Raw genomic sequence first — 57,671 nt, forward strand, 5'->3', positions numbered from 1 at the left:
CTTTTTTCATTTTTCAGTTACCCCTTCTACGAACATTCGTTCTAATTATAATCGAATACACTTATAAAATAAATATGTTCAGAAGGATTTCCTATTTTCTCATTTTGTCAAAATAGGAAATCCTCTTTAAAAACACGAAAGACGTTGCCTATGTAATTGGCAGCGTCTTTTTAATAAAATATAGCTTTTTCTTCTTTTGGTTGTGGTGTTGGTATTTGTGTTGGTGTTTCTTTCGTTAATTTAAAGCTCATGCCAACTGGAGGATCAGCCAGTTGATTAGTTCCTGTTGGAACAACTATGTTGCTTTTCGAACCCGGAGCATCCGCACTATTTGCACTAAAAACAAATGCTAGAGCTATTGCTAAAGTAATCAAAACTCCTATAATTGTCTTTTTCACCAATTTTCACCTCCCTTTTTAATATATTATAATCAACTCCTAGTTTTAGCAACTCCATTTTTGGTAGATTTGCTCTAAAGTAATCCTTCTTTTCACAAAAAACATGTAACGATAACAGCAGCTTTTCCTGACTTCCTTCCCTTCTTCCATCAAAATAAAAAGCTAAAGCTGAATAGTATTTGTCATCATAAAAATATTTTAGGTTAGCTTTATTGACAACCGCTTTAATAAAGTCAGTCACTATATATTCTTTCGGTACTGGTTTATTCCAGAAAAGGTTTGTAATTGCTAACTGTTCTCTTAGGTCATTAGCTACAAAATATCTTTCTTTCGTGTTGTTTAATTGAATCCCTTTTTTAAAAAAGCTTGATGTTTTCTCGTAAGATTCAAACAAATATGATAATCCCAATATAAAATAACCATTCGTCACTGAATTCACGCTAAAATTTCTTTCGATGAGCTTATCAGCAGATACCCTGGATTTATCTATATTGTTTTCAAACTTCAAGTACATATTTGCTAGAGCTTCGTCTGTACGGCTTAAAAATGCTTTTTTAATAAATGGATCTTTCATTTCTGGGAGCATATTGTGAATTTTTTTTATGTAGTGTAGAGATAAATCATACTTCTCACTGTAATAAAAACAAAGCATCTCTAGAATTTGCAAAAGTGTTTTTAAGTCATGAGAATTGGGTTTCAGCTTTTTCAACATTTCGAGGTAATCAACCTCGCTATAAACACGATTGTATTTTGACCATAGTTGCCATTGATATACGATTGCCCATTCCTTTAACTCTCTGTTATTTCCGTCCAAGGTTTTGTTTAGCAACATACAAGTGACTGAGTCTAAACTTTTAGAATGAGCATATTCAAAAGCAGTTTTTATATTTTTTTTAGTCGCCTCAAGGCAGCATTGCCGCATGATTTCGACCTCGTTATCCTTATCAAGATAACGTACTATCTCCAACACCATCCAAAGTGATATTTCTTGCCCATTCAAAAACTTGCTTAAGTGAGCAGGACTAATTCCAATTTTATCGGCAATCTCTTTCTGTTTTTCATCTGAAGACTCTATTATGCGCTTTAAATGATTTCTAACATCCACTATACTTTCACTCATCATAATCACCATTTCAAAATTAATTTAACATACTGAACAAAAAAAGATTGTCGATTAATGACGAAAGAATCAAAGTAAGAACAAAAAATCCAAATAAATATAATATTTCCAATCTTCTTTATTATATCATAATTCTTACTAAATAGATATATTTTGTATGTACTTTGGTTCTAACTATTGGGATTCTTAAATGTTTTATTTATTGCCCTAGCATGATACTTTGTTGATTTTTTCCTACAAAAACATTATGTTACATTACATAATAGTATTAGAGTTTATATGTTAGATAAATTTGGAGGGAATGGGACATGGCTAGTTATAGAAAGCGTGGAGATAACTGGGAATACAGAATTACTTATGATGACCCGATTACAAAAAAACGAAAAGAAAAAACGAAGAAAGGTTTTCGAACAAAAAGGGAAGCTCAAATCGCTGCAGCAGAAATAGAGAAAAATTTGTACTTTGGTAAACATAGTCTGATCCAAAACAGAGAAAAACTTGTTAAAGACTGGCTACAAGAATGGATGGAGGTATATGGACTACAATGCGAAAAGCGAACACGCATAAATAGGGAACTTTATTTACAAACGCACATAATACCTCGGCTGGGAAATTTCAAATTGCAAGAACTTAATAGAGTTGAATATCAAAAATTTATAAATGAGCTCTGCGAAAAGTATGCACGGACAACTGTGCAAACCATTCATTCATTTTTTTGTTCTGCCATTAATAAAGCAGTTGAACACGAGCTAGTGAGCCATAATAAATTTCAGAATGTCTCTATAAAATCGGACTCCGACTTTCGAAAATTGAAAAATAACTACCTTGATAAGAATCAAGTAACTGTATTTATAAATGCAGCCAGGACACTGAAATACCACCACTATATAATTGCACTTACTCTTCTCAGAACAGGGCTAAGAAAAGGAGAACTCATTGCTTTATATTGGTCCGATGTAAATTTAGAAAAGAAAACAATTACTGTCACAAAATCAAAAAATGAGTACGGTATTAAACCACCTAAAACTAAGGCAAGCGTCAGAACAATTGCTATTGATAACACTCTAGTTAACGAATTAACAAAATATAAAGACTGGCAAGAAAAAAACAAGGAAATGTACGGCGAAAAATATAAAGACTCCCCTTTCTTTATTACAACTCCAAAGGGGAAAGATTTTGGTCCTTACGCAATTAATAAAGTGATAGACGCAGTTCTAGAAAAAACCGATTTACACCATATTACTCCGCATGGTCTAAGACATACGCATGCAATCATGTTGTTAGAAAGTGGTGCAGATCTTAAATATGTAAGTGAACGACTAGGCCATACTACAGTCAATATGACTGCTGATGTTTATATTCATATCACCAAAAAACACAATAAAAAAAGCATTGATCAATTCGAAGAATATCTCAATGCTTGAAAAATGTATGGGCAAAATATGGGCAAAGGGTATATTCCCCTTCGCCAAAACCCGCTACATCACGCGTTTGAACATCTTTTCCATCTCATAAGTGGAATGGTGAATGATGATCGGGCGGCCGTGCGGGCATGTAAAAGGGTCTGATGTGCTTCGGAGGTCGTCCAGAAGCACTTTGATTTCGTCATTTCTGAGGTGGCGGTTTGCTTTGATGGAGCCCTTGCAGCTCATCATAATCGCCGCTTCCTCGCGCAGTTTTTTAATATCAATCTGTTTGGAATCAAGCACCTGCTGAATGATTTCTTCTATCAGCTCGGCTTCTTCACCTTTTGGAAACCAGGCCGGGTGACAGCGGACAATGTAACTGTTTGAGCCGAATGACTCTAAAAAGACACCGACGCTTTCAAGCTCTTGTTTGTGCTGTTCAATAATCAGCGCCTCGTTCGTGGCATAGTGGAACGTCAACGGCACGATCATATCCTGCACCTCAGGCTCAACCTCCCCTACCTTTTCACGGAAATATTCGTACTTAATACGCTCTTGGGCGGCGTGCTGATCGATAATATACAGGCCGTTCTCGTTTTGTGCCAATATATAAGTCCCATGCATCTGACCGATCGGGTACATAATCGGAACCCGCTCAGACGCTGGCTGCGGCTGCTCTTCATGATGATGTTCGTGCTCAAATGCTTCAGGCTGCCCTTCTGAAACATTAGGCGCCTCAATGCTTTGTTCCTGTTTAACGATAGGAGGAGCATCAAATTGAACAGAAGGCAATTCTTCCTCCGCATCAACCGGGTCTTTCACGACTGAGCTGAGCTTCATTGGTGAATAAGACGGCGCAGGCGCTTTTTCCGGAACTTTTCTTTCCGCAGGCTTTTCATCAAATGTGATGAACTGCTGCTCATTTTTGATAACAGGTGTCGATTTTTTCGGGAGCTGGGCACTAGGAATCAGCTGCTGCTGTTTAAATACGTCTTTAATTCCGTCACGAATTAAGTCATGAAGCTCTGTTTCCTTGCTGAGACGGACTTCAAGCTTCGATGGATGCACGTTGACATCGACTAAAATCGGGTCCATCGTAATTTCTATAAAGGTAATTGGATGACGCCCGATTGGCAGAAGCGTATGATATCCTTCATGCACCGCTTTGACGAGCGGGAAATTTTTAATATAACGGCCATTGATGACAGACGACATATAGTTTCTCGATGCCCGTGTAATCTCTGGGAGGGCGATATATCCCTTGACTTCAAAATCCAATGAGCTCACGTGCAGCGGAAGCATTTTTTTGGCGACAGCCGTACCGTAAATCGCTGCCAGGACATGGCGCACATCTCCGTTTCCGTTCGTTTGAAGCAGGTTTTTCCCATGATGGCGCAGGCGGATAGATACCTCTGGGTGTGCAAGCGCTATACGGTTGACCACATCTGTAATGTTCCCAAGCTCTGTATGAACAGTTTTCATATATTTCAAGCGGGCCGGTGTGTTAAAAAACAGATTGGATACGACAATTTCAGTTCCCTTCCTGCTTGAGGAACGCGATTCGGAAATCATGTTTCCTCCTTGAAGTACGAGCTTCGTCCCTGCTCCTTCACCGGTGCTTGTCGTCATCTCCAGATGAGAGACTGACGCGATACTCGGCAGTGCTTCTCCCCTAAAACCAAGCGTTCTAACCCTGAATAAATCATTTTCATCTTTTATTTTGCTCGTTGCGTGGCGGCTGAAAGCACGCTTGCAATCTTCATTTTCCATTCCTTCGCCGTTATCCAATACCCGAATGGATGCAAGACCTGCTTCCTCAATATCGATTTCAATGACTGTGCTGTCAGCGTCGATCGCATTTTCCACCAATTCTTTGACGACTGAGGCGGGCCTCTCCACAACCTCGCCCGCCGCTATTTTATTTGAAAGCTCATCTGACAGCTGGATGACTTTAGCCACATTCATCACCCCGTTTTAATGTAATTTCTTTTGCAACTTGTACATTTCATTCATCGCTTCAAGAGGTGTCATATCCAGTATATTAAGTGATTTGAAGGCATCGAGCACTTGCTTTTCTTTTTTTGAAAGCTTCGGTGCTTCAGCCGGCTTTTCCGCTTCGTCAAAAAAGGACAACTGTGCCGGCTCTTCTTTCACCACAGATTTCTGCACAGGCACTTCCGGTTTGTTCCCTGAATGCTCAAGATCCTTTAATATATCTTGAGCGCGCGCAATGAGATCTTCCGGCAGCTCGGCAAGCTGGGCTACATGGATACCGTAGCTTTTGTCGGCTGCTCCTTCTTTTATTTGATGAAGAAAGACAACCGTTCCGTTATATTCTTCAGCGCGAACATGAACGTTTTTCAGCTGCGGCAGTTTGTCCTCAAGAACGGTCAGCTCGTGATAGTGCGTACTGAATAGCGTCTTGGCGCCGATATGATCGTGAACATATTCGATAATCGCTTGTGCCAGCGCCATCCCGTCATAAGTGGACGTTCCCCGCCCGATTTCATCAAACAGTATGAGGCTGTTTTCCGTTGCATTGACAATCGCATTTTTAGCTTCTAGCATTTCCACCATAAATGTACTTTGTCCGGAAATCAAATCATCTGCAGCGCCGATTCGCGTGAAAATCTGATCAAAAATCGGAAGCACCGCTTTCTTCGCGGGGACAAAGCAGCCGATTTGCGCCATGATGGAGATGAGCGCGATTTGTCTCATATACGTGCTCTTCCCTGACATGTTTGGACCGGTAATGAGAAGCATTTGTCTGTTATCGCCCATCATACAATTGTTCGGGACATATTCCTGGCTGTCCATGACTTTTTCCACAACCGGGTGTCTGCCTTCTACCACTTCGACTTCATCTTCAGAGAATTCCGGTTTCGTATAGTGACGATTTTCACTTATTGTTGCAAAGCATTGCAGTGCGTCAAGCTCGCTCATCTGCTTGGCAAGCTGCTGCAGCCGCGGAATATAAAGTTTCACTTTTTCACGCAGCTCGGTGAACAGCTCGTACTCCAGCTCGCAGATGTTATTTTCCGCTTCTAAAATGAGCGCTTCTCTTTCTTTTAATTCAGGTGTAATGTAGCGTTCTGCATTCGTTAACGTCTGCTTCCGCTCATAGCGCCCTTCCTCAAGCAAGTGCAAATTCGCTTTTGTCACTTCAATATAATAACCAAAAACTTTATTGAAGCCGACCTTTAAAGAGCGAATGCCCGTGTATTCCCGCTCCTGCTGTTCCAGACGGGCAATCCAGTCTTTCCCGTTTCTGCTTGCATCACGGTATTCATCAAGCTTTTGATTGTATCCGTCTTTAATCAGGTTCCCTTCTTTTAACGATAAAGGAGGATTCGCGTACAGCGCTTCTTCCAGCAATTCAAGTACATCCCCGCAAGGATCAATCCGCTCCGCGCGTTTCTTGGCTTTGTCATGAGCCAGTGAAGCAACCAGCTGTTTGATGCCAGGCACTTGCTTTAACGATTCCTTCAGTTGAATTAAATCCCGGGCATTGACATTTCCGAAGGCGACGCGGCCTGCAAGGCGCTCTAAGTCATATACTTCTTTTAAACGTTCACGCAGGTCTTCCCGTTCGAAGAAATGGGACATCAATGTTTCCACCATTTCCTGGCGCTCTTCAATTTGATTGACTCTGATAAGCGGCCGGTCAATCCACTGTTTCAGCAGCCTGCCTCCCATTGCAGTTTTTGTTTCATCCAGCAGCCACAAAAGAGAGCCTTTTTTATTTTTTGAACGGATCGTTTCAGTCAGCTCCAGATTGCGCTTTGAATACAAATCAATTTTCATTGCTTCCTCTAACTCATACACCTGTACGGACTGAAGATGATCGAGGCTGCGCTTTTGGGTTCTTTTCAGATACGTGTATAAACGCAAAAATGTTTTTGTAACATCTTCATTATTTAAGTGCTCAATGATCGTTACGTGTTCGTCTGTTTCTCCATCTTCAATTGAGATCGTTGCACCGCACCGCTCTTTCAGCTGTGCGACTGTATCGGCATCCATGCTTCCTGAAACGACGATTTCCCGTGCGCCGACTGAATAAATTTCTGATATGACATCTTCGATCCGCTCAATCAAGACAGTCAAATTTTCTCCCGTTGTTAAATCAGACAGTGCCAGCCCGTATCCGTTCGAGCAGTCGGAAACAGATGCGATAAAGTTGTTTTCTGATTCATGGATGCCTTTGCCGTCCATTACAGTTCCGGGCGTAATCAGCTGTACCACTTCTCGTCTTACAACACCCTTTGCGGCTTTCGGGTCTTCCGTCTGTTCACAGATAGCCACTTTGTACCCTTTTTTAATCAGCTGCTCGATATACGCAGAAGCGGAATGATATGGCACACCGCACATCGGTATTTTTTCAGCCGCACCGCCGTCTCTGCTCGTTAATGTAATTTCCAACTCTTGTGACGCTTTTTTGGCGTCCTCAAAAAACATTTCATAAAAATCACCAAGGCGAAAAAATAAAAAGGCATCCTGATGCTCTGCCTTTATTTTTAAATATTGCTGTATCATAGGCGTATAACCGGCCATCGTTTAATCCCTCACTATGTATCAACGTTTCTATTTTCCAGCCTTCATTATAACATAAACAAAAAGTGATAAAAGAATGATATATCAATATAAAAAAGAGACTTGGGGTACCGTCTCCCCTAGTCTCTTTTTTATTCTTCAGGATCTCCCACTAAAAATTCAGGATTGATGTCTTCCAGCTCTTCATCAAGCTCATCTTCCCAATCTTCTTCGTCATCTTCTTCCCAGTCAGGATTAACCTCAATAACAACCTTTGTTTCCCCTACCACTTCCGCTAAGAATTCCCTTTCTGCCTGCACAACAATTTTATTTCCATTCGGTGAAATGGTCACTTCAAGGCAATTTGGCTGCTGAAGGACTTTGGCAATCACTTCATGCTCATCATCTAAGTAATTGTTGTCTCTGTATCTGAGTTTAATGACATCTACGTATTTTACCCGTTCTGTGACAACCTCTGTTTTTGTGTTGTCCGCGTAAGAGTACCATACGTTTATATCATAATACCCTTCAATTTCTACTGTTTTTCCGATTTTTTCAGCGTCATACTTGTGGTTAATGATCCAACCGCCCAAAATGCTGCTCGGTTTTTTCTCAGGGGAGATGGTATTGGTGCATTGGGTGAATTTTCTGCCTTTCGCTACTACCGCCTTCGTAATAATTTCCCTGTATTCAGACATTCCGGCATGCCTCCTTGTTCTTCTTCGTGTTATCTTATGCTGGGCATTTGTCTAGTGTGCATTTTTATAAATAAAATATAAAAATACAAAGTTTCTGTTCCATTGTATGCAGGCGTGCCTAGAAACTTTACTTTTAAGTGCGATAAAGTTCATCGCGGCTGAGCACAGAAAAACAAATTGAACATTTGGTACATAAATTATTTAGTTCATTTTTTCGCTTGAATATAAAAAACACGGGCCTGTAAAGGCACCGTGTTTAGAAAGAACAGCTGTTATTTGAATGTTTCACCTTCGAACCGGTTTCCCCTTTCAGCAGGTTGCCTCCGGTTGACGTGATGATTTCATTTGTGACTTGGTTGGAAATGGTGTGTGCAACGAGCTGCAGAAGGTCATTTACCTCCGTCTGCGAGTCCCTGAATTCCTGGATGACAGGGATCTGTTCAAGCTCTTCTTGCAGCGCGTCAATTTTTGCTTCTGCTTGTTTGAGCGCTTCATGCTTTTCATAATGCTTCAGATTGACAGCCTGCTTTTGCAGGGCTTTAATCTGATTAACGATTGCAGACACTTTGTCATTCTCATTGATTTGCGCTTCAGCACGTTTGAAAAAATCAACCTCTTCAGTTTCAGAGATCATTTTTGCAAGGTTTCGTGCCTGTTGCACGATGTCTTTTTTTGAGTAGAGCGTCATCTTATTTCACCTCGATTGCTTCTCCTACCATTTCTCCGTCAAGCGACCATGTTTTCGCTTGCTGGATTTTCACGCGGACAATTTTGCCGATGGCTTCCTTCGGCCCTTTGAAATTGACAAGCTTGCTTTTTTCAGTGTAGCCGGCAAGAATATCAGGGTTATTTTTGCTTTCACCCTCAACTAATACTTCGACAACCTTGCCTTCATATTCCTTCATTTTTTTAGCAGAAATTTCATTCACCAGTGCGTTCAGGCGCTGCAGACGTTCTTTTTTCACGCGCATCGGTACATTGTCTTTCATTTTAGCAGCCGGAGTGCCCTCACGCGGAGAGTAAATAAACGTATAGGCGCTGTCAAATTCCACTTCGCGGTATAGAGAAAGCGTTTCTTCAAACTGTTCGTCCGTTTCGTTCGGGAATCCGACGATAATGTCCGTTGTTAAAGAAGCATTTGGCATTGCCTCTTTGATTTTTCTAACAAGCTCCATGTATCGCTCTCTGTCATATTTTCGGGCCATCAGCTTCAGAACCTCTGAGCTTCCTGATTGAACCGGAAGATGAATGTGGTCGAGCAGGTTGCCGCCTTTTGCCAACACGTCAATGAGGCGGTCGTCAAAGTCACGCGGATGACTCGTTGTAAAACGGATTCTCGGGATATCGATTTTTCTCAATTCGTCCATCAAATCACCGAGGCCATACGTGATATCTTCAAAGTCTTTTCCGTACGCGTTTACGTTTTGGCCTAATAATGTAATTTCTTTGTAGCCTTCGCTTGCGAGCCTTCTCACTTCCTGAACAATCTCTTCAGGGCGGCGGCTTCTTTCTTTTCCGCGTGTGTAAGGCACAATGCAATACGTACAGAATTTGTCACAGCCGTACATGATATTGACCCAGCCCTTAATTTTTCCGTTCCGGACTTTCGGAAGGTTTTCAATAACGTCCCCTTCCTTGGACCAAACTTCTACGACCATTTCTTTTGAAAGGTATGCTTCTGACAAAAGCTCCGGCAGGCGATGGATGTTATGCGTTCCGAAAATCATATCGACAAACGGATGTTTTTTTAAAATCCGGTTCACGACTGATTCCTCTTGGGACATACAGCCGCAGACGCCTAAAATAAGGTCAGGATTGTTTTTTTTCAGCGCTTTTAAGTGCCCCAGTTCACCAAACACCTTGTTCTCGGCATTTTCACGGATGGCGCATGTGTTTAACAAAATGACATTGGCATCGTCAACAGAGTTTGTCGCTTCGTAACCGAGCGCCATAAAGATCCCTGCCATAACCTCTGTATCATGTTCATTCATTTGGCAGCCGTACGTACGGATATAAAACTTTCTTCCGTCTCCTAATCCTTTAAATTGTTCAGAAATTTTAAAGTCATTATGATAGGTAACGGCTTCCTTGCCTCGTTTTTTCGCATCTTTTAAGGAAGGCGGAATATAAACAGCTTCAAAGTACTTGCTGTAATCCTTCTCGGATTTTTTGTCCGATGGATGAACTTGTCCGCTCTCTAATTTTTGTTTTTCATTCATGTCATGATTTCTCCTTTCAAACCAAACTTCCACCCTTCAGTATAAAGGTTATTGAAGCTCTGCACAACTGGCAACCTATCATTGTACACTTATTGAGAATAATAATCAATAAGGAATCAAAAGAGGAAGAGTATACTCTTCCTCTTACAATAGCCGGAGCTCCTTAGCCGTCTTTTCGATGACGTCAAGCGCCTGATCCAGTTCTTCTTTGGTGTGCTCAGCGGTAATCATTGTGCGGATTCTGGCTTTCCCCTTTGCAACAGTCGGGAAAACGATGCTTTGGGCAAAAACGCCGTGAGAAAGGAGCTGATCAGAAAATTGCTTTGCCACACCTTCATCACCTATTAAAATAGGCAGAATCGGCGTTTCACTCTGTGTGAGAGTCAGACCCATCTTTACAAGCATAGATTTAAAATAGGCCGTATTCTCCCATAAGCGCTCCATATGCTCCGGCTCTTCCAGCAAGACATCAATCGCTTCCATACAAGCTGCGGTGACAGCGGGCGGATGGGACGTGCTGAATAAAAACGGACGGCCTTTATGGCGCAAATAATCGATCAGCACCTTTGAACCGGCAGCGTAGCCGCCGAGCACTCCGATTGCCTTGCTTAGCGTTCCGACTTGAATATGGACTCTGCCGTCCAGACCGAAGTGATTCACCGTTCCCCTGCCGTTTTCGCCAAGCACTCCGGATGCATGGGCGTCATCCACCATCACAAATGCGTCATATTTCTCAGCTAGCTCTACAATATCAGGCAAAGGTGCTATATTGCCGTCCATAGAAAATACGCCGTCAGTCACAATCAGACGCATCCGATAATTCATTGACTTTCTCAGCACCCTCTCTAAGTCACTCATATCAACGTGCTGATACACCTTTTTATCCGCCTTTGTCAGTCTGATACCGTCAATAATAGAGGCATGGTTTAATTCATCTGAGATAACAATATCATCTTTTGAAAGAATACTTGAAAGTACGCCTTGGTTTGTTGTGAAGCCTGATTGGAATACAAGTGCCGCCTCCGTTTTTTTAAAGGCTGCCAGCTTTTTCTCGAGCTCTTGATGCATTGTAAATGTACCGGCAATCGTTCTCACTGATCCGGTGCCGGCTCCAAATTGCTGGACGGCCTCCTGTGCGGCTTTGATGAGTCTTGGGTGTGAAGTAAATCCGAGGTAATTATTAGAAGAAAGCTGAATAACATTTTTATGATTTACTGTGACAGAAGGGCCCTGCATTGATTCAAGCTGTTTTATCTCTTGCCACGTATGATTTTCTTTCATTCTATCAAGCTCTGCTTTTAAAAACTCAAATTCCTTCGTCATGTTTATCCCCCTTTTATGGAATTAAGATCACTTTTCCGCACTGGCCGCTTCTCATCAGTTCGAATCCTTTCTCAAACTCCTCTAACGGAAACTGATGGGTAATAACAGGTGAAAGATCGAGTACATTTGATTTGAGCAATTGAGACACCTGCCGCCAAGTCGAAAACATTTTTCTTCCGGTGATTCCTTGGATTGTTAGTCCTTTAAATACCACTTTATTCGTCAAATCAATTGTCACTGGGTGTTCCGGCAAGCTGAGAATATGAAATCTTCCCCCATTTGCGGCCATCGCCAGACCCTGCGCTATAGCTGCGGGATGGCCGGACATCTCACAAACGAGATCCGCTCCTTCCCCACTCGTTAAAGCGCTTACAATTTTGAGCGGGTCTTCTTTTTCAATAGAAACAGTACATGCAGCTCCCATTTGTTTGGCAAGCGTCAACCGATACTCATTTTTATCAATCGCTATTACTTGAGAAGCACCTGCTGCTTTTGCAACCGCAACAGCCATAAGGCCAATCGGTCCACATCCAATGACTGCAGTTGTTCCTCCTGCTGGCTGGCTCTCAAGCACTGTATGAACCGCATTTCCTAAAGGCTCTTGAATGGAAGCAATCGCCGGATCCATATCGGCGGGGTTTTTCCAAACGTTATCAGCAGGAACTTTTACATATTCCGCAAAACAGCCTGCCGTGTCCACCCCGATAATAGCAGTATTGGTACAAACATGAGATTTTCCGGTTACGCAAGGGACACATTCTCCGCAGACAATGTGCGTTTCCGCAGACACATACTCCCCCACTTTTATACTGCCGGCATTCTCTCCTACAGCTTCAACAATACCGCTGAACTCATGGCCGAAAACATAGGGTGTTTTGATTCTCTGACGTGCCCATTGATCCCAATTATAAATGTGCACATCCGTGCCGCATATTGAAGCAGCTTTCACTTTTATGAGGACTTCATGTTTATCGATCTCAGGAATGGGAACTTCAGTCAGCACAGCACCGAACATCCCGTCCTTTTTCATTAGAGCTTTCATCTTTCCACTCTGCATGTACAATCCTCCTTGAAAAATTCTTGTTACATTTGGATTGTACCATGATATGGAATAAGCGTAAACAGCACTGTCTTCTCGAGAAAGACAAAAGTATCCGTCTTGAAAAATAGGCAAAATTTTTTTCTGAAACGTTCTAGGTCATTGCTGACTTTTGTATATCACTCATTTATATGACGAAAATACTATTGGAAGAAAACATCACAATAAATGAAAAACAACCTGTTTGCATCATGCAAACAGGTTGAGAATGCTTTATTTGTTTTTAGCGAGGCTCCACGATTAATTTAATTGCCGTTCTTTCTTCCCCGTCGATCTGAATATCGGTAAAAGCCGGAATACAAATCAAATCAACGCCGCTAGGCGCCACAAATCCCCTGGCAATCGCGACAGCTTTTACAGCCTGGTTTAATGCACCCGCTCCAATCGCTTGAATCTCAGCGGCTCCTCGCTCTCTTAACACACCCGCAAGCGCACCTGCCACTGAATTTGGACTCGATTTTGCTGAAACTTTTAAGATTTCCATTTCTGCTCCCCCTTAGTTTTACAATGGATAAGTGAGTGTTCATTAGAACAATCATTATTAGATGTTGCTATCCAAAAAGCCATCCCCACAATGCTTTTCAAAAATAGCGGGCTACCTTCCATTTTTACTATATTCACTAAGGAGTTGCTATATTCCTGCTTTTCTTTTTAATATTTTTATAAAATAACCATATGTTCAATTATTCAAAGAACATGTGATCATCATTGATCAAGATCCGGTCAATTTTGACAGCCTTTTTCGTTTGGTCGTCGATGTCAATGACAACTCCGCTCAGTGTTGTTTTTCCTTCAGCGACAGTAAAGCGGACTGGAAGGTTCGTTTTGAATCGCTTAATAATCGTCTCTCTGTCCATCCCCAGTATACCGTCATATGGGCCAGTCATCCCTACATCAGTAATATATGCCGTACCCTTTGGAAAAATGCGGTTATCCGCTGTTTGCACATGTGTATGAGTTCCGACGACAGCTGATGCCCGGCCGTCTGTATACCAGCCAAGTGCGAGCTTTTCACTTGTCGCTTCGGCATGGAAGTCGATAAAAATGTACGGTGTTCTTTTCGCAGCTTCGGCAATCAACTCATCCGCTTTTAAAAACGGATCATCAAGCGGCGGTAAAAACGTGCGTCCTTGTAAATTAATGACGGCAAGCTCTTTGCCGTTTGCTTTCACATATGTGATCCCTTTTCCCGGTGTTCCTTCTGGAAAGTTTGCAGGGCGAACCAAATTCGGAACGTCATCTATAAAATCGAAAATTTCTTTTTTGTCCCATGTGTGGTTCCCCATTGTGATTGCATCGGCGCCAGCCTGGATTAAGCTGTGATAATTTTTTTCCGTCAGGCCTTTTCCATGTGCGGCATTTTCACCATTAATAATAGTAAAGTGAGGCTTAAATTTTGATTTTAGCTTTGGTACATATTCTTTGACCATGTCACGGCCCGGTGAACCGACAACATCTCCAATAAATAAAATTCTCATTTTGTAAAAATCCTTCCTATTCTTCAAAATTCTTTGGCCGTCAAAAAAATAAAGTGATGCTTAGCGCATCACTTTATTTTGCATACTCAACGGCTCGGGTTTCTCTGATTACTGTCACTTTAATATGACCTGGATAATCGAGCTCGTCCTCAATTCGCTTACGGATATCTCGCGCCAGTCGATGAGCTTCAAGATCATTAATTGAATCCGGCTTCACCATAATACGCACTTCGCGTCCAGCCTGAATGGCAAATGATTTTTCAACACCTTCGTAGGACTCAGAAATTTCTTCGAGCTTTTCAAGTCTTCGAATATAATTCTCGAGCGTCTCACTTCTTGCGCCAGGTCTTGCAGCGGAAAGCGCATCTGCTGCCGCTACCAGCACAGCGATAATGGAAGTCGGTTCTTCATCCCCGTGGTGTGATGCAATACTGTTAATCACGACTGGGTGCTCTTTATATTTAGTCGCAAGCTCAACTCCGATTTCAACGTGGCTTCCTTCTACTTCATGGTCAATTGCTTTTCCGATGTCGTGAAGTAGGCCTGCACGTTTAGCAAGCTTTGCGTCTTCTCCAAGCTCCGATGCCATTAGACCGGCCAAGAATGCGACTTCCATGGAATGCTTAAGCACATTTTGACCATAGCTTGTACGGAACTTTAAGCGGCCGAGAATCTTGATGAGATCTGGGTGGAGGCCATGAACGCCAACCTCAAATGTCGTTTGCTCACCCATCTCACGAATATAGTCATCGACCTCGCGGCGAGATTTTTCTACCATTTCTTCAATCCGTGCCGGATGAATACGGCCATCCTGAACGAGTTTATCAAGAGCAATCCTTGCTGTCTCACGTCTGATCGGATCAAATCCGGAAAGAATGACAGCTTCAGGTGTATCATCAATAATCAGGTCAATTCCTGTCAGCGTTTCAAGCGTACGAATGTTACGCCCTTCCCGTCCGATGATACGTCCTTTCATCTCATCATTTGGAAGATTAACAACTGATACCGTTGTTTCAGCAACGTGGTCCGCTGCGCAGCGCTGTAAGGCGAGTGAAAGAATGTTTTTCGCTTTCTTATCCGCCTCTTCTTTCGCGCGGTTTTCAGTTTCTTTTGTCATGATGGCGATGTCATGTGAAAGCTCGTTTTCAACCCGTTCAAGAATGATTTGTTTTGCCTCATCACGAGTCAGACTCGAAATTCGTTCCAACTCTGACTGCTGCATACGAATCATCTCATCCACTTTGCTTTCCATCTCTTCAATATGTTGTTGTCGTTCATTCAGAGAATGATCTTTCTTCTCCAACATCGCTTCCCGTTTATCAATTCCCTCATGTTTGCGATCAAGGTTTTCCTCCTTTTGGAGTAAACGGTTTTCTTGTTTTTGAAGCTCATTTCGTCTTTCACGAACTTCCTGTTCAGCATCTATTCGAAGTTTGTGGATTTCATCCTTTGCTTCAAGCAGAGCTTCTTTTTTCAGTGCTTCAGCATCACGCTTTGCATCTTCAAGAATTTGCTCGGCTGCACCGCGTGCGCCCGCAATTTTCGCTTCGGCAATGGTTTTACGAACAAAGTAGCCAACAACTAAACCGAGTAGAATCAGCAAAATGGAGATGAGAACCATCATAATTGGGGTCATACTTTCACCTCCTCTTGCTATGAACTTGGTTGTTGCTTAAATAAGTGTCGGCATGTACATTGTCTAGTTTTCTCAACATACAGAACCTTCACAGGGAATGAGTATTTTCATCGCCCTTGTCAAGTTTAAATGGTTTAACAATCATGTTAAAAAAACAAATGTTACAACTTCATTGTAAATGTGTCGGAAATACTTGTCAAGCTTGCCATCTTAACGTTTGCAGACCAGTTGCCTTTTTGGTGCTGCGTGCAATCCTTCCCAAAAAAAGATCATGAATCACTCTTGATTCAGAAGCTGGTATATTTTATTGTTCACTTGGCCCAGTTTAGCGTTATTTTGAATGTTCGACAACAAAATAACAATGGTTTGCCCAGATTTGCTAAAACTGTTCAAGATGTTGAAGCCCGGCATGACACCATGGTTTGAATAGCTCCCGGGAGCAATATAAAATCCCATACCGTATGTGGAGCTGCTCCCCGGCGTAAACATCTTTTCATAGCTTTTTTGCGAATACAGTTTTCCGTCTATCAACGCTCGGTCAAATTTGTACATATCTACAGCGCTCATATAGATATCACCGGCTCCATACAGCTGGGATAAATCGGGCATATATGGTGTAATTGACCTTCTGGCCTTCAGCTTATAACCGACAGCCGGATAAGGTTCTTTATGATATGTTTTGTAAAAGCCCGCATGCGTCATCCCCGCCGGTTTAAAAATATGATTCGTTATGTATTGTTCATAGGACTCACCGCTTGCTTCAGCAACAATATAAGCGAGAACAGAATAGTTGGAATCCTGATAGTCCCATACGCCCGGCTGACGTTTGATTCCCTGACGTTCTATGTCTTTTATTAAATCGTCCGGAGTGATTGCCCCGTTACCCTCAATATGTCCGTTTATTCCCGATGTATGTGTGAGCAGATTCTTCAAAGTAATCGTTTGTCCGTTAGGGAATTGAGGTAAATACGTGCTTACCGGATCACTTGTCTGAAGTTTCCCCTTTTCCTCAAGCTGCAAAATAGCGGTTGCAATCAGCGCTTTTTGTGACGAACCGACATAAAAAGATGTCAAAGGATTATTGTGAATGTGACGTTTACGGTCTGCATAACCAAAACCTTTATGAGTTACGATTTCTCCATTTCTGACAATCATGGCTGTTCCGCTGAAACCGATCTCATTTAAATAATTGCTGATTTTTTGATTGCGGTCCACTGTTTTGATTTGTTCCTCTGTTTTTTTGGCGGTTTTCTTTTTAGCCTCTTTTTTCTGACCGGTATCTGAAACTGCTGCAGTTTCTTGAGATGGCTCGTTCTCTTCACTATCTCGATGAAGCGCATTCCAAATCGAAAAGCAAATCATCGCCGCTAAAAAACCAAGCAAAAGTTTGCCTCTTTTATTTAGTTTTTTCCGTCTGCGTTTCGCAGTTCTTCTGCTGGTTGGGCTTGTCATTTATTTTTTCCTCCCAAAATAAATAAATCCATTTTGCACACGTTTTGTTAGACGAATGAGGCACTGAAAAAGTTGTCAAAAAAAGCAATATTTTTATCATTTTTTGCAAAAATAAAAAGGCTGAGTTTTTCACCCAGCCTTTTGTATCATTTCAAACTGATTTTATTTTTATTCTTTAAATTCTAATTCTTCTTGTGCCTCTTCAGCTTGCTGCACTGCTCCGTGATTATCCAAGCCATAATGTTCGCGAATTTGCTCCTGGATCATTAGCATGATATCTTTATTTTCTTTCAAGAATTGTTTTGCATTTTCACGGCCTTGTCCAAGACGCTCTTCTTCATAAGAGTACCATGAACCGCTTTTTTGCACGATATCAAGTTCAGTTCCAAGATCAATGATTTCGCCTTCTTTTGAAATGCCTTCTCCGTACATAATATCAACTTCGGCTGTACGGAACGGCGGTGCCACCTTGTTTTTCACGACTTTGATTTTCGTTTTGTTCCCCATTACGTCGTTGCCTTGTTTCAGCTGTTCAGCACGGCGCACTTCTAGACGCACGGAAGAGTAGAATTTCAGCGCACGGCCGCCGGGAGTTGTTTCCGGGTTCCCGAACATAACACCGACTTTTTCACGAATTTGGTTAATGAAAATCGCGATTGTCTTCGATTTGTTAATGGCTCCTGAAAGCTTACGAAGCGCTTGAGACATTAAGCGTGCTTGTAAACCAACATGCGAATCTCCCATGTCGCCTTCAATTTCCGCTTTCGGAACGAGAGCCGCCACAGAGTCGACAACAACGATGTCAACTGCACCGCTTCGAACCAACGCTTCCGCAATTTCAAGCGCCTGCTCGCCTGTGTCAGGCTGAGACAGTAAAAGCTCTTCGATGTTGACACCGAGCTTTTGCGCGTATACCGGGTCTAACGCATGCTCTGCATCGATAAACGCGGCTTGTCCGCCCTGCTGCTGAACCTCAGCAATCGCATGAAGCGCCACAGTTGTTTTACCCGAGCTTTCAGGACCGTATACTTCAATAATCCGTCCGCGCGGATATCCGCCAATTCCTAGTGCCGTATCAAGAGTGAGGGAGCCGCTTGGGACAGTAGAAATTCTTGTATCTGTCTTTTCTCCCAGTTTCATAATGGAACCTTTGCCGAACTGTTTTTCTATTTGTTTAAGAGCCATATCTAAGGCTGCCTGACGATCACTCATTCTATTTTTTCCTCCTTTGTGTTACCACTACATATACTATACCCTGTTTGAAGGGATTTGCCAAGAAAAAAGCGAACGCATATTCGGATTTTTTCTTGGCGTGATTTCTATCAAAATACCATAATGGATCAGAGAAATCATGTTTTCTTAGGAGGATAATGTGCTGAAAATATTATTTTTGTTCTAAAAGCTTCAAGATTAAATGGCAGCCGTATTTGGCGCCGCGTTTTCTGATTCCCGTTCTGGAACCCGCAAAGTGAAACTCGTGAACCTCTTCTTTTCCATTTGCTGAAATGCCGATAAACACATGTCCAGGCTCATGCCCTTCTTGCGTATCAGGACCTGCTACACCGGTAAAGCTGATGCCGATATCGCTGCCAGTGAGCTTTTGAACACCCTTTGCCAGCTCTGATGCGCACTCCTTGCTGACCGCCCCAAAACGGTCTAAAGTGTCCTTCTTGACGCCAAGCACATGCTGCTTCACGTCGTTTGAATAGCAAACAACGCCGCCGGTAAATAGTGTTGAAGCACCGCTAAGATCCGTCAGCCATTCAGAAAACAGCCCGCCGGTAAAGCTTTCTGCGGCGGCAATCGTAATGCCTTTTTCCTTACATGCTTTAGAAAGCTCTTTTACAAGGGAAGTATCATCGTAGCCATAGAAAAATTCCCCGACACGTTCTAAGATAACAGCCTCTGTTTCTTTTAACAGACGCTCCGTTTCCTTTTCGTCAGCATGTTTGGCTGTCAGACGCAGCGTTACCTCTCCGTCAGCCGCCAAAGGAGCGATTGTCGGGTTCGTTTGCGCATCAATAATATCTTCCAAGTCAGCTTCAAGCTGAGATTCGCCGATACCGAAAAAGCGAAGAACGGTTGATACAATTTTTTCATTTGAGCCCATCTTTTTCAGCAGAAGAGGCTTTGCCTCGTTTTCAAACATGGGACGTAATTCGCTTGGCGGCCCAGGAAGAAGCATATAAAAGCGCGAATCGTGCTCTGTGAGCATTCCCGGCGCCATTCCGAAATGATTCGCCAGTACGTCAGATCCTTCGATCACAAGCGCCTGTTTTCGGTTATTAGGTGACATCGTTCGTTTTGTCCGTTTGAAATAATCCTCAATGGATTGGAACGCTTCATCATTTAATACGAGCGGACGGCCCAGCACATGTGCAATCGTTTCTTTCGTCAGATCATCTTTTGTCGGTCCGAGACCTCCTGAAAAAACAATGAAGTCAGATCGTTCTTCAGCAGTACGGATGACCTGCTTCAGCCGCTCCGGATTATCTCCGACTGCTGTATGATAAAATACGTTCACTCCGATTTCAGCGAGCTGTTTGCTGATAAATTGAGCATTTGTATTGGCGATTTGGCCAAGCAGCAGCTCAGAACCGACTGCAATAATTTCTGCTATTTTTGGAAATTCCATGACGTAAGTCCTTCTTTCTTAATTAGATGTTTTCAGCGCTTCCCAATTTTTGGAGAAATATTCCCAGCCTGAAACGACAGTAAAGAAGACGGCTACCCACAGCGCCAAGTCAGCAAACGGGAATGACACAAGTTCAAACGGAAGATTATGAAGAAGCAATGCGGAAACCGCAATGATTTGTGCCCAGGTTTTAATTTTACCAAGCATATTAGCTGCTACGACTTCTCCAGTTCCGGCTAAGACAAGCCTTAAACCTGTCACGGCAAACTCCCGGCTGATAATCACAATGACCATCCAAGCTGGAGCAAGATCAAATTGAACAAGGATAATTAACGCTGCGGATACAAGCAGTTTGTCCGCAAGCGGATCAAGAAATTTCCCGAAGTTAGTCACGAGATTCAGCTTTCGGGCATAATACCCGTCCACCCAGTCTGTTGTCGCTGCAACAATAAATAGAATGGCGCCCGCCAAGTGTGCGACTGGGATCGATTCGTCTCCAAATTCGAGCCTGCCCCAGTCAAACGGCGCCAGCATGATCACCATGAAGATTGGGATTAATGCGATTCTAGCTAGTGTGATTTTATTTGGTAAGTTAAACATAAAGCCCCTCCAATTTCATACTCGGACGTGAAGAAAAGTCACCTGGTAATTAAGATGACTTTTCTTCCTTTTTATTTACAATCTTTATGGTTTGTGCCATCACATCTTTCGGATCAAGTTCATAGGAAAGAACCTTACCGTTAATTTTTATTTTCAGATTAGGTGCATATCCGGTGCGGATTTCAACTTGTTTCTGATCGGTTATGTCTTTTTTATAGGTTTCGTCTTTTTTCAGCGTTCCCTCTTTTAAAGAGCTGCTGTTTTCATCGCGCACTCGAATCCAAGAGCTGTCTGATGCCTTCAGTTCAAGCTCGATTTTATCAGCGCCGGACACTTCATAAGTTGTTAACGATCCTTCAGTGCCAGTTGCTTTAATCTCCAGTTTATCACTGTCACTTTCTTCTTTTTTATCTTCATTTTCTTTTGTTTCTTTTTTAGTGTCAGCCTCTTTTTCAGAGCTGTTATTTTGATTCTCTTTTAGCGTTGAATCTTTAGGGATTTCGTACTTGCTTTCACTTTGCGTAATTGATTTTTCCGAAGCTGAATGATTATTATCGCTGCTTTTATGATTCGTAAATTGTATGATCGCGTACACAATCGCAATCACAACAATTACACCTAGAATCACAAGTATCGTTGGCAGCAGTTCCAGCGCCTTAGATGCCGACTTTGGCATCTCCTTTTGAAGCTTCATGCCCGAGATCTTTTCAGACACATCGTCATGATACGTATTCGGGATATCTTTTTTATGCTCCTCAAACAGCTGATCGGCATCAAGCCCGACGGCCTCGGCATATTGCTTGATGAATGCCCGAACATAAAACTTCCCCGGAATAATGTCATAGTTTCCTTCCTCCAAGGCGGTTAAATACCTTTTTTGAATCTTTGTTGCCGCTTGGAGATCATCCAATGACATTGCTTTTTCCTCTCTGGCCTCTTTCAGCCGGATTCCTAGTTCAGTCACAACAAACACCTTCCAATTTTAAAAATCAAAGCTTGAAAACCCGGATTGATCAAACAGTTGGGGTTCCTCAGCATGTTCATATGTAATAACCTCATCGGGGCCATTTCTCAGTTCAATAATATAATCAAAGTCATCTAGTGTATACTCTGTGTTTTGAACGAATATGTCAGGATGCTCCACCACTTTTGTTGCAGGCAGCCTCATGATTTCTCTGACCAGCTGGAGATGGCGTTCTGACCCTCTTCGTGTTGATACAATTCCATCAACGATAAAAACATTTTCAGTGCTGTATTCATCGGCAATCAGCTGGCTTCTTATTGTCTGCTTCAGCAAGGTAGATGACACAAACAGCCACCTTTTGCTTGCACACACGCTGGAGGCCACGATTGATTCCGTTTTTCCGACACGCGGCATCCCTCGGATTCCGATTAATTTATGGCCTTCTTTTTTGAACAATTCGGCCATAAAATCGACTAATAAGCCTAGCTCGTCTCGTTCAAAGCGGAACGTTTTCTTGTCATCGGCATCCCTTTGAATGTAACGGCCGTGACGTACGGCAAGACGGTCGCGAAGCCTCGGTTCTCTCAGCTTCGTTACTTTAATTGTTTCCATCGTTTTTAAGATTGATTCTAATCGTTTAATTTGATCTATATGGCGGCACCTGAGGAGCATTCCCCTTCTGGAAAGATCGACGCCGTTTATCGTTACGATGTTAATAGAAAGCATCCCAAGAAGAGATGAAATATCCCCGAGCAGTCCGGGGCGGTTCACTTGAATTTCATATTCAAAATACCATTCGAGCTTTGCCAAATGATATACCCCCTTCATTGTGGCAAAATTTTACCTTCCTTTATCATAAAGCATTTTTCTCTAATTAGAAAGAAGAATGTTGCTGTGATGAGGAAAACATAAAAAAGAGAGGAAAAATCTCCTCTCTTCCTAGTGAGTGCTGTTATTTTCAACAAGCTTAACCATCATATTGGCAATAGCGTGCTGTTCATCTTTTGATGCTACGCTCCAAAGATCTGCCAGCACTTTTTCCTGCTCGTTTTTAGATTCCACTTCATTAGCCAAGTAACCGCCGATTTCTGTCGCAAGTTCTGTAATGGTATCCTGGCTCATGCCTTTATCTTGCGCATAGTTCAAACGGTCGCCAAGGAAGTTTTTCCAGTTATCCCAGTTTTCTAATACTGACATGCTCGTTTCCTCCATTTCATGTGAAGTTACAAGATTATTGTGTCCTTCGCAAAAGAAACTATACACCGAATATTTTCGGATCAGCAGTGCCAGCCGCCATTCACTGACAGAATTTGGCCGGTGATATATGACGCTTTTTCAGACAGGAGAAAAACTGTTGCATCCGCAATTTCTTGCGGCCGGGCCAGCCGCCCGATCGGGATCTCATCTGCGATCTCTTCTTTTTCAGACGGGGTAAATTGATTCATCATATTTGTATCAACCGCGCCCGGGGCTACAGCGTTTACTCTGATTCCGCTTGGCGCCAGCTCCTTAGCCAGTCCTTTTACAAACGAGTGTTGAGCTCCCTTTGCCATACTGTACAGCACTTCACAAGATGCTCCAGTCTCTCCCCAAATAGAACTGACAGCCACAATCGCTCCTGTTCTATTCCGGATCATGCCTGAAAGAAGGTTTCTCGTCAACATATACGGACTTGCCACATGGAGCTGAACCATTTCCTGGACCGTTGCATTATCTACATCCGTAATCAACCCAAAATGGCTTCTGCCGCTATTTAAAATAATGGCATCAACCGGCTGAACAATTGATCTTGTCAGCTTATCTGCTCCTTCCGGTACGGACAGATCGGCTTGCAAAATCTCAGCATGAATGCCAAACGCCTCTCTTAGTTTTTCAGCAAGCTCCGATGCTGCGTTTTGATTTGTATTGTAATGCAGCAGCAGATTGTATCCCTCTGCCGCAAGCGTTTCACTTATGCTTTTACCGATGCCGCCGCTTGCTCCGGTGATCAATGCTGTTTTTTTCATCCTCTTTCCTTCTTTCCGCAGAAAAACACCCCTCACACAGGAGGGATGTTTTGTTATGATTTGGGAACAACCTTACAGACAGTCAATCTGTCTGCAGCAATTTCCTCTTGTATGACTTGCCGGACATCTTCGAGGGTAATTTGCTCGAGAACCGATACGACGTCAAACAGGCTCATATCCAAGAAAGCATAACGGGTAAATTGATTGGCGATGTATTCAGGTGAATTCAGCGCTTTTAGAAATGTACCGATCTTTTTCTTTCTGGCAAGTTCAATCTTTTCAGCAGTAATCAATTCACCGGCGCGCAGAAGCATGCTTGAAATGTCTTCAGCCAATTGATCAGGTTCCGGCGTATCGCCGCCGATCGCCGCAAAACCAAACCCATATTCAGCAGTAAAATCAAAGCTGAACGTTTCGTCAATATACCCTTTTTCATAAAGTGATTCGTACTGGGCAGAGCTTTTGCCGAAAAGAGATTCAAGCAATAAGTTCATTGAAAGTTCATGCTTTAACAGCTCTTTACCTAATTTAAACGGGTTCTTTGATTTTAGCCCGACAAGGCATTTCGGCCCCTGCACGTTCATTTTGATTTCTTTTTCTTTCCGGAACACCGCTTCTTGCTCCTGTACTTCCTCCCGTTTGATTTCCGGCTGATCAGTATACGGCTTTCTCTCCTGATTTTGTCTCACCTGAGAAATGATCGCTTCAGGATCTACAGGGCCGACAATGAAGAGGAGCATGTTACTCGGGTGATAGAACGTTTCATAGCATTCATAAAGAAGGTCTTTGGTAATATGCGAAATGCTTTCCACTGTTCCGGCTATGTCAATTCTGACAGGATGTTCTTTGTACATGTTTTCAATGACCCCGAAGTAAAGCCTCCAATCAGGGTTGTCGTCATACATGTTGATCTCCTGCCCGATAATCCCTTTTTCCTTTTCAACCGTTTTTTCAGTAAAATACGGATCCTGCACAAAATCAATCAGTGTCTCTAAATTGCGTTCAACATTCGATGTGCTTGAGAAAAGATAAGCCGTTCTTGTAAATGACGTAAACGCATTAGCAGAAGCGCCCTGTTTGCTGAAATCTTGAAAAACGTCTCCATCCGCTTTTTCAAACAGCTTGTGCTCAAGAAAATGAGCGATGCCGTCCGGCACGTGAACCATTTCATTTTTACCTAAAGGGACGAATCGGTTATCTATAGAACCATACTTTGTAGTGAAAACCGCATACGTCTTGTTGAAGCCTTTTTTCGGCAAAACGTAAACGTCAAGGCCGTTTGGCATTTTTTCATGGTACAGCGTCTCCTGCAGCTGTTCATATTTGATTGGTTTGATCAAGATGCACCCTCCGTCCCTTTTAAGAAATAAGTCGTATCAAGCTGAATCTTTTCGCCGGCTTTCATGATATCCTCTTTTGTGACCTGATCAATATTGGCGAGAAAGTCTTCGATTGGAATATCGACTTGGGCAGCAGCCTGCTGATATAAAAATTCAGATAGACCGTACGCAGTATCAATGGTTTCTAGCACTTGATTTCGAATGACAGCCTTTGTCTGAGCGATATCCTGCTCACTGTATTCGCCGTTTTTCATTGCCTGAAATTGCTCAGTAATAATAGAAACAGCCTGTTCATAATTTTTCACTTCAATGCCCGACATCACCATTAACAAGCCTTTAAAACTTTCTATACGCGAAGCGGCGTAGTATGCAAGACTGGCTTTTTCCCGAACATTGATGAAAAGCTTGGAGTGAGAGAATCCGCCAAACAGCCCGTTAAACACTTGCAAGGCAGGATAATCCTGATCCGTATAAGTGATACTGGTGCGGTAGCCAATATTCAACTTTCCTTGTTTGACATCTTCATCATCAATTACTTCTTTAGGCTGTGCGTTTTGCTCAGAGTGATTGTTTTTAATCATGCCAAGGGTGCGCTCTTCTGTTTGAAAATACTTGTCAATTGACGCTTGCACTTGGTTACTGTCCACATCGCCAACGACATAAAGATCAAGCTGGTCTTTTTGGATAGCGCTTTGGTATGTTTCATATAATTGATCAGCTGTAATGGCATCGACATCTTCCATTTCCCCATTGACATGCAGCGCGTAAGGCTCATTTTTGCACATTTCCTGTATCAGCCTTAAATTCGAGTAGCGCATTTTATCATCATAGACCGCTTGAATTCTCTGCTTGAGCGTCCGTTTTTCCTGAGCCACATATTGTGATTGAAAAGCGCCCTCCTCCAGAGCAGGTGAAAAGACGATTTCTGCGAGAAGCTGCAGTCCTTTTTCAAGAAGCGGCGTTTGATTTTTTAAATATTTTTCATTCGGGATTTCAAGCCTGAACGTAATGACGTGCCGCTCTCCTTTTTTCGAAAGATCAGCCGAAACGGACGTGCCGTACAGTTCATCTAAATAAGAACGTAATTCTGCGGTTTTCGGATGGCTTTTTGTTCCGCGAAGGAGCACATGCGGGAGCAGCGCCCTTTTGGTGACTTGCTCCTTTGTCAGCGGCGCAAGCATTTTAAAGATAAGCGAGACGGTTTTGAATTTTTCTGTTTCTACAATGTGCGCGGTTAAACCGCCATGCTTTGTTTTGATTTCATTTACATATGACATATGGAACCTCCTTCGTTCATTTCTTATTAGTATGTATTATGACCCATTTTCAGCATACGCAGAATCACTCTTTCATGTAATTATAGCAACTGTAGGATTTATAAGGAAATAATAACCTCCGCCAGACAAGACGGGGGCTGTATCGATTCATCCTTTTTGATTTGAAAGACGCCGCCGAATAGCCGCACCATGACAGGCACAAACAGCGGCAGAACGATAAATGCGCTCAAAGATAAGCCCTGTCAGAACGACAGTGGGGCTCTTCCGATTATATAAATTACAGCATAATGATCCGAGAGAAGAGTGTCAATATTCGCTATTTTCACAGCGAAAAAAAGACGGTTGGCTAGACCGTCCCCAAGTTTTTTTCTTCCTCCTCACTTTTTTTAGTATCCACAGTGAAGATGACTAAGAATAAAGCAACGATGCTGCAAAACGCCGATAGAATAAAAATCAGCCAGTCTGCATTAGACATTAATGCCGCAAACACAGGGGGACCGAGGGCTACCCCTATAAAGCGCATGCTATTGTAAAAGGAGGAAATGGTTCCGCATTCCTCGCTTTCAATCCCTTCGGTTATCAGTGCATCTAAAGCAGGAAGAGCCATTCCAATTCCAATCCCGCCAAAACTTAAAAAGACAAATAAAAAATAAAAACTGTGATTCCACCACAAAGCTATATACGAAAGGCTTAACATAATCATTCCTGTAACAACACAAAACTTCATTCGGCTTTTATCTTTGCCAATCTTTTTGCCAGCTATATAGGAACTGGTTGACAAAAATAAAAGTGGGATTGCCAGTAATCCGCCTTTAGCCACTCCGTCAATGGCATACTTCTTTTCCAGCGTATCTGATAAATAAAATAGTACGCCGAATAACAGAAACATAATGACACACCCGATAATAAAAACCGTATAAAGCCAGCGTCCGTCCTGCTTAAAGATTTTCCGCACATTCTTAATAAACTCAGAAACCGCAGGCGCATCCTCATCTTCTTCAGGTTTGGCCACCAGAAACAACACGAGCAAAAAGCTGATCAAACAAAAAAACGGAATAAACCAAAATGGTACAAACCAGTACCAGGTAGCCAGTAAGGCGCCAAGTATGGGACTCAGTACCTTCCCTGATGTGTTGGCGGTTTCAATATCGCCAAGACCGGCGCTGACCTTTTCATCGTCTCCTTCAAACAAATCGCCGATAAACGGCATGACGATAGGAGCTGCACCTGCTGAACCGATGCCTTGAAGAACCCTCCCCGCCAAAATCATAGCGTAGGGATTTTTCATATAGGTTGAAGCAAAAGCAGCCACCGCCCCTCCCAATCCTGCAATGAGGAGACATGGAAGCAATATTTTTTTCCTCCCGAATCGATCTGACAGATACCCCGCAATCGGTATGCAAATAATTGCCACCACCGAATATACAGTAATGATTAAAGACACTTGAAATGAAGTCACCGACAGCTTTTTTTCCATCATCGGCAGAACGGGAATCAGCATGGAATTTCCAAGTGTCATCACAAGCGGTACGGAAGACAATGCAATAATATGTTTCATTCCATCTTTCTTTCTCAACATTTTCACCCATTCACTTTCTTGTCATCCCTTATATATTGCGTTAACGGGCGTGAAAGTATGTACAAAGAAACATGAATCAGTGCAAATAAAAAAACAGACACATCACAGGCGTCCGTTTTAGAATCGTTTACGCAAAACATGAAATCTGAATTTATCCGCTCTAAAGTAATTTAAAGAGTAAAGCACCGGTTTATCGTGCTGATCGTAATGGGTTTGTTTTAACAGCAAAAGAGCTGTTTCCGGATCGCATTCAAGCACCGGAGAAATGGTATCATGATAGCCGATCGGCTCAATATCAGTCACGGCATAGCTGATCACGGAGCCTGAATTTTTCTCAAGTAAATCAAACATAGATTCTTGCTGGTGAGAAAAAGAATTCGGCAATATATCCATCGGAATTTTGTCTATACAATACACAATCGGCTGTCCGTTAGCTGTCCTGACTCGTTCGAGGTAAAAAAGTTCCTGCCCCTCTTCCAAGTGAAATCTCATCATATCATCCTCAGACGGCATAAGCACTTGTGATGATAGAAAAATCGTGCCAGGCGTCATATTTGCCTGTTCAATCATCTTGGTTACACTGTTCAGCTGTTCAATGCCCGAAAGAAATAACGGCTTAGAATGGACAAAAGTGCCTACACCATGCCTTCTGATAATCACATGCTCTTCTTCAAGGATCCGCAAGGCTTCTCTTAGCGTCGCTCTGCTGACACCAAGCTTTTTGGAAAGCTCAAATTCAGAAGGCAGCTTTTCCTTCTCAGTGTAGATTCCATTTTTAATATCCTCTTTAATTCGTTCAATTACTTTTAAATACAAGTGCCGATTATCAGCTTTTGTAGACATGTTTTCCCTCCGTAAACCACTTTCGATAAAAATTATTGAACAATTGGGACAACTATATCATGTTTTGTCGAAAAAATAAATAGAAAGGTTGCAGTTTACATAATGTTATTATCGATAACTAAAGAAAGCTGAACTCCCTACATTAAGAAGAGAGCTCATCATATTTCTCTTTTGATAATAAAACTTCTCTCGGTTTGCTGCCTTCATATGGCCCGACAACGCCTCGTTCCTCCATTGCGTCAATGAGGCGCGCCGCCCTCGTATAACCGATTCTGAATCTTCTTTGCAGCATTGAAACAGATGCCGTCTGCATGCCGACGATTAATTCAACAGCTTCATCATAAAGTTCATCGGTAACCTCGGAATGCGTTTCCGTTGTCTCCTCAGGAATCATTTCTTCCTGATATTGCGCTTTCTGCTGCGTAATCACATGGTCGACGATCTTCTCCACTTCGTCATCAGACAAAAATGCTCCCTGCACGCGGACAGGTTTATTAGCCCCGACAGGCAAAAACAGCATATCGCCGCGGCCGAGCAGCTTCTCAGCGCCACCCATGTCAAGAATCGTCCTTGAATCCGTCTGTGAAGAAACGCTGAACGCGATTCGTGACGGAATATTCGCTTTGATCACCCCTGTGATAACGTCAACCGACGGCCTCTGTGTCGCAATGATGAGATGGATGCCGGCAGCCCGCGCCATTTGGGACAATCTCGTAATCGAATCTTCCACATCAGAAGAAGCGACCATCATGAGATCAGCAAGCTCGTCCACAATGACAACGATATAGGGCAGCTCTGGCTGTTTCGCTTCTTCTTCATTGTTAGAGCGTTTTATATAATCATTGTATCCTTCAATATTTCTTGTACCCGTATGAGAAAATAATTCGTACCGCCTCTCCATTTCATTGACAACCTTTTTCAAAGCCTGTGACGCTTTTTTCGGATCGGTTACAACTGGAGCAAGCAAATGCGGAATCCCGTTATAGACATTCAGCTCTACCATTTTAGGATCGATCATCATCATTTTCACTTCATGCGGTTTCGCGCGCATCAATATACTTGTAATAATGCCGTTGACACAAACGCTCTTCCCGCTTCCGGTTGCGCCTGCGACTAAAAGGTGAGGCATCTTGTTTAACTCAGCCAGCACAGCTTCACCTGAAATATTGCGGCCAAGTCCAATTAGCAGCTTCGCATCCGGTCTGTCGTTTAATTTAGACTCCAGCACTTCCTTCAGCGATACCATCGCCACTTCTGCATTCGGAACCTCAATTCCGATTGCTGATTTTCCTGGTATTGGCGCCTCTATCCTGATATCCTTCGCAGCAAGTGCTAGCGCTAAATCATCGCTTAAATTGACAATTTTGCTAACCTTCACTCCGACATCAGGATACACTTCATATTTTGTTACGGCCGGGCCGAGATGAACCTGTGTGACTTTCGCCTTTACGCCAAAGCTTTGGAAGGTGTGTTCGAGCTTTCTCGCATTTTCATAAATATTCTTTTTATCTGCCTGCTGGCCGGTATGCTTCGGATCGGCCAGTAAATCCAGTGACGGCATCTCGTAATCCTTGTTTTCAAGCTCCGTAAAGGTCATAGGGGGAGCAGAAACAGTTTCCTGATCACCTGTCTCAGTCTGGATCTCCTGAAGCGGCTCTGTTACAGGTTCAGCTCGCTTTTCTATGGCTGGAGACTCTTCATTTTCATTCCGATCTGAAAAGCTTGAGATAATCGGCTCTGAATGAATGAGGGGCGATGCCGTTTCGGTTTCCAGGTCCCCCTCTTCATCAGAAGGCTCTTGTTCCAATTGTTGTTTTTTGCGGGCCGGTTTTTGTTTTTTGCTCGGCGCTTTCGTTTTTTTCGAAGACTTCATATTTGTTTTGACGGATTTCATATCATCAATAAATGCAAACCATTGTTCTTTTATAAAGCGGCCAATCGGGCTCATCCACTTTTTCAGCGTTTCTTGAAGAGAGCGCCCTGTGACTAATATCATTCCGATCAAAATCATGACAATCGCCATAATCTGAGAACCGGTTGACGCAAATAAAAAGTGTGAAGCAGCAAACAGCAAAGCTCCAATCATCCCTCCGCCTAAATCAGGTGAAGCGGAGCTTCCATTCATGTCCATCAAAAACAATTCCCATGTGTTGTGCAACACGCTTGCAGACTCAATCGACCCATTGTGCGTCAAATTTTTAAACAGCTGCACGTGAGAAAGCAGCAATATGCTTGCGATAATACAGTACAGTCCGGCCTTTCGCCTCGTTAATAGGCTCGGCGTTTTCTTCTTCCAAAACAGCGAGACTCCTAACACCAATAGACCTAACAAGCATAAAATAAACCACTCTCCAGCAAAAAAGCGGAACAAATAGATAAAAGTTTGCCCGACTACCCCCAGCTGCAGAATCGCGATAATTGAAATGGCTATACACAGCAATCCGTTAAGTTCGTATTTTATATTGAGCTGTTTCGCCTGTTTTTTTCTTGATTTTCGTTTTTTCTTTGCCACACTCATCACCTTACTGCGTTAAAAAATGTAAGTTCATACATAATGAAGAAAGCAGCCGTTTACAGGCTGCGTTTTTTCTGTAGGATTCCCCTATTATAGCATATTTTGCACTTAAAAAAGGGTTGGAATCTTATACGTTTAATTTCAGCTTTTGTCCCGGAGAAATGTCCGGGTGCAGAAAATGCATTGGATTTGTGCTCATGATTTGAATGACTTCCGCTTCATTGCCTTTCATCTCGACAAGAAGCGGCACACCTTTATACTCAATCTGCTCATGAACGCTTGTCTCTTGGTTCTGTTCTGCAAACACAATTTCCTGCGGCATCACGGTATACAGAATCATTGAATCATCCGTCCTTCTTCTTCCCTTGCTTCCTCAATGAGCTCATTCAGTTTATTGATCGCCTGTCCGACACCGCCTGCGTGATCGATCAGTCCGTATTCAACTGCATCCTTACCCACTACATTTGTTCCGATGTCGCGTGTTAAATTTCCTTTTGAAAACATCAGTTCTTTAAACTTCTCTTCGGTTACATTGGAATGGCTAGTTACAAATTTAACAACTCTTTCTTGCATTTTATCCAGGTATTCAAACGTTTGCGGCACGCCGATTACCAATCCGGTCAGCCGAACCGGATGAATGGTCATTGTTGCTGTTTCAGCGATATAACTGTAATCACAAGATACCGCAATCGGAACGCCGATAGAATGCCCTCCGCCAAGCACAATGGAAACGGTCGGTTTTGATAAAGATGCGAGCATTTCCGCTATTGCGAGACCCGCTTCAACATCTCCTCCGACCGTATTTAATATAATCAGCAGACCTTCAATTTTGGGATTCTGTTCAATTGCGACAATCTGCGGGATAACATGTTCATATTTTGTTGTTTTGTTTTGCGGAGGAAGCTGAACATGGCCTTCTATTTGGCCGATAATGGTCAGACAATGAATATTTGTATCCTGGGGCAGCTGCGGGAGCGCCGTTTCACCAAGCTGCTGTATTTTATTCATAATGCTGTCTTTCGCATCATTTTTTTCAGGACGCTCTTCTTCTGTGTTTTCCATACGATGATCCATCTCGCTTTCACCCTTTCCGAGTTTCTCTTTGTATTATGAACAAAGTTACTCAATTCAATCCCCGGCTTAAAAGGCAAAAAAATAAAGACCGGAGCAGCTCCGGCCTTAGTCAGTCATTACACTTCCATAATAATTGGAATGATCATCGGTTTACGTTTCGTTTTTTCATATAGGAATTGGTTCAAAGCATCCCGCATAGCCTGCTTCAGCGTTGACCATTCAACATTTGATGTTTCAGTCGCTTCTGTCACGATGGAACGGACAAGCTCAGTCGCCTCTACGATAAGGCCTTCAGACTCTCTTACATAAACAAAACCGCGAGTGATAATTTCTGGTCCTGATACAAGATGTTTCTTTTGTTTATCAAGTGTTATGACAACGATTAAAATTCCGTCCTGTGAAAGTAAGCGGCGGTCTCGCAGCACGATATTGCCGATATCGCCGACGCCTAAACCATCAATTAATATATTGCCATACGGAACTTTATCCCCAATTTTTACGTTCTGGCCGCGAAATTCAACGACGTCTCCTTTTTCAATTAAGAAGATGTCACTGCGCTTCATGCCGATTTCTTCAGCGATTTTTGAATGAGCTTTTTGCATTCTGTATTCGCCGTTTACAGGAATTAAATATTTTGGTTTAAGCAGATTGATCATCAGCTTTAACTCTTCCTGTGAACCGTGGCCAGATACATGGACACGCTTTTGGGCAAAGGTAACTTGCGCGCCGGCTCTCGCGAGAATATCTACTGTTTTAGAATAAATAAGTTCCTGTCCAGGGATTGGTGTGGACGCAATGACAACTGTATCCCCTTCTTCAATGTTCAGCTGTTTGTGAGCTTTGTTTGCCATTCTTGTCAGGGCAGCTAACGGTTCACCTTGGCTGCCGGCTGTCATAATGGCCACTTCGCGTTTTGGATACTTCTTGACATCCTGCACAGAAATAAACAGTTCATCATCAGCTTCGATATATCCGAGCTTTCTTGCCAGCTGCAGGACAGATTGTAGATTTTTTCCGGCAACGGCAATCTTTCTTCCATTTTGAGAAGCTGCATGAATGACTTGCTGAATCCGGTTAATATTGGACGCGAAAACAGCAATAATCACCCGGTTCTCTGAATTATACAGCGCGTCCGAAATTTCTCCGCTGACAGCTGCTTCCGAAGGCGTATAACCCGGACGTTCCGCATTTGTACTGTCTGAAAGCAGGGCAAGCACGCCGCTATTGCCGATCTTGGCGATCTCGCCAATGTCGCACATTTGATTAAGTGCAGGTGTTTGGTCAAATTTGAAGTCTCCCGTGCATACTATAGATCCAAGTGATGTTTTAAAACTCACACCTACAGAATCAGGGATGCTGTGAATCGTTCTAAAGAATGATACTTTTGTTGATTCAAATGTAATGACAGATTTGGAGTGAATTTCTCTTAAATCAGTTTTTCGGTTATGTCCGTATTGTTTTAATTTTTCTCTTAATAGTGCAAGCGTCAGCTTTGTTCCGTACACTGGAACGGACAGCTTGTTTAACAAGTAAAAAACGCCGCCGATATTTTCATCATGCCCGTGTGTTAAAAAGATTGCCTTGACGCGGTCAGCCCGTTCAATCAAATATGATATGTCAGGAATCACTACATCAATACCGAGCATTTCGTTTTCTGGATGCATAAGGCCGGCATCAACGACAAATATGTCTGAGTCAATTTCGATGACATAAAGATTCTTCCCAATTTCTCCGACACCGCCAAGGGCGATAATTCTAACGTTTTCTGTATTTTTCTTTTTCAAAATCTATATCCTCCTAGTCTCATACCCGTCCATCATCACTTGTTCCTATTATAACTGAAAGTAAATTTAGAAAACAAGATAAAGCAGAAGGTTTAAGCAAAACCAATATGTATAAGAAACGGTCAAACTCAGCTGAATGTGAGAATGACCGCGTTTGTTTCACTGTATGAAATTTTTTCTTACAGTTCGCTGATCGTGCTGCTTAAGCTCAGTCGTTCATCTTCGCTAAGCGGGATAAGAGGAAGTCGCACCGATCCGACATCAAGGCCTTTCAGTTGAAGCGCTGTTTTGACAGGAGCCGGGTTAGGCGCTTTAAACAGTTCCTTCATAATCGGCAGCAGTTTCTGATGAATCAGTGCCGCATTAGCTGTTTGCCCATTCGTATAATTTTTGATCATTTGCTGCATATCAGAGCCTGCAATATGGCTCGCCACTGACACAACTCCTCTTCCTCCGACTGAGAGAATAGGAAGGGTCAGAGCGTCATCCCCTGAATAGACAGAGAAGTCTTCGGGCGTTTCCGCAACAATTTTCGTAATCGCTTCGAGGTCTCCGCTCGCTTCTTTAATCGCAACCACATTCGGGATGTCTGCCGCCAAACGAATCGTCGTTTCAGGAGCGAGAGAAGCTACTGTGCGGCCCGGCACATTATACAGCATGACCGGAAGAGACGTTTCTGCCGCAATTGCTTTAAAATGCTGGTACATTCCTTCTTGAGAAGGTTTATTGTAATACGGCGTAACGAGCATGACCGCGTCTACGCCCGCTTCCTCAGCTTTTTTTGTCAGCTTTATGGAATCTTTCGTGTTGTTGCTGCCAGTACCCGCGATAACCGGCACCCGACCGTTCACTTCTTTTACCGTATATTCAAACAGCGCAATTTTTTCTTCAGTTGAAAGGGTTGGCGACTCTCCAGTTGTTCCCGCCACTACTAAAGAATCCGTTCCGTTTTTCAACAAGTAATCAATCAGTGTAGACAGTTTTTGAAAGTCTACGTTCCCTTTATTGTCAAAGGGTGTAATCATCGCTGTAGACACATTTCCGAAATTCATTTTATTCACCTCATCATGATTCAATCACATTTACTTGGAAAGTTCAAACACTTCATGCAAAGCGTTTACAGCAGGAACCAAATCCGCTTCATGGACAAGCACCCATATCGTCGTATGGCTGTCAGCCGACTGAAGGATCGGAATTTCTTTATCGGAAAGAGCCGAAACAATTTTGGACGTGACGCCGGGAACACCCATAATGCCAGCTCCGACCGCCGATACCTTCGCGCAATTTCTCGTTACCAACGGATCATAGCCCATATCCATTAAAATACGCTGAGCTGTTTCTGTTTTATTACCGGCCACCGTATATACGATTTCACTAGGTGTAATGTTGAAGAAATCAACACTGATTCCCGCATTCGCCATCGCCTTAAACACTTCAGTCTGTACGTTATACTGGCCGATTTTCGCAGGCACTTTAAACTGCGTGACATCTTTGACATGGGCAATTCCCGTAATCAGCCTTTCGAAAACATCGCTTCCGACTTTGGAAGAGTGATGCGATGTCACCAATGTGCCTTTATCTTTCGAATAAGTCGAACGGACGCGGATGGGAACCTTTGCCTGCATCGCAATCTCTACAGCCCGCGGATGAATGACCTTCGCCCCTTGATACGCCAGGTTGCAAATTTCAGTATACGTCACGACAGGAAGCGGTTTCGCATTTTCCACCACTCTCGGGTCAGCAGTCATCACACCTTCTACATCGGTGAAAATATCGATGTATTCCGCGTCAATCGCTGCGCCAAGTGCGGCTGCGGACGTATCGCTGCCCCCTCTGCCGATCGTTGTTGTATCACCCTTTTCAGTGGCACCCTGGAACCCTGCGACGACTACAGCGTCATGATTTGCGAGAACACTGAATAAACGCTCCGGTCTCATTTCAAGGATTTTCGCATTGGTATGCTGATCATTCGTTAAAAAGCCAGCCTGAGCCCCTGTCAGGGAAGCTGCTTTCACACCGTTATCAAGCAGCATGCTTGTAAAGACGACAGAAGAAATGGTCTCTCCGCAAGATAAAAGCAAATCCTGCTCTCTCGGGGAAATCGCTGACTGATCGCCGTAAAGCAGCCCCAGCAAAGAATCCGTTGCGTACGGGTCTCCTTTCCGGCCCATCGCTGAAACGACAACGACAACCTTATATCCCTCACTGATTGCTTCTTTAATATGCTCTAAAGCCAGTTTACGGCCTTTATCATCTTTTACAGATGTTCCGCCGAACTTTTGAACAATTATCTTCACTGTTTTCACTCCAAATTATTCGGACGTAACAGAAGAGAGCAGGCTGATAGCACCTTACTCTCTTCTATTCGTCTTTAGGAAATTCTCTCTTTTATACGAGGTTTAGTTTTTTCAGGCTTTCTGCAATCTGAACGGAGTTCCATGCCGCGCCTTTTAACAGGTTATCAGAAACAACCCATAAATGAAAACCGTTTGCTCTGTCCAAATCTTTGCGGATGCGGCCAACAAACACATCGTTTTTACCGACGGCATCAGCAGGCATCGGATAAAGCTGCTGGTTGGGGTCATCCTGAAGTGTCACGCCCGGAGCTTCTTTTAATAGTTTTTTAATATCCTCAACTGTAGCGTCATCACGGTCAACCTCAATGTAGACGGACTCTGAGTGCCCAGTTTGAATTGGCAGTCTCACACATGTAGCCGCTACTTGAAGGTCCGGCATGTGCATGATTTTTTTCGTTTCATTTATCATTTTCATTTCCTCAAACGTATAGCCGTTATCTTGGAATTTATCAATTTGCGGAATCGCGTTGAAGGCGATTTGATAGTGTTTTTTGTCGCCTTTTACAGGCATGATCGCGGGCTCAATTTCTTCTTGATTTAAAATCGCCTGTGTTTGGCTGTAAAGCTCTTTTACAGCTTCATTTCCCGCTCCTGAAACCGCCTGGTAAGTTGATACGATGACTTTGTTTAAGCCGTATGCTTTGCGGATCGGTTCAAGAGCCGCAACCATTTGGATTGTAGAGCAGTTCGGATTGGCAATAATGCCGTTGTGTTCATGCAAGTCTGCCTCATTCACTTCAGGCACAACAAGCGGTGTATTTTCGTCCATACGGAACGCACTCGTATTATCTATAGCAATAGCGCCGCGTTTTACAGCTTCTGGTGCCAATGCCTGTGATACGCTTCCGCCGGCGCTGAACAAAGCAATATTTACCCCTTCAAAGCTCTCGGGAGAAGCTTCCTGAACAGTCAGCTCTTGGCCTTTAAACGTGACTTTTGTCCCCGCAGAGCGTTTGGAAGATAGCAATGTAAGTGTGTCCATTTCAAAGTTTCTGTCTTCAAGTGTTTTCAGCATTTGTTGTCCTACAGCCCCTGTCGCTCCGACAACTGCTACGTGTAAACCTCTTCCCATCTGTAAAACTCCTTCCGCCAATCAGCATCATTGAATTGATTTGACTATGATTTTACGTTTTATTTTACCATAGAATATGCGGGTGATGACCGAATTTTTTAGTTTGGGAAAGATTTTCTGTAAATTTAGTCATTTCCCTGATAATTCTCAACCAGAACCGGCTGAAGCTGCTGATGCATAACCGCCTTTTCAATGGTTTGCGGAAGCAGATCCATTTTGGCTACCATTGAATTCGGTTTTTTAAATGGATCGTCTTGCCCGAATGGAATAAAAAAGATATTTTTTGTTGACATGAGCCTCATTAAATTTGTTCCGTTTAAACCGAGAGCATCATTTGTCGAGATACCAAGAACGACTGGCCTATTGTTTCGGATTGTCGCTTTTGCCGCCATCAGCACCGGACTGTCTGTCATAGCATTTGCAAGCTTGCTCATTGAGTTGCCGGTTAAGGGCGCAATGACCATGCAGTCAAGGGGCAGCTTCGGCCCAAGGGGCTCTGCCTTTACAATCGAATCAATGGCCTCATATCCGGTCAGGTCTTCAATTTTTTTAACCCATTCCGCTCCTTCTCCAAATCGGGTATTTGTGGATTTTACGTTAAAAGTGACAACCGGACGGACTTCTGCCCCTCCGTTGACCAGGGCCTCAATTTGCGGGAAAACCGCTTCATATGTGCAGTGCGATCCAGTCAGCCCAAACCCGATTCTTTTTCCTTTTAATGACGACATGCTTACTTCCCCTCCTCAGCTTGTAATTCAGCCAATAGCTTGCTCAAGACGTTTGCGAGGATTTGCCCAGCTGTTTTAGGAGCGACAATTCCTGGTAGACCAGGGGCAAGAAGTGCTTTAATCCCCTGTTTTTCGGCATATTTGAAATCCGTTCCCCCGGGACGTGAGGCCAGATCCAATATTAAAGTTTTTGGTGTCATGCTAGAAAGTACCTTTTGATTTAAAATCATACTCGGTATTGTATTAATACAAATATCTATATCTTTTACATACTCTTTCAGCTCATCGGTATGAAAAGGGACGAGTCCCATTTCAGTAATACGTGCCAAATGCGCTGAACTTCTTGCCCCCACTTTTACATTCGCTCCAAGCGCGGCAAATGTGCGGGCAATCGTCATCCCGGTGCGCCCCAGACCTAGAACGGCCACCTGAGACCCGTGTATCGTATAATCCGTGTGCTGAATAGCCAGCATAATCGTTCCTTCTACTGTCGGAATAGAATTGTATATCGCAATGTCATCCCGTTCAAACAGCTTAACAAGTTTTCTGTTTGCTTGAGCTGCAATGTTTTCTAAATAGGCGTTAGAAATTCCTGAGAAAATGACACAGTGTGCAGGTGTTTTGTCGAGATGCTCCTGTTTTAACACAACCTCTTCATTCGAAAATACAGTCGATACGACACCTTCTCCTGTTGTTGCAGACACTGGGAGAATAACACTGTCTATTTGCTGAAAAGGAATTTCATCAATGTTGCATTTTACTGCTCCGGTAAAACCGTGATCCAATTGGTCAAAACCGACAAGATAGATGTCAGCCTCCTGTTCAGTGAGCTTTCTTATTATTTCGAGCTGTCTTGCGTCACCGCCGATAACTGCAATTTTCAATCCGGTTAACATTTTAAACGTTCACCTTCTTTGTATATACTGGATCTCTAGTTGTTAAGCTCCCCTTCATCTTATGATCAAAAGGAAATACCGGTGAATTAAAACGCGCTTTTTTCATAGAAAAAAACACCGGCTGCCGAAGCCGATGTTTCATAAGTTTACTTTGGAGCCCGCACTACATTCTTTTGGGCTTTTTTCTTACTCTTGCCGAGGAGACATTTCCTCAGGCACGTCTAATATGATCATATCTGATCCGATTTTTTGAATATGATGCCAGGGGACACGAATGTCTTGACCGTGTTTTCTCAAACCAAACCACTTAACTGTCGGAATGAGGAGTGCCGTAATCTGTCCATCCTGTTCATTGATTTCTAAATCGGTCTGGCCGAGTACTCCCAGCCGTTCAGCTCTTTTGATGTCTACAATTTCCTTTCCTGATAATTCACTGAGCCGCATGTCTGTCACCCCCTTGTACTATGTATGATTAAAGGAATTAAAAAATGCCTGCTCCGTTATGGGGCAGGCTTTTCCTTTTAATATGGCATATTGCCGGAGGGGCTGATGAGTGCCAGTGCATAATCTTCAGTAAACAGTTGTCTGGCAAGGCCGTTGACTCGCTCTAAGTTTACGGCGTTTAATTCCTTGATGATCTCATCTAAAGTTTTATGTTTGCCGAGCAGCAGTTCATTTTTTCCATTTCGGCTCATTTTGCTGTTTGTGCTTTCTAAGCTCAGCATCAAGCTTCCCTTCATTTGCTCTTTGCTGTTTTCCAACTCTTTAGAGGTAATACCTTCGCGTTTTAATGTAGCAAGGGTTTCTTGAATTGTTTCTGACAGCTGCTGAAGCTGATTTGCACCGGTCCCGCCGTAAATGGTAAGCATACCGCTGTCCTCATAAGAGCTGTGATAGCTGTAAACAGAATAAGCGAGCCCTTTATCTTCACGGACATCCTGGAACAGGCGGCTACTCATGCTGCCTCCGAGCACATTATTCAGGACAATTAAATCATAAATGCGTTCATGGCCAACCTCAAGGCCTTTAAAGCCAAGGCATAAATGAGCCTGCTCTGTTTCTTTTTTTCTCGTCAGTTTTTCCGTGTAGAAATCGGGCTTCGCGAGGCCTGTCGCTTTGCCTTTCGCCTCGTATGACCCGAACCATTTTTCTACATCTTTGATAAAACTGTCAGATATATTGCCCGCTACCGAAATGACCACTCGGTCCGGTGTATAATAATCATGCATGTATTGTCTGAGAGAGTCGCCGTTGAAGGAAGCAAGCGTTTCTTCCGTACCAAGAATAGGATAGCCTAAAGAATGATTGCCGTAAGTGGCTTTGCTCAGTAAATCATGTACAATGTCGTCCGGCGCATCTTCGTACATTTTAATCTCTTCATATACTACATTTTTTTCTTTTTTCAGCTCGTTTTCATCAAACGTGGAATGAAAAAACATATCTGCTAATACGTCCAGTGCGTAATTTGCATGCTCGTCAAGCACCTTTGCATAGTAGCAGGTATATTCCTTTGAGGTAAACGCATTGACCTGACCGCCAATACGATCAAAAGATTCTGCTATCTCGCGTGCAGATCTTGTGCTCGTCCCTTTAAAGAACATGTGCTCTAAAAAGTGAGAAATCCCGTTTATCTCCGGCTTTTCGTGCCGCGAACCGGTGCCGATCCACACGCCGATCGCAACAGAACGGACTGTCGGGTTATTTTCCAGCACAACTCTTACACCATTTTGACACGTATATCGTTTAATCAAATTTGTTCCTCCTATTCAAAGACAAGCTGCCTGCATCAGTTACTTCAACAGTCTTGTTTCATCCATTAGTTCGGTGACTGTTCCAAGCGCGTATCCTTTATCTTTTACCTTTGTAATCAGCGCTTCAAGACTTTCAGCCGTAGAGTCAGTCGGATGCATTAAAATCATGGCACCATTATGTATCTTGCTTAACACTCTCGTTTGAAGTACAGACGGAGCCGGTTTTTGCCAATCGATCGTATCAACTGTCCACATGACTGTTCCCATCTGTTTCTCAGCTGCAATGTCGACGACCGCTTTTCTAAAACTTCCGCTCGGCGGAGCAAACCACTTCGGCTTAACACCGAGCGTTTTTTCTATTTGCTCATTTGTCTTGTCGAGCTGCTCGGAAATTCTTCCTGTAGTCAGTTTGCTCATATCCGGATGATTGTATGAATGATTTCCGATTTCATGTCCTTCTTCCGCAATCTTCTTAGCAAGCTGTTCATTTTTCCTCACCCAATTGCCTTCTAAAAAGAACGTAGCCTTGACCTGATGCTTTTGCAGAACAGGGAGCATTTTTTCTAAATATTCATTTCCCCATGCCACATTGACTAAAAAAGCCACCATCGGTTTGTCAGGATTTCCTTTATAAATAGGCTCAGGCTGAAGAGACTCAAGATGAATGTTTGGTTTTACTTGCCTGTACACCAAATCGTTTTCCCGAAACTCGCCGTGCTTTTTCATTTTTTTATATGATTTTTCAATATTGACCATCAACCCATTGTAACCGGGAATGCTTTTCCAGACCTTATCTACTCTGGCATCCTGGGGCCTAACTTCATATTCCGGCGCTTTTTGAAGCAATTCTTCATATAGCGGGTCTTTGGACGCCGTGACAGTCACCGTATCTTTTTTCATTGCCCCTATATAATCAAGTGTGTGCGGATTTTTCATCATCTCAAATGAGACAAAAAAAAGAAATAGAAAAACGGCAAACGGCACAAATTTTTTGTACATGTTCTGTCCCCCCTCACCTCACATTATGAAGGATAAGGACAAGGTAGAACCTGCCTGCATTTTAAAAGCTTCAAAATAAAGAAGCCGGGTCTCCCAGGCTCCTTTTATGTTTTCATTTAAGATTGTTGTTCTTCTTTTTCTTTCTCTTCACGGAGCACCGCTTTACGGGATAAATTGACTCGTCCTTGTTTATCAATTTCAGTGACCTTGACAAGAATCTCGTCCCCGATTTTCACAACATCTTCAACTTTTCCTACGCGTTCTAGCGCAAGCTCTGAAATGTGCACCAAACCGTCTTTTCCGCTGAAAATTTCAACGAAAGCTCCGAATTTTTCAATTCGTTTCACTTTACCTAGGTAAAGCTGGCCGACTTCAACCTCTCTGACAAGGTCTTCAATGATCTTTTTCGCTTCTTGGTTGCTGCTTTCAACTGTTGAAGAAATAAAGATGGTGCCGTCCTGTTCAATATCAATTTTAACACCGGTTTCTTCGATGATTTTATTGATTTGTTTTCCGCTTGGCCCGATGACATCGCGGATCTTATCAGGATTAATGGCCATTGTTAAAATCTTAGGTGCATATTGAGAAAGCTCTTTTCTTGATTCGCTTAATGTCGCAAGCATGCTGTTAAGAATTTCCATTCTTCCTTTTTTCGCCTGCTGAAGCGCTTCTTCAAGAATCTCTCTGGAAAGTCCTTCGATTTTAATGTCCATTTGCAGCGCTGTGACGCCTTTTTCAGTTCCGGCTACTTTAAAGTCCATATCTCCAAGCGCGTCTTCCATGCCTTGGATGTCAGTCAGAACAGTGTAATGTTCGCCTGATTTGACAAGACCCATCGCAATACCCGCAACTGGGGCTTTAATTGGTACACCGGCATCCATCATTGCAAGTGTGCTTGCGCAAATACTTGCTTGAGACGTAGAACCGTTTGATTCAAGCACTTCTGATACAAGACGGACAGTGTAAGGGAAGTCTTTTTCAGACGGAATAACTGGCTCAAGCGCACGCTCACCCAGTGCTCCATGTCCGATTTCACGGCGTCCCGGTCCGCGCATTGGCCCTGTTTCCCCAACGCTGAATTGCGGGAAGTTGTAGTGATGCATAAACCGTTTCGACTCTTCGACACCTAAGCCGTCAAGGATTTGCACATCTCCAAGAGCGCCTAGCGTACATACGCTGAGAGCCTGTGTTTGTCCCCTTGTAAACAGCCCTGATCCGTGAGTTCTTGACAAGAGGCCGACCTCAGAAGAAAGCGGGCGGATTTGATCGACACCGCGGCCATCCGGTCTTACTTTCTCTTCAGTAATCAACCGGCGCACTTCATTTTTCACCAGCTTGGACAAAGTCTGCTTCACTTTCTTGATTGTGTCTTCATCATGCTCTTCATCCTCGAATTTCGCCACAACTGCTTTTTTCACTTCATTAATGGCATCTTCACGGGCATGCTTTTCATGAACCTGGATGGCTTTCAGCAAATCTTCTTCTGCTAAAGCTTTTACTTTTTCACTAAGCTCTTCATCAATTTCATAGAGCGCAATTTCTGATTTTTCTTTGCCGACTGCTGCTACAATTTCTTCTTGGAATGCAATCAGGCGTTTAATCTCTTCATGGCCGAACATAATGGCTTCAAGCATGGTTTCCTCAGGAACTTCATCCGCTCCCGCTTCTACCATGTTAATGGCATCTTTCGTGCCGGCAACGACAAGATTGATGTCGCTTTTCTCAAGCTGATCGACTGTCGGGTTAATGATAAATTCATCATTAATGCGTCCGACAGTAACCCCTGCAATCGGTCCTTCAAACGGAATATCCGATACAGAAAGAGCCAGAGATGAACCGAACATAGCAGCCATTTCAGAAGAGCAGTTTTGGTCAACACTCATGACAATGCTGATGACTTGAACTTCATTACGGAATCCATCAGCAAACAAAGGGCGGATCGGACGGTCGATTAAACGGCTGGCAAGAACCGCTTTTTCACTTGGACGCCCTTCTCTTTTAATAAATCCGCCCGGAATTTTCCCTACCGCATATAATCTTTCCTCATAATTTACAGTTAGCGGGAAGAAATCAAGCGGTTTTGGTTCTTTTGAAGCGGTTGCTGTACTAAGCACTGCTGTATCACCGTAACGGATCATAACAGCACCGTTTGCCTGTTTGGCAAGCTGGCCGGTTTCAACGGTAAGCGTTCTTCCGGCCCAATCTATGGTAAAGACATGTTTTTCTTGTCCCATACGATTACGAACTCCTCTCTTCGTTGTGTGAAATAATCAATTACTCCTATTATGAACGAAATGAATTGAACATATCAATGTCAAAGTAGTATGTAAAAGGATTTCAATGATTTGTTATAAGAAATTTCGCTTTAATACGATAAAAAAGCGGGAATCCTCCCGCTTTTTACGATTATCGACGTAAGCCTAGTTTGTTAATTAACTCACGATAACGAGTTACGTCTTTATTACGTAGATACGTAAGAAGATTACGACGCTTACCTACCATTTTAAGAAGACCGCGACGTGAGTGGTGGTCTTTCTTATGAGTACGTAAATGCTCGTTCAAGTTGTTAATTGAGTCAGTTAGGATAGCGATCTGAACTTCTGGAGATCCAGTATCAGATTCGTGTGTTTTGAACTCACTGATGAGTTGGTTTTTACGCTCTTGAGTAATTGCCATCCTGTTTCACCTCCAAATCATATTTAGCCCCAGTTACCTAGCAACCGTCGGTGACTTCGGATTGCCAAGCAATGGTTTTAAGACTACGCAAACTATCATACTAAAAATCGCGCCTATATGCAAATATTTTAAAATGAAATTTGTGTACATTGCATGTTATTTCCGCAAATTGCTGAAATAACGGATGGCTTCCTGCTTGTCTTTCTCAATTTGCTCTGTTAATTCTTTGATGCCATTGAATTTCCGCTCGCTCCGAATCCGTTTATACCACTCAATTTTTATAGAGGCTCCGTATACCTCTTGATCAAAATCAAACAGATTGACTTCGATTGAAGGCTGCTCCGGGCGTTTTTCATAAAATGTCGGCTTATAGCCGATATTGCAAACGCCGTTGTAGACTTCGCCGTTCACTTCCGCTTTTACGGCATATACACCCGTCGGCGGAACGATATAGCTGTTATTTAAACCGACATTTGCTGTCGGAAACCCGATGGTCCGCCCTCTTTTATCACCGTGAATGACAATTCCTTTTATAAAATAAGGCTGTCCAAGCAAGACATTCGCCAATTCAACGTCTCCGTTTTGAAGCGCGGTACGGATATACGAGGAACTGATTTTTTTATCTTGTTCCGTTAATTTTTCTACCATTGTGCACTCAGCTTCTCCATCTAAATCATTCGGCATGGTCTCCATTGTTCCCTTACCGTATTTGCCGTACGTAAAGTCAAAGCCCGCAACAGCGTGCTGTACATTAAGACCGACAATATACTGGTCTGCAAACTGCTTAGGAGAAAGAGAAGCAAATGCTTCATTAAATTTAACGACATACAGAATCTCTGTGCCTAATTGTTCAATTTGGTTTATTTTATCTTCCAGAGGCGTAATCAGATCCTTTGGCTCCTGATTCCTCCTCAATACATGGGAAGGATGAGGATGAAAGGTCATCACAGCTAATGCCAGGCCCTTTTCTTCAGCTATCTGCTTCGCTGTACCGATTACCTTTTGATGTCCTAGATGAACGCCGTCAAAATACCCTAACGCCATCACAGACTTTGCCTGCTCCTCTTTGATTAAGTGATGAGGATGTGTAATATGTATCGTCTTCACAGAACGGTCACCTTTTTTCTATTGTTCGCTTTTTTGCAGCAATACTTTTGCCGGCTTTAACAGCCCTTTTTTTGTAGGATGGGGAAAATAGATCGCCAAACAATTTCCAGATTCCGTAAAGACAGCAATACGGTCTTCGCTTGTCATCTCGGAAAACTGCTCGGGCGTCTCAAGCAAAACCCCATTTTCTACTTTCTTAGCTAATGTATCACTTATGATCCATTTCGGCAAATGATTGAGCGCGCCTTCAATAGGAACTGTATGCTCTCCCACGGTCCCGGACTGGGCCTGTGTTTCCAGTTCATCAAAGGTAAAGCATTCGTCGAGAGAGAAGTCTCCGGATGCCGTACGGATTAAATGAGACATATGAGCCGGATATCCGAGTTTTTCTCCGATCATAACCGCCAGCGTCCTTACATAGGTCCCTTTGGAGCATGTCACTGTAAACCGAAAGCTTGCCGTTTCTCCATTATGTTTAATCTCTGTCGTCAGGGCAATGTCTTCAATAGTAATCATACGTTTTGGACGTTCTACCTCAATCCCTGCTCTTGCGTACTCGTATAATTTTTTGCCGTTTACTTTGACAGCGGAATACATGGGAGGAATTTGTTCTTGTTTACCCTTTAAGCTATTTAAAACTTTTACTGCATCTGCTTTATCAATGGCGTGATTGACAGGCTTAGTTTCAACCCTTTCGCCAGTCTGATCCTCTGTTGTCGTTGAAAAGCCAAGTGTTATTTCCGCATCATATGTTTTAGACTTTTCAGTCAAGTATTCGACTATTTTTGTCGCCCTTCCCACACAAATCGGAAGTACACCTGACACTTCTGGATCGAGTGTTCCCGTATGTCCTACTTTTTTTGTTTTTAACAGTTTTCGGATCTTCATGACACAGTCGTGCGATGTCATGCCAACCGGTTTATGTAAAAGGAGAACTCCGTTAACCATTTGTCCTTCACTCCTTCTTTTGGTTTTTTCTCTTTAAAACGAAGAAAAGAGGACAGACGATATACGCCTATCCTCTCCATTTTTTATTCAGATGGTTTCTCTGAATGTAATTCGTGAATCAGCGTTTCGATTCGATTTCCGTAATCGATTGATTCATCGAACTCAAATTCAATTTCAGGCGTTTTTCGAAGTCTGATGCGGCTGCCGATTTCAGATCGAATAAATCCTTTCGCCTTTGCCAGCCCTTTCAGCGCTTCCTCCCGTTTTTTCTCGTCGCCGAGAACCGAGATATACACCTTTGCAATTTGCAAATCACCTGATACACGTACATCCGTTACTGTCAGAAAACCTATTCTCGGATCTTTCAGCTTGCGGCTGATAATATCACCGAGTTCTTTTTTCATTTGCTCGCCGACACGGTTTGCTCTCATACTCAATTCAATCACCTCTAAGTTAAAACCACTCTGTCCTAGTGATCGTCCGTTCAATTTCAGGAAAAGAATCGATAAACGCTAGGACGCGCTGCAGCTCTTTTTCTGTTTGAACGCGAGAGGAAGAAACAGCGGCGATTCCGAAGCTGGTCCTTTGCCATGTGTCCTGATAGTCAATCTCCGAAATCGAAACATTGAACTTGTTTTGAACCCTGGTTAAAACCCGCTTCAGAACGGCACGCTTTTCTTTTAGCGATCCTGCATCATAAATGATGCATTCACATTCCGCAAATCCGATCACTTTCTTTCAATTTCTTGCATGACATAAGCTTCCAGGATGTCACCTTCGCGAATGTCATTGTATTTCTTAATTGTAATACCACATTCATAGCCTTGTGAAACTTCTTTCACATCGTCTTTAAAACGTTTCAAAACGTCTACTTCGCCTTCGAAGATGACGACGCCGTCACGAATTAAACGGAGGCCGCTGTCGCGCGTAATGGTTCCTTCAGTAACATATCCGCCGGCAATTGTACCTATTTTAGATACTTTGAATGTTTGGCGTACTTCTACTTGGCCAATTACTTTTTCTTCATATTCAGGATCAAGCATACCTTTCATGGCAGCTTCAATCTCGTCGATTACTTTGTAAATGATACGGTGAAGACGAATATCTACATTTTCAGCTTCAGCCGTACTCTTAGCATTTCCGTCCGGTCTCACATTAAACCCGATAACAATTGCATTGGAAGCAGATGCCAAGATAATGTCAGATTCAGTAATTGCACCAACGCCTGTGTGGATGATTTTCACTTTAACGCCTTCTACTTCAATTTTTTGAAGTGCGGCCGTTAAGGCTTCAGCAGATCCTTGAACATCAGCTTTTACGATGAGGTTAATGTCTTTTACATCACCTTGTTTAATTTGCTCGAATAAATCATCTAGACTGAGTTTCGCTTTATCGCTGCGCTGCTCTTCAAGCTGTTTCGAAGCACGGGCTTCCCCGACAGAACGAGCTGTTTTTTCATCCTTAAAGACAAGGAATTGGTCTCCAGCTTGAGGGACATCGTTCAAACCGGTAATTTCAACCGGAGTTGACGGGCCGGCAGTTTTTACACGGCGTCCAATATCGTTGACCATGGCACGGACACGGCCAAATGTATTGCCAACTACGATAGGATCACCGACATTCAGTGTCCCAGTCTGTACGAGCAATGTCGCAACTGACCCTCTGCCTTTATCAAGTTCCGCTTCAATAACCGTTCCTTTTGCCTGGCGTTTCGGATTCGCTTTGAGTTCCTCTACTTCACTGACAAGCAAAATCATTTCAACGAGTTCATCAATGCCTTTTCCGGTTAAAGCGGAAAGCGGAACAAAAATGGTTTCTCCGCCCCAAGCTTCAGGAACAAGTCCGTATTCCGTCAGTTCTTGCATCACACGGTCAGGATTTGCGGATTCTTTATCAACTTTATTCACAGCAACGATAATTGGAACCTCAGCTGCTTTTGCATGGTTAATCGCTTCTACAGTTTGCGGCATTACACCGTCATCTGCAGCCACAACGAGAATCGTAATATCAGTTACTTCTGCACCGCGTGCACGCATTGTCGTAAATGCGGCGTGGCCTGGGGTATCCAAGAACGTAATTTTCTTGCCGTTCTCTTCAATTTGGTAAGCACCGATGTGCTGAGTGATTCCGCCTGCTTCTCCTTCAACAACCTTCGTTTTACGGATGCTGTCAAGAAGCGTCGTTTTCCCATGGTCAACGTGACCCATGATCGTCACGACAGGAGGACGAATTTCAAGATCCTCTTCTTTATCAGGCTCTTCATATTTTTCCAACTCTGTTTCTTCAAGTACAATGACTTCTTCTGTTTCTACACCATATTCTGATGCAATGAGTTCGATTGTATCTTTATCAAGCTCTTGGTTAATGGTTGCCATTACGCCAAGAAGCATCAGCTTTTTAATGAGTTCTGAAGGCTCTTTGCCAAGCTCCTCAGCCAATGCGCCGACTGTTAAAGTGCCGGAGAATGTAATTTTCTCAGGAAGCTCTTTTTTCGGCTTTACAGGCTTTTGCTGATATTGATTCTTATTGTTGTTGTTGCGTTTATTTTTTTTGTTGTTGTTATTCTTCTTGTTTTTGTTAAATTGATTATTCTGCACGTCATTCTTCTTTCCGTCTCGAATTTTATTTGGTTGATTTCCAGCAGATTGCTGATTAACCCCTTGCGTCTGTTTGTTTTTGTTCGTTTCTGCAGGCTTTTGAGATTTAACGGCCGCGCCGCCTTTTTTAAATTTGGCATCAAGCTGTTTAATAGCCTTTTCTTCAAGCATGGCCATGTGATTATTCACTTCTAAATTCATGTTTTTCAGTGCGGTCAAAATTTCCTTACTTGAAACATTTAATGCTTTTGCATATTCGTATACTCTCATTTTAGCCATTCGTTCACCCCCAAAAATATTAATCGAGCAAGCTGATCAGCTTATTCGCAAAACCTTGGTCAGTGACGGCGACAACGACACGGGCTTCTTTACCGATAGAGCGTCCAAGAACCGCGCGACTCTCGACTTTTTTATAAGGGACTTTATAATAGCTGCACTTGTCGGTTACTTTTTTCGCTGTGTTAGATGATGCATCCTCTGTAAGCAGGACAAGCTTTGCACGCGCATTCCTGATTTCTTTAATTACCAAGTCCTCGCCTGACACGACCTTACGAGCTCGATTGGCCAGACCCAGCAAGGGAAACCATTCCATTCCAGACATTTTATTTTTTCACCTTTTCTGCCAGCTCTAGCAATTCTTCGAAAATCTGGTCATCGATTTGTGATTGAAATTGATTTTGCAAAGTGTTTTTCTTTTTTGCTGCTAAGATGCACTCTTTATCCAGCGTTAAATAAGCACCCCGCCCGTTCTTCTTTCCGGTCGGGTCTACTGAGATTTCGCCTTCTTTCGAACGTACAACTCGGATCAATTCTTTTTTAGGCTTCATTTCACCAGTCACTACACATTTGCGTAACGGGATCTTCTTGTGTTTATTCACCTAAGGCCACCTCTTATTCATCCGATTCAGCAGTTTCAGGCTCCGTAAAGAGCGGCTCATCGTCGTCTGCTTCAAGTTCTCTCGGATAGATTCCAAGTTCTCTTGCGTCCGTTTCGCTCTTAATATCAATCTTCCAGCCTGTCAGTTTAGCAGCTAAACGTGCGTTTTGTCCTCTTTTGCCAATCGCCAGAGACAGCTGGTAATCAGGGACAATAACAGTTGTCGCTTTTTCTTCCTCATTAACGATGACTTCCAGCACTTTCGAAGGACTGAGTGCATTTGCGACAAATTCTACAGGATCACTGGACCAGTTGACAATGTCAATTTTTTCACCTTTTAATTCATTGACGATCGCCTGAACACGCTGGCCTTTAGGGCCTACGCAAGAGCCAACAGGATCCACGTCAGGGTCGTCTGTGCGGACCGAAATTTTTGAACGGTCGCCGGCTTCTCTGGCTACAGATTTCAGCTCGACAGTTCCATCATAAATTTCAGGCACTTCGATTTCAAACAAACGCTTTAACAGGCCTGGGTGTGTTCTTGACACATAAATCTGCGGGCCCTTCGTCGTTTTTTCTACTTTTGTGATAAATACCTTAATGCGGTCATGAGGCTTGTAGCTTTCATTTGGCATTTGCTCATTAACCGGCAGCAAGGCTTCTATTTTGCCTAAAGACACGTAGATAAACTTATTGTCCAGGCGCTGGACGATGCCTGTCATGATGTCTTCTTCACGGTCGATAAATTCAGAATAAATCACACCGCGCTCAGCTTCGCGCACACGCTGTGTGACGACCTGCTTCGCTGTTTGAGCAGCTATGCGCCCAAAATCCTTAGGCGTTACTTCGATTTCGACAACATCGCCGACCATATATTCCGGATGGATGCCCTGCGCCTCTTCAATAGAGATCTCCAGTCTTTGGTCGTATACTTCGTCAACGACATCTTTTCTTGCAAATACACGGATGGAGCCTGTTTCACGGTTTAAATCCACTCGTACATTTTGCGCTTGATTAAAATTCCGCTTATAAGCAGAAATTAACGCAGCTTCGATTGCTTCAATGATAATTTCTTTACTGATGCCTTTTTCTTTTTCAAGAATCGTGAGAGCATCTAATAATTCACTGCTCATTTAACGGTCTCCCCCCTTAAAGCATTTGTATTCATTAGAACGTAACAGCTAATCGTGCATTAGCTATCTTTTCATACGGAATATTGATCCGTTTCTTTCTTGTTTTGATCGTGATCTCAACTGTCACTGTTTGTCCATCAAATTCAGCCAGTTCACCTTCAAACACTTTTACGCCATCAATAGGCTCATACGTCTTAATGTACACATTTTTCCCAAGTGATTTTTCAAAATCGGCTTTTTTCTTTAGCGGACGCTCAGCTCCTGGAGATGAGACTTCAAGAAAGTAATTTTGGCTGATTGGGTCTGCCTCATCAAGCTTTTCGCTTAAAGCTTCGCTTACTTTGGCACATTCCTCAATATCCACACCGTCATCGGAATCAATAAACACGCGAAGGAACCAGCTTTGACCCTCTTTGACAAATTCAATGTCAACGAGTTCCAGCTGAAGGCTGTCTACGATTGGCTGAGCCATCTCTTGAACGGTGTCAGTCACTTTTTTGCTCATGTTCTTCCTCCTTGTGCTGTCGATCTCATGTTCGTCTCGTCACTCTGCATAAAAACCCTGCTTCAAAAGAGCAGGGGCTTAAAAGTAAACGATGAACATGTCGAGACAAAATTCTCCTGTTCAATACAAAAGAGCGGGTTTCCCCACTCTTTGCCTCGGTAATCGTTAGCATTTCCAATAAAACTATACCATAACCATATTTTTATTGCAAATGGATATACACTTACCTTCACCTAAGCAAATGACAGAGACTCTAATGTTACAATGTCACTTTTTGCGCTTATGTATGCATAGAAGCAGAATTTCCTGAGAAATTCTGCTTCTATATTAAAACAGTGACAATTGGTTTTGGTCAGGCAGTGATTCCAGACAGCCATGGCGATCTAAATACTCTAAAATCGTTTTTGACACTTTCCCTCTCTTTTGCAAATCTTCTTTAGAGAGGAATTCGCCTTCTTCACGAGCTTTTACAATATTCAGAGCAGCGTTCGTTCCTAATCCAGGAATGGAGTTAAACGGCGGGATAAGGCTGTTGCCGTCTATAATAAACTCTGCAGCACTGGAGCGATATAAATCGACTTTTTGGAATGTATAGCCTCTCTCACACATTTCAAGCGCTAATTCTAACACAGTGAGAAGGTTTTTTTCCTTCGGTGAAGCATCAAGCCCTTTAGCGTTAATATCCTCCATTACGGCTTTGATTGCTGTAGAACCCTTGATCATTGTATCGATATCAAAGTCGTCTGCACGAACGGTAAAATAAGCCGCATAATACAAAAGCGCGTGATGCACTTTAAAGTAAGCGATGCGGACCGCCATTAATACATAAGCCGCGGCGTGGGCTTTCGGGAACATGTATTTAATCTTTTTACAAGAATCAATATACCAGTCCGGGACATTGTTATTTTTCATTTCTTCTTCCCATTCAGGCGTTAATCCTTTTCCTTTACGTACAAATTCCATGATTTTAAAGGCAAGGGATGGCTCAAGGCCTTGATAGATTAAATAAACCATAATGTCATCACGGCAGCCGATAACCTCACTCAGTTCACAAATATTATTGTGGATGAGCTCTTGTGCATTGCCGAGCCATACATCCGTTCCGTGAGATAAGCCTGAAATCTGAACGAGCTCGGAAAAAGTTGTCGGCTTTGTATCTTCAAGCATCTGCCGCACAAATCGGGTTCCGAATTCAGGAATTCCCAGGGTACCCGTTTTACAGCCGATCTGTTCTTCTGTAACACCGAGTGATTCGGTTCCCTGGAAGATTTTCATCACTTCAGGATCATCTGTTGGAATGGTTTTCGGATCAATTCCGCTTAAGTCTTGAAGCATCCGAATAACGGTCGGGTCATCGTGTCCGAGAATATCGAGTTTTAACAGGTTGTCATGGATGGAGTGGAAATCAAAATGAGTGGTTTTCCACTCTGAACCTGTGGCATCCGCCGGGAACTGAATTGGTGAAAAATCATAAATGTCCATATAATCCGGGACAACGATAATACCCCCAGGGTGCTGTCCGGTCGTACGTTTAACACCTGTACATCCCTGTACGAGCCGATCTATTTCGGCCCCGCGCATGTGGAGATTGTGGTCACCGGCATAGCCTTTTACATATCCGTAAGCTGTTTTTTCTGCAACTGTTCCTATCGTTCCCGCACGATATACATTGTCTTCTCCGAACAATACTTTTGTGTAATTGTGTGCGTGCGGCTGATATTCCCCTGAAAAGTTCAAATCGATATCAGGTACTTTGTCCCCTTTAAATCCTAAGAATGTTTCAAACGGAATATCATGGCCGTCTTTTTTCAAAGGCGTTCCGCAATGAGGACATATCTTGTCAGGCAGGTCAAAACCGGAACCGACAGACCCGTCATTAAAGAACTCAGAATGCTGGCACTCAGAGCATACATAATGCGGCGGCAGCGGGTTGACCTCAGTGATCTCAGTAAGCGTCGCAACTAATGAGGAGCCTACGGAACCACGGGAACCTACGAGATATCCGTCATCAAGTGAACGTTTTACAAGTTTGTGAGAGATCAAATAAATAACAGCGAAGCCATGGCCAATGATACTTTTTAATTCTTTTTCAATCCGCGCTTCCACAATTTCAGGCAGCTCTTCGCCATAAATGCTTCTTGCACGCTGATAGCTCATTTCTCTGATCTCTTCATCAGCGCCTTCGATTTTCGGTGTATACAAATCATCTTTAATTGGCTTGATGTCATCGATTAAAGAAGCAACCTTTTGGGTATTGGCGACAACGATTTCCTTCGCTTTTTCTTCGCCTAAGAAAGAAAATGCTTCAAGCATTTCGTCTGTCGTTCTGAAATGCACTTTCGGCAGTTCATGTCTGTTCAGCGGATTTGCCCCGCCTTGAGAGGATACTAAAATCTTTCTGTAGATTTTATCCTCGTCATTTAAGTAATGAACATTTCCCGTAGCAACAACCGGTTTATTTAGCTTTTCACCCAGTTTCGTGATATTCGCAATAATTTCTTTAAGCGATTTTTCATCGCGGACCAGTTCAAGCTCTAGCAAGTGACGGTACACTTCAGGCGGCTGAACTTCGAGATAATCATAGAATGACGCGACATCTTCCACCTCTTCAGGCGATTTTTGCATCATTCCTTCAAAAACCTCTCCCCTGTCACAAGCTGAACCGATCAGAAGCCCTTCCCTATATTTCTCAAGCTGAGATCTCGGGATACGAGGTACTCTGTAAAAATAATGGATATGAGAGAGTGACACAAGCTTAAATAAATTTTTAAGCCCCGTGCTGTTCACAGCAAGTAATGTTGCGTGATAAGGTCTCGATCTTTGATAAGCGTTGGACTGACCCATATTTTCATTTAACTCATCATGGTACTGAATGCCTTTTTCAGCCGCGTCCTTCAGCATTTTCAGGAGCAAATAAGCAGTCGCCTCAGTATCGTAGATCGCACGGTGATGCTGTGTCAGTTCGATATCAAACTTTTTACAAAGTGTGTTCAAACGGTGATTCTTAAATTCCGGATAGAGAAAACGGCCAAGCTCAAGCGTATCAATGACTGGGTTTTTAGCTTTTTCGACTTCAAGAAGCCTTTTATAAGCTACGTTTAAGAATCCCATATCAAAACTCGCATTATGAGCGACAAGGATATCATCGCCGATCCATTCTCTGAAATCTCTTATTACATCTACGACATCCGGAGCGTCGCGAAGCATATCATCGGTGATGCCGGTCAGCTCTATGATTGTGGCTGAAAGCGGACGATGCGGGTTCGCAAACGCCTCAAATTTATCAATAATTTCTCCGCCTTTTACTTTTACTGCAGCCAGCTCAATAATGGTATCGTATACAGCAGACAGTCCTGTCGTCTCGATGTCAAAAACAACATATGTTTCTTCCTCAAGCAACCGATGTGCAGCGTTATAAGCAATTGGCACGCCATCATCAACGAGATTCGCTTCCATCCCGTAAATCATTTTAATCCCATGCTTTTTTGCGGCAGAATACGCATCAGGGAAGGATTGAACGACAGCATGGTCAGTCAAAGCGATGGCCTCATGCCCCCATTTTTTTGCCTGTTCGACAAGCTTTCCGACACCCGTAACAGCATCCATTTGGCTCATTGGGGAATGCAAATGCAATTCCACTCTTTTTTCTCCTTCAGATGCAGAATCTTCACGGGTTTTTGCTTTCATTTCGTTTACGTCATTTGCGATCATGACGAGATCTCTGACAAAAGTGTCATTTTGAATGCTGCCGCGTGCTTTTACCCACATTCCTTTTTTCAGAGACTTCATCAGTGCCGCATCTTCTTTTTCACGTGCAAACATTTTGATTAAAATACTATTTGTGTAGTCTGTAATTTTGAAGATACACAGCGTACGCCCGCTTTTCAGCTCTCGTGTCTCCACATCAAACACGTAACCCTGGACCGTAGTTCTCCGTTCTTCGTCCATGATGCTGTCAAGTGTCCGGATTTCTTCGTTATCTTTAATTTGATAACCGATGACAAGAGGCCCAGATGGTATTTGATCTTCATCACTTTCTTTATCTTTTTTCTCCATTTCAATCAGCGCCTGCATGGCCCGCTCTTGGTCTTCCGCAAGCTTTTGCTCCCGAAACTTTTGAACTTCTTGCTCGGATACAAAGATTTCGGCATCAAGCTGAAGGTCCGGGAAACCAAATTGACGGTATCCGGCTTGAATCATAGAACTATATTTGTTCTTAAGAGCAGCCGCTTCCGTGTCCGTTTTTGTTTTGACAATCAGTTTATTGCCTTTCAATTTCGGTTTTTGCTGGTTTAAAAGACTGATAATCGGCGGTGAAATGCCTTGCAGTTCCTCAATACAGCGTGACCAGTAATCTTGTACTAGACTTTCGCTGACCTCGGCATCTTGCACTTCGATTGAAGATGTAACTTTTGCTATGTGGGCAAACGATTGCGTCAGCCTCGTTGTTAATGTGTCATATATTTGAAAAGGCAGCAAAGATTTAAATTGAAAATGAAAATGCCAAGACTTAGACGCTTTGTGTATCGCCAGCTTTTTGATCTCGCCATCTTCAAAGTATGTCATGAAGGTATCATCTGTCATATTAATCTGCTGCAGAAGAATTTGAAACTGCCTTCTGTTTACTGATAACTGTTCCATTAAGACAGTACCCCTCCCTAAAAACTTCATAAGTGAAGGTACCTCAGGCAAATGAGGTACCTTCACTTATTTCTATTTTAACATGTTTTTTGATAAATCGTTATGGTGATTACTGCTTGCTGATAAAAGCAGATAGTTCGTCTGCTGAAATTTCAGTTGACTCACCCGTTTTACGGATTTTCACTTCGACAATTCCTTCGTCCGCACGTTTTCCGACAGTAATGCGGATTGGAAGGCCGATGAGATCTGAATCAGCGAATTTTACACCGGCGCGCTCAGCACGATCATCATAGAGCACTCCATAGCCTTCCGCTTTTAAATCGGCATACAGCTTTTCAGCAAGCTCTCTTTGCCCATCGTTTTTCACGTTCAAAGCAAGAATATGAAGATCGTACGGCGCAATGCTTTTTGGCCATATCAATCCTTTATCGTCGTGGTGCTGTTCAGCAATAGCAGAAAGCGTTCTTGATACACCGATTCCGTAACAGCCCATCAGCATTGGCTGTGCGCGACCGTTTTCATCTAAGTATGTCGCATTCATCGCTTCTGAATAGCGTGTTCCAAGCTTAAAGACTTGTCCGACTTCGATTCCTTCTGCAAAACGGATTGTACCTTTGCCGTCTGGTGAAGGATCACCCTCTTTAATAAAACGAAGATCAGCAAATTCTTTAATTTGCGCGTCACGGTTTACGTTGACATTTTTATAGTGATGATCTCCTTCATTTGCACCGGCAACAGCATTGACCATTGCTTTCACAGCATAATCGGCATATACTTCAACATCTTGTTTGACACCGACAGGGCCGACAAAACCGGGTTCTGTTCCAAGCTGCTGAATAACCTCTTCATGTGAGGCAAGCTCCACAACTTCCGCATGAAGCAAGTTTTTCACTTTAATCTCGTTAACTTCATGGTCCCCTCTTACAAGCACTAAGACGAAACGGTCATCTGCTTTAAACAGCACTGACTTCATGCAGGCTTCAGCGGAAACCTGTAAATACGCAGTCAGTTCTTCGATTGTTTTCGCGTTAGGCGTGTGGACTTTCTCTAAAGCTTTAGGCTCTTCATCAGAAGGGACTTCTTGATAAAGAACTTCAGCCATTTCGATATTAGCCGCATACTGTGATTCATCAGAATACGCAATCGTATCCTCTCCGATTGCAGAAAGTGCCATAAACTCGTGCGTATCCTTTCCTCCCATTGCGCCTGAATCGGCGATGACAGGTCTTACATTAATGCCGCAACGGGCAAAAATATTAGAATAAGCCTCGTACATTTTTTGATACGTATTATCCAGGCTCTCTTCAGATGCATGGAAAGAATACGCATCCTTCATAATAAATTCGCGGCCTCTTAACAAACCGAAGCGGGGACGTTTTTCATCTCTGAACTTAGACTGAATTTGATA

51 protein-coding genes (1 of these 51 cut by a window edge) are annotated in these 57,671 nt (G+C 43.0%); 1 reads left to right on the forward strand and 50 read right to left on the reverse strand.

Annotation, left to right across the window (positions count from 1 at the left end; genetic code table 11):
* Window positions 1-170 precede the first annotated feature (170 nt).
* Window positions 171-398 carry a hypothetical protein gene (locus V6D41_RS05585; protein ID WP_333517558.1) on the reverse strand — a complete coding sequence of 76 codons (228 nt, stop codon included), beginning with the start codon at window positions 396-398 and terminating at the stop codon, window positions 171-173.
* The gene (locus tag V6D41_RS05590) at window positions 337-1,518 is read right to left on the reverse strand and encodes an AimR family lysis-lysogeny pheromone receptor (protein ID WP_333517559.1); all 1,182 of its coding nucleotides are present in this window, start codon (window positions 1,516-1,518) and stop codon (window positions 337-339) included. The genes V6D41_RS05585 and V6D41_RS05590 overlap by 62 nt, the downstream gene beginning before the upstream one ends.
* Window positions 1,519-1,826: 308 nt before the next feature.
* On the opposite strand from V6D41_RS05590, the gene V6D41_RS05595 reads away from it, so the two are divergent.
* On the forward strand, window positions 1,827-2,942 hold the full coding sequence (locus tag V6D41_RS05595; protein ID WP_333517560.1) for a tyrosine-type recombinase/integrase: 1,116 nt from the start codon (window positions 1,827-1,829) through the stop codon (window positions 2,940-2,942).
* A 54-nt stretch (window positions 2,943-2,996) separates the two neighbouring features.
* Here V6D41_RS05595 and mutL read toward each other — a convergent pair whose 3' ends face one another.
* The 48 genes from mutL to proS all read right to left on the reverse strand — a co-directional run.
* Window positions 2,997-4,883 carry a DNA mismatch repair endonuclease MutL gene (gene mutL / locus V6D41_RS05600; protein WP_333517561.1) on the reverse strand — a complete coding sequence of 629 codons (1,887 nt, stop codon included), beginning with the start codon at window positions 4,881-4,883 and terminating at the stop codon, window positions 2,997-2,999.
* A gap of 15 nt (window positions 4,884-4,898) precedes the next feature.
* Window positions 4,899-7,475, reverse strand: coding sequence for a DNA mismatch repair protein MutS (gene mutS, locus V6D41_RS05605; protein ID WP_333517562.1), 2,577 nt, complete (start codon window positions 7,473-7,475; stop codon window positions 4,899-4,901).
* Between the two features lie 131 nt (window positions 7,476-7,606).
* Entirely contained in the window at window positions 7,607-8,152 is a 546-nt protein-coding gene (cotE, locus tag V6D41_RS05610; RefSeq protein ID WP_087991664.1) for an outer spore coat protein CotE, read from the reverse strand.
* Between the two features lie 256 nt (window positions 8,153-8,408).
* Window positions 8,409-8,840, reverse strand: a complete 432-nt coding sequence (gene ricA / locus V6D41_RS05615) for a regulatory iron-sulfur-containing complex subunit RicA (RefSeq protein WP_148961783.1) — start codon at window positions 8,838-8,840, stop codon at window positions 8,409-8,411.
* Window position 8,841: 1 nt separating this feature from the next.
* Window positions 8,842-10,371, reverse strand: coding sequence for a tRNA (N6-isopentenyl adenosine(37)-C2)-methylthiotransferase MiaB (miaB, locus tag V6D41_RS05620; RefSeq protein WP_087991662.1), 1,530 nt, complete (start codon window positions 10,369-10,371; stop codon window positions 8,842-8,844).
* Between the two features lie 144 nt (window positions 10,372-10,515).
* Window positions 10,516-11,694 carry a glycine C-acetyltransferase gene (locus tag V6D41_RS05625; protein ID WP_333517563.1) on the reverse strand — a complete coding sequence of 393 codons (1,179 nt, stop codon included), beginning with the start codon at window positions 11,692-11,694 and terminating at the stop codon, window positions 10,516-10,518.
* Window positions 11,695-11,707: 13 nt separating this feature from the next.
* Window positions 11,708-12,751 carry an L-threonine 3-dehydrogenase gene (gene tdh / locus V6D41_RS05630; RefSeq protein ID WP_087991660.1) on the reverse strand — a complete coding sequence of 348 codons (1,044 nt, stop codon included), beginning with the start codon at window positions 12,749-12,751 and terminating at the stop codon, window positions 11,708-11,710.
* A gap of 265 nt (window positions 12,752-13,016) precedes the next feature.
* The gene (gene spoVS, locus V6D41_RS05635) at window positions 13,017-13,277 is read right to left on the reverse strand and encodes a stage V sporulation protein SpoVS (protein ID WP_003154135.1); all 261 of its coding nucleotides are present in this window, start codon (window positions 13,275-13,277) and stop codon (window positions 13,017-13,019) included.
* Window positions 13,278-13,476: 199 nt separating this feature from the next.
* Window positions 13,477-14,271, reverse strand: a complete 795-nt coding sequence (gene ymdB, locus V6D41_RS05640; RefSeq protein WP_333517564.1) for a 2',3'-cyclic-nucleotide 2'-phosphodiesterase — start codon at window positions 14,269-14,271, stop codon at window positions 13,477-13,479.
* 73 nt (window positions 14,272-14,344) lie between these two features.
* A complete protein-coding gene (gene rny, locus V6D41_RS05645) occupies window positions 14,345-15,907 on the reverse strand; it encodes a ribonuclease Y (RefSeq protein ID WP_003221010.1) in 1,563 nt (520 codons plus the stop codon).
* A 276-nt stretch (window positions 15,908-16,183) separates the two neighbouring features.
* Entirely contained in the window at window positions 16,184-17,359 is a 1,176-nt protein-coding gene (locus tag V6D41_RS05650; protein WP_333517565.1) for a serine hydrolase domain-containing protein, read from the reverse strand.
* 168 nt (window positions 17,360-17,527) lie between these two features.
* On the reverse strand, window positions 17,528-18,571 hold the full coding sequence (gene recA / locus V6D41_RS05655) for a recombinase RecA (RefSeq protein WP_087991658.1): 1,044 nt from the start codon (window positions 18,569-18,571) through the stop codon (window positions 17,528-17,530).
* A gap of 172 nt (window positions 18,572-18,743) precedes the next feature.
* Window positions 18,744-19,994 (reverse strand): competence/damage-inducible protein A, encoded by a 1,251-nt coding sequence (locus V6D41_RS05660; protein ID WP_333517566.1) that lies wholly within the window; start codon window positions 19,992-19,994, stop codon window positions 18,744-18,746.
* 18 nt (window positions 19,995-20,012) lie between these two features.
* On the reverse strand, window positions 20,013-20,594 hold the full coding sequence (gene pgsA / locus V6D41_RS05665; protein ID WP_087991656.1) for a CDP-diacylglycerol--glycerol-3-phosphate 3-phosphatidyltransferase: 582 nt from the start codon (window positions 20,592-20,594) through the stop codon (window positions 20,013-20,015).
* A 49-nt stretch (window positions 20,595-20,643) separates the two neighbouring features.
* Window positions 20,644-21,558 (reverse strand): cell shape determination protein RodZ, encoded by a 915-nt coding sequence (gene rodZ / locus V6D41_RS05670; RefSeq protein WP_148961789.1) that lies wholly within the window; start codon window positions 21,556-21,558, stop codon window positions 20,644-20,646.
* Window positions 21,559-21,576: 18 nt separating this feature from the next.
* Window positions 21,577-22,368, reverse strand: a complete 792-nt coding sequence (locus V6D41_RS05675) for a DUF3388 domain-containing protein (RefSeq protein WP_087991654.1) — start codon at window positions 22,366-22,368, stop codon at window positions 21,577-21,579.
* Window positions 22,369-22,497: 129 nt separating this feature from the next.
* Window positions 22,498-22,755, reverse strand: coding sequence for a DUF3243 domain-containing protein (locus tag V6D41_RS05680; RefSeq protein ID WP_087991653.1), 258 nt, complete (start codon window positions 22,753-22,755; stop codon window positions 22,498-22,500).
* A gap of 80 nt (window positions 22,756-22,835) precedes the next feature.
* The gene (gene ymfI, locus V6D41_RS05685; protein WP_087991652.1) at window positions 22,836-23,564 is read right to left on the reverse strand and encodes an elongation factor P 5-aminopentanone reductase; all 729 of its coding nucleotides are present in this window, start codon (window positions 23,562-23,564) and stop codon (window positions 22,836-22,838) included.
* 53 nt (window positions 23,565-23,617) lie between these two features.
* On the reverse strand, window positions 23,618-24,904 hold the full coding sequence (yfmH, locus tag V6D41_RS05690) for an EF-P 5-aminopentanol modification-associated protein YfmH (RefSeq protein ID WP_333517567.1): 1,287 nt from the start codon (window positions 24,902-24,904) through the stop codon (window positions 23,618-23,620).
* On the reverse strand, window positions 24,901-26,181 hold the full coding sequence (yfmF, locus tag V6D41_RS05695; RefSeq protein WP_148961792.1) for an EF-P 5-aminopentanol modification-associated protein YfmF: 1,281 nt from the start codon (window positions 26,179-26,181) through the stop codon (window positions 24,901-24,903). The genes yfmH and yfmF overlap by 4 nt, the downstream gene beginning before the upstream one ends.
* A gap of 98 nt (window positions 26,182-26,279) precedes the next feature.
* A complete protein-coding gene (locus V6D41_RS05700) occupies window positions 26,280-26,411 on the reverse strand; it encodes a hypothetical protein (protein WP_333517568.1) in 132 nt (43 codons plus the stop codon).
* 116 nt (window positions 26,412-26,527) lie between these two features.
* Window positions 26,528-27,739, reverse strand: coding sequence for a bacillibactin exporter BcbE (gene bcbE, locus V6D41_RS05705; RefSeq protein WP_148961940.1), 1,212 nt, complete (start codon window positions 27,737-27,739; stop codon window positions 26,528-26,530).
* A gap of 138 nt (window positions 27,740-27,877) precedes the next feature.
* The gene (locus V6D41_RS05710) at window positions 27,878-28,603 is read right to left on the reverse strand and encodes a GntR family transcriptional regulator (RefSeq protein ID WP_087991649.1); all 726 of its coding nucleotides are present in this window, start codon (window positions 28,601-28,603) and stop codon (window positions 27,878-27,880) included.
* 142 nt (window positions 28,604-28,745) lie between these two features.
* On the reverse strand, window positions 28,746-31,115 hold the full coding sequence (spoIIIE, locus tag V6D41_RS05715) for a DNA translocase SpoIIIE (protein ID WP_333517569.1): 2,370 nt from the start codon (window positions 31,113-31,115) through the stop codon (window positions 28,746-28,748).
* Window positions 31,116-31,245: 130 nt separating this feature from the next.
* Window positions 31,246-31,458 (reverse strand): TepA modulator TepJ, encoded by a 213-nt coding sequence (gene tepJ, locus V6D41_RS05720; RefSeq protein ID WP_087991647.1) that lies wholly within the window; start codon window positions 31,456-31,458, stop codon window positions 31,246-31,248.
* Window positions 31,455-32,192, reverse strand: a complete 738-nt coding sequence (tepA, locus tag V6D41_RS05725; protein WP_087991646.1) for a translocation-enhancing protein TepA — start codon at window positions 32,190-32,192, stop codon at window positions 31,455-31,457. Before tepA ends, tepJ begins: the two co-directional genes overlap by 4 nt.
* A 116-nt stretch (window positions 32,193-32,308) precedes the next feature.
* On the reverse strand, window positions 32,309-33,976 hold the full coding sequence (rnjB, locus tag V6D41_RS05730; protein WP_148961797.1) for a ribonuclease J2: 1,668 nt from the start codon (window positions 33,974-33,976) through the stop codon (window positions 32,309-32,311).
* A 179-nt stretch (window positions 33,977-34,155) separates the two neighbouring features.
* Window positions 34,156-35,028: a 4-hydroxy-tetrahydrodipicolinate synthase gene (gene dapA, locus V6D41_RS05735; RefSeq protein WP_148961798.1), complete on the reverse strand. Its 873-nt coding sequence runs from the start codon at window positions 35,026-35,028 to the stop codon at window positions 34,156-34,158.
* Window positions 35,029-35,058: 30 nt separating this feature from the next.
* Window positions 35,059-36,273, reverse strand: a complete 1,215-nt coding sequence (gene dapG / locus V6D41_RS05740) for an aspartate kinase (RefSeq protein WP_148961799.1) — start codon at window positions 36,271-36,273, stop codon at window positions 35,059-35,061.
* Window positions 36,274-36,364: 91 nt separating this feature from the next.
* Window positions 36,365-37,405 carry an aspartate-semialdehyde dehydrogenase gene (gene asd / locus V6D41_RS05745; RefSeq protein WP_087991642.1) on the reverse strand — a complete coding sequence of 347 codons (1,041 nt, stop codon included), beginning with the start codon at window positions 37,403-37,405 and terminating at the stop codon, window positions 36,365-36,367.
* 125 nt (window positions 37,406-37,530) lie between these two features.
* On the reverse strand, window positions 37,531-38,133 hold the full coding sequence (gene dpaB / locus V6D41_RS05750; RefSeq protein WP_087991641.1) for a dipicolinate synthase subunit B: 603 nt from the start codon (window positions 38,131-38,133) through the stop codon (window positions 37,531-37,533).
* Between the two features lie 2 nt (window positions 38,134-38,135).
* The gene (dpaA, locus tag V6D41_RS05755) at window positions 38,136-39,029 is read right to left on the reverse strand and encodes a dipicolinic acid synthetase subunit A (protein WP_333517570.1); all 894 of its coding nucleotides are present in this window, start codon (window positions 39,027-39,029) and stop codon (window positions 38,136-38,138) included.
* A 186-nt stretch (window positions 39,030-39,215) separates the two neighbouring features.
* Window positions 39,216-39,473, reverse strand: coding sequence for a YlmC/YmxH family sporulation protein (locus V6D41_RS05760; RefSeq protein WP_003238478.1), 258 nt, complete (start codon window positions 39,471-39,473; stop codon window positions 39,216-39,218).
* A gap of 77 nt (window positions 39,474-39,550) precedes the next feature.
* Window positions 39,551-40,780, reverse strand: a complete 1,230-nt coding sequence (locus V6D41_RS05765) for a M16 family metallopeptidase (protein WP_148961802.1) — start codon at window positions 40,778-40,780, stop codon at window positions 39,551-39,553.
* A gap of 39 nt (window positions 40,781-40,819) precedes the next feature.
* Window positions 40,820-41,779, reverse strand: a complete 960-nt coding sequence (locus tag V6D41_RS05770) for a polysaccharide deacetylase family protein (RefSeq protein WP_333517571.1) — start codon at window positions 41,777-41,779, stop codon at window positions 40,820-40,822.
* A gap of 116 nt (window positions 41,780-41,895) precedes the next feature.
* Entirely contained in the window at window positions 41,896-44,013 is a 2,118-nt protein-coding gene (pnp, locus tag V6D41_RS05775; RefSeq protein WP_087991637.1) for a polyribonucleotide nucleotidyltransferase, read from the reverse strand.
* Window positions 44,014-44,185: 172 nt separating this feature from the next.
* Window positions 44,186-44,455 (reverse strand): 30S ribosomal protein S15, encoded by a 270-nt coding sequence (gene rpsO / locus V6D41_RS05780; RefSeq protein ID WP_003154182.1) that lies wholly within the window; start codon window positions 44,453-44,455, stop codon window positions 44,186-44,188.
* Window positions 44,456-44,611: 156 nt separating this feature from the next.
* Complete coding sequence (gene ribF, locus V6D41_RS05785; protein WP_333517572.1) at window positions 44,612-45,562, reverse strand: bifunctional riboflavin kinase/FAD synthetase; 951 nt, start codon at window positions 45,560-45,562, stop codon at window positions 44,612-44,614.
* 18 nt (window positions 45,563-45,580) lie between these two features.
* On the reverse strand, window positions 45,581-46,510 hold the full coding sequence (gene truB, locus V6D41_RS05790) for a tRNA pseudouridine(55) synthase TruB (protein WP_333517573.1): 930 nt from the start codon (window positions 46,508-46,510) through the stop codon (window positions 45,581-45,583).
* Between the two features lie 83 nt (window positions 46,511-46,593).
* Complete coding sequence (rbfA, locus tag V6D41_RS05795) at window positions 46,594-46,947, reverse strand: 30S ribosome-binding factor RbfA (protein ID WP_009967251.1); 354 nt, start codon at window positions 46,945-46,947, stop codon at window positions 46,594-46,596.
* A 16-nt stretch (window positions 46,948-46,963) separates the two neighbouring features.
* Window positions 46,964-47,242, reverse strand: coding sequence for a DUF503 domain-containing protein (locus V6D41_RS05800; protein ID WP_010328005.1), 279 nt, complete (start codon window positions 47,240-47,242; stop codon window positions 46,964-46,966).
* Window positions 47,239-49,386 (reverse strand): translation initiation factor IF-2, encoded by a 2,148-nt coding sequence (infB, locus tag V6D41_RS05805; protein WP_333517574.1) that lies wholly within the window; start codon window positions 49,384-49,386, stop codon window positions 47,239-47,241. Before infB ends, V6D41_RS05800 begins: the two co-directional genes overlap by 4 nt.
* A 19-nt stretch (window positions 49,387-49,405) precedes the next feature.
* Window positions 49,406-49,708, reverse strand: coding sequence for a YlxQ family RNA-binding protein (locus tag V6D41_RS05810; RefSeq protein WP_087991633.1), 303 nt, complete (start codon window positions 49,706-49,708; stop codon window positions 49,406-49,408).
* A gap of 1 nt (window position 49,709) precedes the next feature.
* The gene (rulR, locus tag V6D41_RS05815) at window positions 49,710-49,985 is read right to left on the reverse strand and encodes a glucose-induced regulator RulR (RefSeq protein WP_010334283.1); all 276 of its coding nucleotides are present in this window, start codon (window positions 49,983-49,985) and stop codon (window positions 49,710-49,712) included.
* A gap of 13 nt (window positions 49,986-49,998) precedes the next feature.
* Complete coding sequence (gene nusA / locus V6D41_RS05820) at window positions 49,999-51,117, reverse strand: transcription termination factor NusA (protein WP_148961807.1); 1,119 nt, start codon at window positions 51,115-51,117, stop codon at window positions 49,999-50,001.
* 34 nt (window positions 51,118-51,151) lie between these two features.
* On the reverse strand, window positions 51,152-51,622 hold the full coding sequence (gene rimP / locus V6D41_RS05825; RefSeq protein WP_003231915.1) for a ribosome maturation factor RimP: 471 nt from the start codon (window positions 51,620-51,622) through the stop codon (window positions 51,152-51,154).
* Window positions 51,623-51,949: 327 nt separating this feature from the next.
* Complete coding sequence (locus V6D41_RS05830) at window positions 51,950-56,263, reverse strand: PolC-type DNA polymerase III (protein WP_333517575.1); 4,314 nt, start codon at window positions 56,261-56,263, stop codon at window positions 51,950-51,952.
* 109 nt (window positions 56,264-56,372) lie between these two features.
* Window positions 56,373-57,671, reverse strand: partial view of a proline--tRNA ligase gene (proS, locus tag V6D41_RS05835; protein WP_333517576.1) — the 3' portion only. The gene runs 396 nt beyond the window's last position; the window shows 1,299 of its 1,695 coding nt (coding positions 397-1,695); the start codon falls outside the window, past its right edge; its stop codon occupies window positions 56,373-56,375.

Origin of the sequence: Bacillus sp. 0102A (assembly GCF_036765155.1) — a bacterium.
Taxonomy (GTDB): Bacteria; Bacillota; Bacilli; order Bacillales; family Bacillaceae; genus Bacillus; species Bacillus subtilis_G.

Bases quoted from the DNA above. Each gene is read 5' to 3' on its own strand.
- V6D41_RS05590 (WP_333517559.1), bottom strand. From the start codon at position 1,518: ATGAGTGAAAGTATAGTGGATGTTAGAAATCATTTAAAGCGCATAATA.
- V6D41_RS05595 (WP_333517560.1), top strand. From the start codon at position 1,827: ATGGCTAGTTATAGAAAGCGTGGAGATAACTGGGAATACAGAATTACT.
- mutS (WP_333517562.1), bottom strand. From the start codon at position 7,475: ATGGCCGGTTATACGCCTATGATACAGCAATATTTAAAAATAAAGGCA.
- cotE (WP_087991664.1), bottom strand. From the start codon at position 8,152: ATGTCTGAATACAGGGAAATTATTACGAAGGCGGTAGTAGCGAAAGGC.
- ricA (WP_148961783.1), bottom strand. From the start codon at position 8,840: ATGACGCTCTACTCAAAAAAAGACATCGTGCAACAGGCACGAAACCTT.
- miaB (WP_087991662.1), bottom strand. From the start codon at position 10,371: ATGAATGAAAAACAAAAATTAGAGAGCGGACAAGTTCATCCATCGGAC.
- V6D41_RS05625 (WP_333517563.1), bottom strand. From the start codon at position 11,694: ATGACGAAGGAATTTGAGTTTTTAAAAGCAGAGCTTGATAGAATGAAA.
- tdh (WP_087991660.1), bottom strand. From the start codon at position 12,751: ATGCAGAGTGGAAAGATGAAAGCTCTAATGAAAAAGGACGGGATGTTC.
- spoVS (WP_003154135.1), bottom strand. From the start codon at position 13,277: ATGGAAATCTTAAAAGTTTCAGCAAAATCGAGTCCAAATTCAGTGGCA.
- ymdB (WP_333517564.1), bottom strand. From the start codon at position 14,271: ATGAGAATTTTATTTATTGGAGATGTTGTCGGTTCACCGGGCCGTGAC.
- rny (WP_003221010.1), bottom strand. From the start codon at position 15,907: ATGACCCCAATTATGATGGTTCTCATCTCCATTTTGCTGATTCTACTC.
- V6D41_RS05650 (WP_333517565.1), bottom strand. From the start codon at position 17,359: ATGACAAGCCCAACCAGCAGAAGAACTGCGAAACGCAGACGGAAAAAA.
- recA (WP_087991658.1), bottom strand. From the start codon at position 18,571: ATGAGTGATCGTCAGGCAGCCTTAGATATGGCTCTTAAACAAATAGAA.
- V6D41_RS05660 (WP_333517566.1), bottom strand. From the start codon at position 19,994: ATGGAATTTCCAAAAATAGCAGAAATTATTGCAGTCGGTTCTGAGCTG.
- pgsA (WP_087991656.1), bottom strand. From the start codon at position 20,594: ATGTTTAACTTACCAAATAAAATCACACTAGCTAGAATCGCATTAATC.
- V6D41_RS05680 (WP_087991653.1), bottom strand. From the start codon at position 22,755: ATGTCAGTATTAGAAAACTGGGATAACTGGAAAAACTTCCTTGGCGAC.
- ymfI (WP_087991652.1), bottom strand. From the start codon at position 23,564: ATGAAAAAAACAGCATTGATCACCGGAGCAAGCGGCGGCATCGGTAAA.
- yfmF (WP_148961792.1), bottom strand. From the start codon at position 26,181: ATGTCATATGTAAATGAAATCAAAACAAAGCATGGCGGTTTAACCGCG.
- bcbE (WP_148961940.1), bottom strand. From the start codon at position 27,739: ATGAAACATATTATTGCATTGTCTTCCGTACCGCTTGTGATGACACTT.
- V6D41_RS05710 (WP_087991649.1), bottom strand. From the start codon at position 28,603: ATGTCTACAAAAGCTGATAATCGGCACTTGTATTTAAAAGTAATTGAA.
- tepJ (WP_087991647.1), bottom strand. From the start codon at position 31,458: ATGATTCTGTATACCGTGATGCCGCAGGAAATTGTGTTTGCAGAACAG.
- tepA (WP_087991646.1), bottom strand. From the start codon at position 32,192: ATGGATCATCGTATGGAAAACACAGAAGAAGAGCGTCCTGAAAAAAAT.
- dapA (WP_148961798.1), bottom strand. From the start codon at position 35,028: ATGAATTTCGGAAATGTGTCTACAGCGATGATTACACCCTTTGACAAT.
- asd (WP_087991642.1), bottom strand. From the start codon at position 37,405: ATGGGAAGAGGTTTACACGTAGCAGTTGTCGGAGCGACAGGGGCTGTA.
- dpaB (WP_087991641.1), bottom strand. From the start codon at position 38,133: ATGTCGTCATTAAAAGGAAAAAGAATCGGGTTTGGGCTGACTGGATCG.
- dpaA (WP_333517570.1), bottom strand. From the start codon at position 39,029: ATGTTAACCGGATTGAAAATTGCAGTTATCGGCGGTGACGCAAGACAG.
- V6D41_RS05760 (WP_003238478.1), bottom strand. From the start codon at position 39,473: ATGCGGCTCAGTGAATTATCAGGAAAGGAAATTGTAGACATCAAAAGA.
- V6D41_RS05770 (WP_333517571.1), bottom strand. From the start codon at position 41,779: ATGTACAAAAAATTTGTGCCGTTTGCCGTTTTTCTATTTCTTTTTTTT.
- pnp (WP_087991637.1), bottom strand. From the start codon at position 44,013: ATGGGACAAGAAAAACATGTCTTTACCATAGATTGGGCCGGAAGAACG.
- rpsO (WP_003154182.1), bottom strand. From the start codon at position 44,455: ATGGCAATTACTCAAGAGCGTAAAAACCAACTCATCAGTGAGTTCAAA.
- truB (WP_333517573.1), bottom strand. From the start codon at position 46,510: ATGGTTAACGGAGTTCTCCTTTTACATAAACCGGTTGGCATGACATCG.
- infB (WP_333517574.1), bottom strand. From the start codon at position 49,386: ATGGCTAAAATGAGAGTATACGAATATGCAAAAGCATTAAATGTTTCA.
- V6D41_RS05810 (WP_087991633.1), bottom strand. From the start codon at position 49,708: ATGTCTGGAATGGAATGGTTTCCCTTGCTGGGTCTGGCCAATCGAGCT.
- nusA (WP_148961807.1), bottom strand. From the start codon at position 51,117: ATGAGCAGTGAATTATTAGATGCTCTCACGATTCTTGAAAAAGAAAAA.
- rimP (WP_003231915.1), bottom strand. From the start codon at position 51,622: ATGAGCAAAAAAGTGACTGACACCGTTCAAGAGATGGCTCAGCCAATC.
- V6D41_RS05830 (WP_333517575.1), bottom strand. From the start codon at position 56,263: ATGGAACAGTTATCAGTAAACAGAAGGCAGTTTCAAATTCTTCTGCAG.